Source organism: Streptomyces sp. NPDC043952, assembly GCF_056435325.1.
In genome coordinates this window covers 1-42714 of the sequence record NZ_JBWKES010000048.1, presented here as the reverse complement: position 1 = coordinate 42714, position 42714 = coordinate 1, and the positions used below count along the sequence as shown (strand labels likewise).

Sequence of the window (42714 nt, the reverse complement as noted above, 5' to 3'; positions counted from 1 at the left end):
GACTTCCCAGGGCTTCGGCCGAGCCACCCCACACCCCCAGATCACCAGTCCCGCAGTGATCCAATCACCCCGAAGATCATTTCGTTAGGAGTTCTTAGGGGAAAACCGCGAGGGGCGGACGGCCCCGTACCCCATCGTCGTACGGTGCCGCCCGCCCCTCGGGTGGCGGTCCGGGCCGGTCAGGTCACCCGGTCGCCCGGCGGTGGTTCATCCGGCCGTCTGGCAGCGGGTCACCCGGCCGCCTGGCTCTGGGCGTGCTCGCCGGAGACCGGCGCCCACTTGTCGACCAGGCCGGGGTTCTCCCGCAGCCAGGCGCGGACCGCGTCCTGCTCCTTGCCCTTGCCGGCCCCCTGGATCTTCGCCTCCAGGCCGGTGAGCTGCTTCTCGGTCATGGAGAAGTCCTTCAGCCAGCGGGCGACCTGCGGGTTGTCCCCGGCGAACCCCTTGCGGGACAGGGTGTGCACGCCGTCGCCCTTGCCCCAGGCGCCCTTCGGGTCCTTGAGCTTCTTCAGGTCGTAGCTGCTGTAGGCCCAGTGCGGGGACCACAGGGTGACGAGGACCGGCTGCTTGCGGGCGTAGGCGCGCTTGAGCTCGGCGAGCATGGCCGGGGTCGAGCCGTCGATCACCTGGTAGGTGCCGTCGAGCCCGTACTCCTTGAGGACCTTCGACTTGAGCAGGCTCATCTCGCCGGCGCTGGGCTCGATGCCGACGATCTTCCCGCCGAACTCGGACGCGTGCGCCTTGAGGTCGGCCAGGGAATCGACGTCCTTCACGTAGGAGGGCACGGTCAGCTCCAGGGAAGTGGGGCCGTACCACTTGCCGAGGTCGTCGAGCTGCTTGCCGTACTTCTTCCAGTACTCGGCGTGCGTGGTCGGCAGCCAGGAGTCGGTCTCGAAGTCGATCTGCCCGGTGGCGAGGCCGGTGTAGAGGGGGCCGGCCGCGTACTGGGTGGTGGTGACCTTGAAGCCGCGCTCCTGGAGGATCTCCTTCCACAGGTAGGTGGAGGCGATGCCCTCGTCCCAGGGGATGTAGCCGATCTTGATCTCCTTGCCCTTGCCGATGTCGGCGCCGGAGGCCTCGGAGGTGGTGCCGTTGGGGCCGAAGACGCCGATCGCGCCCGCGGCGAGCGCCAGGACGACGATCCCGGCGACCGCGACGACCGGGCGCGGCCGGTACGACCACGCGCGCCGGGGCGCCTTGGCGGCGGCCCTGCGCCCGGACGGGGAGAGCTGGGTGCCCAGGGCACCGGTGATGCGGTCCAGGTAGATGGCGAGGACGACGATGCCGACGCCGGCCTCGAAGCCGTACCCGATGTCGAGCTGGCCGATGGCCTCGTTCACGGCGCCGCCGAGGCCGCCGGTGCCGACCATGCCGGCGATGACGACCATGGACAGGCCCAGCATGATCACCTGGTTGACGCCGGCCATGATGGTCGGCAGGGCGAGCGGCAGCTGGACCCGCAACAGGATGTCGCGCGGGCTGGTGCCGAACGCCTCGGCGGCCTCGACCAGTTCGGGATCGACCTGGCGGATGCCCAGCTCGGTCATGCGGACGCCGGGGGCGAGCGCGAAGATCAGGGTGGCCACGACGCCGGCCGCGGTGCCGAGCCCGAAGAACAGCATGGCCGGGATCAGCAGGACCATCGAGGGCATCGTCTGGAGCAGGTCCAGGACGGGCCGTACGGCGGCGCCGACCGCCTTGGAGCGGGCCGCCCAGATGCCCAGCGGGAGCGAGATCACCAGGGCGATCACGGTGGCCACCAGGACCAGGGCGAGCGTGGACATCGCCTGGTCCCACAACTGGAGCGAGTCGACCAGGGCGAATCCAGCGAAGGCGAGGACACCGGCGAGCAGGCCGCGCAGCCACCAGGCGAGGACGGCGAGGATGCCGGCCATGAGCAGCGGCGTGGGGGCGCCGAGGACGGCGTCGATGCCGTTGTACATGCCCTCCATGACGGCCTTGATGGCGTCGAAAAGCCAGGAGAGGTGGCCGACCAGCCAGTTCACACCGGAGTCGACCCAGTTGCCGAGGGGCAGCCTAGGCACGGCCGATCACCTTCTTCCCGTCCTGGGCGAAGCCGTCGCAGGCGGCGGGCTCGCCCTGTTCGTCGCCGAGGAAGCCCACCAGGCGCTGCCGGGGCACCACGCCGACGAGGGTGCGGTCGGCGTCCAGGACGGCGACCGGGTGCGGCAGCCGGGCGCTGATCGCGCACAGCTCGGTGAACGGCGTGTCGGGCGTCGCCGTCTCGCAGCCGCAGTCGGCCTCGTCGCCGCGCGGATCGGTGTCCATGACGGCGGCGGCGGTGAGCACCCGCGAGCGGTCGACGTCCTGGATGAAGGACGCCACGTAGTCGTTCTCGGGGCGCAGCAGGATGTCCTCGGCGGTGCCGGTCTGCACGATGCGGCCGTCGCGCATGACGGCGATCCGGTCGCCCAGGCGCATGGCCTCGTTGAGGTCGTGGGTGATGAAGACGATGGTCTTCTTCAGCGTCTTCTGGAGCTCCAGGAGCTGGTCCTGCATGTCGCGCCGGATCAGCGGGTCCAGGGCGCTGAAGGACTCGTCCATGAGCAGCAGGTCGGCGTCGGTGGCCAGGGCGCGGGCGAGGCCGACGCGCTGCTGCATGCCGCCGGACAGCTCGTCGGGCCAGGACTTCTCCCAGCCGGCCAGGCCGCACAGGGCGAGCGCCTCGTCGGCGCGGCGTTCGCGCTCGGCGCGGGGCACGCCCTGCACTTCCAGGCCGTAGGCGGCGTTGTCGCGGACGCTGCGGTGCGGGAACAGCGCGAAGTGCTGGAAGACCATGCTGATCTTGTTCGCGCGCAGTTCGCGCAGGCCGCGGTCGCCGAGCGCGGTCAGCTCCGCGCCGTCGAAGCGCACGCTGCCGGCGGTCGGCTCCAGCAGCCCGTTGAGCATCCGCAGCAGGGTGGACTTGCCGGAGCCCGACAGGCCCATGACGACGAAGATCTCCCCCGCCTCGACCCGGAAGGAGGCGTCGATCACGGCGGCGGTGGTGCCGTCGGCGCGCAGCTCCTCCCGGTCGGCGCCCTTCCGCAGGCGCTCCACTGCGTCGTCCGGTCGTCTGCCGAACACCTTGAACAGGTGCTCCGCCTCAAGCCTGGCTTGCACGCGAACCTCTTGTCTCGGGAACAGGGAACAGGAGGCGAAGGCCCGGCGACCGTCGGAAGGCCGGTGACAAAGGCCACCGACCGGTTGAAAAGCGCACTACTTCGCTCCTGACGGCGCCCCTGCCCAGGTCAAGCCGAGGCAAACTCAGAGGTGGCCGGGCTCACCGCGATGCGCATCACGCAACGCGTTCCAGGACGAAAGGTGCGCGAGGGTGACGCGGGCGTGACTGTCAGTGGGGTACGGCATGATGCGAAGCGTGACCGGACGACTGATGCTCCTCGACACCGCCTCGCTGTACTTCCGCGCCTACTTCGGCGTGCCCGACTCCGTGCGGGCGCCGGACGGCACCCCGGTGAACGCGGTGCGCGGGCTGCTGGACTTCATCGACCGCCTGGTCAGGGACCACCGGCCCACCCACCTGGTGGCCTGCATGGACGCCGACTGGCGGCCGAAGTGGCGGGTCGAGCTGATCCCCACCTACAAGGCGCACCGGGTCGCCGAGGAGCACACCGGCGCCCCGGACGCGGAGGAGGTGCCGGACACCCTCGCCCCACAGGTGCCCGTCATCGAGTCCGTGCTGGACGCGATCGGCATCGCCCGCGTCGGAGTCGCCGGCTACGAGGCGGACGACGTGATCGGCACCTTCACCGCCCGCGCCACCGGCCCGGTCGACATCGTCACGGGCGACCGCGATCTGTACCAGTTGGTGGACGACGGGCGCGGGGTGCGGGTGCTGTACCCGCTCAAGGGCGTGGGCACCCTCCAGGTGACCGACGAGGCGGTGCTGCGCGAGAAGTACGGCGTCGACGGGCGGGGGTACGCGGACCTGGCGCTGCTGCGCGGCGACCCGAGCGACGGGCTGCCGGGCGTGGCCGGGATCGGCGAGAAGACGGCCGCCAGGCTGCTCGCCGAGTTCGGCGACCTGGCCGGGATCATGGCGGCCGTGGACGACCCGGAGGCGAAGCTCACGCCCTCGCAGCGGCGGCGGCTGACCGAGGCGCGGCCGTATCTCGCGGTGGCGCCGAAGGTGGTGCGGGTGGCCGGTGACGTGCCGCTGCCGCAGGTGGACACCGCGCTGCCGGGCGCCCCGCGCGATCCGGCGGCCCTGGAGGGACTGGCGGCCCGCTGGGGCCTGGGCGGCTCGCTCCAGCGGCTGCTGGCCACGCTGAGTGCATAGAAGCCGCGGAAACGGGGCCGTCAGGTCGGCAATATTCCAGCAAAAGGCGGCCGTTGAATCACAAAGGAAGATCGGGCCGGAAGGAGAGATGTTAACTTAGGTATACCTTACCCAGTTCGCAGGAGGCCGTGATGGCAGAGCGTCCGGAACGAAAGCCGCGCAAGGTCCACGCGGCCCGCGTGGTGCGCACCGAGCGGCTGACCCCGCACATGCAGCGCGTGGTGGTCGGCGGCGACGAACTCGCCGGGTTCGCGGCGGACACCTGCACCGATCACTATGTGAAGCTTCTGTTCGGTCCGCCGGGCGTGACCTATCCGGAGCCCTTCGACCTGGAGCGGATCCGCGCCGAGTTCCCGCGCGAGCAGTGGCCGGTGACCCGCACCTACACCGTGCGCGACTGGGACGGCGAACACCGCGAGCTGACCCTGGACTTCGTGATCCACGGCGACGAGGGCCTGGCCGGCCCCTGGGCGCTGCGGGCTCAGCCCGGCGACACCCTGCGCTTCATGGGCCCCGGCGGCGCCTACGCCCCCGACCCGGACGCCGACTGGCATCTGCTCGTCGGCGACGAGAGCGCGCTGCCCGCCATCGCCCGCGCCCTGGAGTCCCTGCCCGCCGGCGCCCCGGCGCACGCCTTCGTGGAGGTCTCCGGGCCCGAGGAGGAGCAGAAGATCGACTCCACCGCGGAGATCGTCTGGGTGCACCGCGGGGACCGCCCGGTCGGCGCCGCCCTGCTGGCGGCCGTACGCGCCCTGGAGTTCCCCGAGGGCCGCCCGCACGCCTTCGTGCACGGCGAGGCCGGGTTCGTGAAGGAGCTGCGCCGGCTGCTCCGGGTCGACCTGCGGGTCCCGCGCGAGGACCTCTCGATCTCCGGCTACTGGCGCCTCGGGCACAACGAGGACGGCTGGCAGGCGTCCAAGCGCGAGTGGAACGCCCGGATCGAGGCGGAGCAGGAGGGCGGCGCGCAGGCCGCCTGAGCCCCGCGCCACCGAGCCCGTCCGTCCGGGCGGGCCTCAGCGCGCGTTGATCCTGCCGAACGGCACATGCACGCTCGGCGTGGTCCGCGCCGTGCTCTCCAGGTGCGTCACCTGGTCGTCGAAGAAGATGTGCGGATCCAGCACCTTCATCACGGCGCCCTTGTCCACGCCGCCCAGGAAGAACGCGCCGTTGACCCGCACGCCCCACTGCTTGAGGCTGTTCACGGCCCGCTCGTGCGCCGGGGCGTTGCGCGCGGTCACGATGGAGACATGGACCCGCAGCTCGTACTCCGGGTCCGCCCTGCGCCGTTCCTCCTCCCGGTTCTGGATCCGGTTCACCCCGGCGAGGAAGTCGCGCAGCGGCCCCGCGTCGTGCGGGGTCGCCGCGTTGCGCGCCTCGTGCGCCCGGAACTCCTCCAACCCCTGCGACTGGTAGACCTGTTCGGCCGCGTCACCGGCGAGCACCCCGTCGAAGTCGAACGCGATCCGCAGCTCCCGGTCCGCGGCGTCGTCCGGATACGCCGCCCCCAGCACATGCCCCGCGGGCAGCCCCGCCGCGACCGCCTCGCGTACGTCGTCGCCGTTCGCCGACAGGAACAGCGACATGTTCAGCGCCGGCATGAACCTGTACGGGGAGCGGCCCTGCATGAACACGGCCCGGCTGATGGGCAGTTCACGGGCCTGTATCGAGCGCATGACCCGCAGTCCGGTGTCGGGGTCGTTGCGGGAGAGGATGATGACCTCGACCAGCGGATCGCCCGGCTCCCCGAGGTCGTTGAGCGACAGCAGCCTGCGGATGAACGCGAACGCCACTCCGGGACGCAGCGTGTCGTCCCGCTTCTCCTCCTGGTAGGCCCGGTAGGCCTCCTCGCCCTGCTCCCTGAACACCGCGTCGGATTCCCGCAGATCGAACAGGGCGCTGGAGGCGACGCCGACGACGAGCCGGTTCGCGAGGTCATAGGCAGGCATGCGCCCATCTTCACACCGGCCCGCGCCGGCACAACGGCGTGGCCGCCGGCTCGGGTTCAGTCCCCGCGCACCCGTGCGTGCAGATGCATGTCGTGCCAGCCGTCCAGGTGCAGGTACGCCTGGCGCCGGGTGCCCTCCGCGGCGAAGCCGGCCTTGGCGGCGACCCGGCAGGACGCCTCGTTGGCGGTGGAGTGCATCAACTCCAGCCGGTGGAAGCCGATCTCCTCGAACGCCCAGTGCGTCAGCGCGGCGGCCGACCGGGTCGCCACACTGCGGCCGCGGGCCTGCGCCACGGTCCAGTAGGCGAGTTCGGCCAGCCCGTCGGCCAGCTCGATCTGCCGCAGCGCCACCCGGCCCATCAGCCGCGCGGTGTCCTCCGCCACGACCGCCCACTGCGGCTCCCGCTCCCCGGCCCACGCCCGCCGCCACCGCGTGATCCATTCGGCGGCCTCCGCCTCCGACTCGCAGGACCTGCCGTGGAAGCGGTGCATCAGCGGGTCCTGGAACGCCGCGTGCACGGCGGGCGCGTCCCCCTCCTGCCAGGGGCGCAGCAGCAGACCGTCACCGGTGGGGATGACGGGCTGCTCGGTACGGGCGAGGGCGCCGGGGGTCAGCACCGGACGGGTGAGAAGGGGCATGATCCCCATACTGCCGCCCCTGCGCCCCGCTCCCCCGGCCGATCCACGACGACCACCCCTCGCACCCCTGACCGTCACCCCGCCCACTGCCCTGCCGGCCCCCGACCGCTCACCCCGCCCACCGCCCTGGGCCACCCCCGGCCGCTCACCCCCGCTCCCCGGCCCTCCTCGTACCCTTGACCAGGTGAGACGCCGTACGCCGCCCCCGCCCGCCCCGCTCCCCCAGCGCGACGGGGTCGATCCCGTACGGGTGCGGCTGCCCGCGGACGGCGAGTGGGCCACCGTGCGCGAACACCTGGTGGCGCGGCTCACCGGTGCCGGGCCCGGCGTGATCGAGGCGATGTTCGCGGCCGGGCGGATCGTCGGAGCCGACGGGCGACCGGTGCCGGCGGACGCGCCGTACCGGCCGGGGATGTTCGTGTGGTTCCACCGCGAGCTGCCCGCCGAGGTGCCGGTGCCGTTCCCGCTGCCGGTGGTGTACCGGGACGAGCACATCGTGGTGGCCGACAAGCCGCACTTCCTCGCCACCACCCCTCGCGGGGGCCATGTCGCCCAGACCGCGCTCGCCCGGCTCCGCCACACCCTGGGCATCCCGACCCTGACCGCCGCCCACCGCCTGGACCGGCTCACCGCCGGGCTGGTGCTGTTCACGGCGCGGCCCGAGGAACGCGGCGCCTACCAGCGGCTGTTCGGCGAACGCCGGGTGACCAAGGAGTACGAGGCCATCGCCCCGTACGACGCCGCGCTCGCCCTTCCCCGGACCGTGCGCAGCCGGATCCTCAAGGAACGCGGGGTGCACGCGGCCCGCGAGGTCGAGGGCGAGCCCAACGCCGAGACACGGGTGGAGCTGGCGGAGCGGCGCGGCGGGCTCGGCCGGTACCGGCTGCTGCCGCGCACCGGGCAGACCCACCAGCTGCGGGTGCACCTGAACGCGCTCGGCGTGCCCATCCTCGGCGACCCGCTCTACCCGCGGGTGACCGCCCCGGTGCCGCCCGGCGACTTCCGCCGCCCCCTTCAACTGCTCGCCAGGAAGCTGGAGTTCACCGATCCGGTCACCGGCGTCGCGCACACCTTCACCAGCGGGCGCACCCTCCAGGCCTGGTCCGCCTACTCCGAGTGGGCGGCGGACTGACGCGGCCCGCTCACTCCCCGCGCCACCAGCGCAGCAGCCGCTGCCAGAGCCCCCGCACCGGTACCGGCACCGGGACCGGCGGCGGCAGGGGCCGGGCCGGCGGTACGGCGGCGGGGAGCGCCGCGCCCTGTGCCTCCCGGCGCTCGGCGGGCAGCCGCAGGTCGGCGGGGAGCCCTGCGCCCGCGTAGGCGCGCGGCGGCATGTCCGTGTCCTGCTGCGGCTTGGGTTCGAACCGCACCGGCAGCGCCACCAGGTGCCGGGAGGCGATGGAGGAGCGCCAGCGCAGGTCCTCCTCGGCGCAGGCCAGCTGCACGTCCGGCAGCCGGGTCAGCAGGGCGTCGACGCCGACGTCGGCGATGGCGCGCCCGATGTCCTGACCGGGACACTCGTGCGGGCCGCCGCCGAAGGCGAGGTGGGAGCGGTTGCCCTGCATGCTCGCGGCCAGGTCGGGCCGTACCCGCGGGTCGATGTTGCCCGGCGCGGGCGCGAACAGCAGCCCGTCGCCCTTGGTGATGCGCTGCCCGCCCAGTTCGGTGTCCTGCTTGGCGTAGTAGCCGAAGACGGTGCTGAACGGCGGCTCGTCCCACAGGGACTGCTCGATCGCCTCCGGCACGGTCATCTGCCCGCCGTTGAGCCGGGCGCGGAAGCCGGGCTCGGTCAGCACCATGCGCAGCGCGTTGGCGAGCAGGTTGGCGGTGGCCTCGTAGGCGGCGAACAGGACGAGCCGCAGGTGTTCGCGGACCTCGTCGTCGGTGAGCCCGGCCTCGTGCTGGACGAGGTGGCTGGTGAAGTCGTCCTCGGGCCGGGCGCGGCGGCGCAGGGTGAGCCGGTTCAGCGCGTCCATGACGTAGGCGTGGCTCTGGATGGCGGTCTCGGTGCCCTTGAGGGCGTCGCGGGCGGCCTGCACCATCCGGTCGTTGTACTCCTCGGGCATGCCGAGGATCTCGCACAGCACCGCCATCGGCAGATGCTCGGCGAACTGCGCGACCAGGTCGGCGCGCCCGCGCTCGCAGAAGCCGTTGACCAGGTGCTGGGTGTGGCCGCCGATGTGCCGGCGGACGCTGCGGTGGTCGATGGTGGCCATGGCGGAGGTGACCGCGTTGCGCAGCCGCAGGTGTTCGTCGCCCTCCACGTGCGAGCAGATGGGCTGCCAGGCGATGTGCGGCATCAGCGGGTGGTCCGGCTTGACCCGGCCGTCGAGCAGCGGGGCCCAGATCCGGCTGTCGCGGGTGTACTGCGAGGGGCTGCGCACCACCTGGAGGTTCTCGGCGTGCCCGAGCACCACCCACATCGGTACGTCGTCGTGCAGCAGTACGGGGGCGACCGCGCCGTACTGTTCGCGCAGCCGTTCGTAGAGGTCGTCCAGGTTCTCCGCGCCCGCGCCGTAGAGCCGGTGCAGTCCGCCGGGGCCGAGGGCGCCCGCGGGGCAGCCGGGCGGCGGGCCGGACAGGGGGGCGTCGGGGGCCGAGAGGGCGGTCGGAGGCTGGGGTTCAGGCGTCACAGTGATCGCTCCGGAACGGAAAAAGTGTGCGGGTGAGTCAGGTGAGGGCGCCGGAGAGGGCGAGCGAGTGCAGGAACCGCATCAGCGTGAGCAGCACGTCCTTGCTGGAGGCCCGGCGGCGCACATCGCAGTCGATGATCGGGATGTCCGGGGTCAGGTCGAGCGCGGTGCGCAGTTCCTCCAGGGGGTAACGGGGCGCGTCCGGGAAGGAGTTGACAGCCACCACGAAGGGCACGCCGCGTTCCTCCAGGCGGCCCATGACGTCGAAGCTGACCTCCAGGCGCCGGGTGTCGACGAGGACGACCGCGCCGAGCGCGCCCTCGAACAGGCCGTTCCACAGGAACCAGAAGCGCTCCTGGCCGGGGGTGCCGAACAGGTAGAGCACCAGCTTGTCGGTGATGCTGATCCGGCCGAAGTCCATGGCGACGGTGGTGGCCGTCTTGGACTCGGAGCCGTAGTTGTCATCGATCCCGATGCCGGCCTGGGTCATGGTCTCCTCGGTGGTCAGCGGTTTGATCTCGCTGACGGAGCCGACCATGGTGGTCTTGCCGACACCGAAGCCGCCCACGATCACGATCTTCACCGCGGCCTGGGCCGTGTGCGGCAGCTGGTCCGCGGTGCGCGGTCCGGGGATCGTGTCAGAGCCTTTGAAGTCCATGCATCACCGCTTCGAGGAGGGAACGGTCGGGGGCCGTGCGGCGGGTGACCGGGGCGCGCGCCTGCACCAGTTCGGCCGTGATCATCTCCGTGATCAGTACCGTCATCGCGCTGAACGGCAGGGAGAGGTAGGCCGACAGCTCGGCCAGGGACAGCGGGGCGGTGCACAGTTCGAGCACCGCCGTGTGCTCCGGCGAGGCGCCGGGCGGCGGGGTCCGGCGGGCCACGATCAGGGTCACGAGGTCGAGTTCGGCGCGCCCGCCGTCGGCGGTCCCGGTGACCGCGTAGAGCCGCTCGGGGTTGCGGGGCGGCGGCTGGCCGTCCGGGGTGCCGTGTGCGTGCGGTCCGTCCGGGGTGCCGTGCGCATGCGGTCCGTCCGCGGCGCCGCGCGGGGTACGGCCGTCCGCCGCGCCGGCGTGCGGAGGGGGCCGTAACCGCGGTGAGGAGGGGGACGGGGACGGCGAGCTGGGCGGGTTCGGCAGGCGCCGCTGTCGTCGTGGAGGGGTCATACGGTCTGCCCGTCCCGCCGGGGCGGACTGGTGAGGTGGGCGCCGATCCGCACCACGAGGTCGCGCATCATGCCGCTCATCCGGCCCGGTTCGCAGGTGACGTCGGCGAGCACGGCGAGGTAGGCGTTGGCGCCCGCGTTCATCAGATAGAAGTAGCCGCCCTCGATCTCCACGACGACGACCTTCATCTCGCCGGCGCCGGGGATCTCCTGGATGATGGCGCCGGCCAGGCTCTGCACGCCCGCGCAGGCGGCGGCCACCCGGTCGGCGGCGTCGGGATCGCCGCCGTAGCGGGCGATGCGCAGGCCGTCGGAGGACAGCACCACGATCATCTCGATGCCCGGCACTCCGTCGTTGAGCTGCTTGAGCATCCAGTCGAAGTTGCCTCGCTGCTGGATCACTGGACGGTCCCCTCGTCGTCGGCCTCGGTGGGGGCGGCCGAGTCATCGATCAGGTGCAGGTACTTGGTGGGGTTGAGCGTGAAGTCGGTCAGCTCGGGGGCCGTGGCGCCCTCCGGCATGCCCTTGCGCAGCCCGTCGAAGAAGTCGTCGATCCACATGCCCGGCGGGCGTTCGATGAGCTTCTTGCGCTCGGGGTCCATCTCCGGCTCGGGCTCGGGTTCCTGGCGGGTCTGGGACCAGATGGTGGGCCGGCCCTCGCGTTCGGCCCGCTCGATGGCGGCCTCCTCGGCCCAGCGCTGGCTCAGCGGGACCTTCACCCGGCTGCGGCGCTGCGGCAGCCCGCCCGCCGTCCACTCGGTGACCTCGGGGACGTCGTCCTCCATGGAGATCCCGGCGGGGATCTTGGGGCTGGTGGGGCGGCGCGTCTTCGGCCGCCGCTTGGGGCCCTCGACTGCGCCGAGTTCGGGCATCGGGATACCGGTCGCGCCGATGCCGTGGGCGACGCCGACGCCGGGCTCGGTGGTGGTCATCACGCGCGGCACGATGAGGATCGCGCGCAGCCCGCCGTAGGCGGAGGTGCGCAGCGAGACCTCCATGTCGAACTGCTTGCACAGCCGGCCGACGACGGCGAGCCCGAGGCGCGGGTTGTCGCCGAGGTTGTGCGCGTCGTCGCCGTTCTTGGCGTCCTCGATCATCTTCTCGATGCGGATCCGGGACTCCTCGTTGAGGCTGACCCCGGCGTCCTCGATCTCGATGACGATGCCCGTCTGTACCTCCACGGCGGTGACGTGCACCTTGGTGGTGGGCGGCGAGTAGCGGGTGGCGTTGTCGAAGAGTTCGGCCGCGGCGTGGATGACCGGTTCGACCGCGGTGCCCTTGATGTTGATGTTGCAGATGGACGCCAGGTGGATGCGGTGATAGTCCAGGATCCGGGACATGGCGCCGCGCAGGGTGCTGTAGAGGGACACCGGCAGCGGCCACTGGCGGCCGGGCCGGCCACCGCCGAGGACGCCGATGGTGTCGGCGAGCCGGCCGATCAGCGAGCTGCCGTGGTCCAGGCGCAGCAGGTCGTCGAAGACCTCCGGGTTGCGGCCGTGGTCCTCCTCCATCTCCCGCAGCTCCACGGCCTGTTGGTGGACGATGGCCTGGACGCGGCGGGCGATGCTGACGAAGGAGCGCTCGGTGGCGATGCGCATGGTGATCTCGTGGTCGGCGCCGCGCAGCGCCACATGGGTCAGCTCGCGGTAGACGTCGGGCAGGACCCGCAGGTCGGGGTCGGCGTCGTAGACGTTCGCGAGGACGTCGCGGAGCATCTCGCCGCGGGCGAGCCGGGCGAAGCCCCACGGCAGGATGTCCTTGGCGAAGCGGTGGACCAGCGCCTGGTGTTCGGCGAGCCGCTGCTCCAGGTAGGCGCTGTCGCGGGCGTGCGCGGCCTGCTCCTCGCGGAGCCGGCGACCGCGCCGGGCGGCCTCTGCGCCGGTGACCAGGACGAGGAGTACGGCGAGGGCCCCGCACAGGCCGACGGCGACACGGGCCGGCTCCGGCACCAGGGCGACGGCGGCCCCGCTCGCCACGGCCATCACTATGGCGGGCGGCAACAGGACGCGGGCGTAGGGACGTTCCCGGCGACCGGGCGGCTTCGGAACACTCACCATGGATGCCTTCTGGGACGGATCGGCTGGGTGTCGGGAGGGTTTTCGGGGGGAAGATTCATGGCACAGACCGGATCTTCGGCATGTTTGGGAACAGGCGCGCGAATCAGCTCAACGTGGTGCGCCGCGGGCGAGCTTAGTCCGACCGGATCATCGCCGTGTCATATTCAGCGACCGCCTGAAATCACCCCGGCACCAGGAGTACGCTCGACCCCATTTACACGCCCCGCTTCTGTTCGAACACGTTCGGTCATGAAGTACAGGCATACGAAAACCGGCCCACCCCGAAGGGTGAGCCGGTCCATTGGCCGGGGTGCCGGTCAGGCCACCGACGAGTAGGCCACCACGCCCCGCAGCAGCTGGTCGACGGCCTTGCGCGCGGCCTTGGCCACGGTCGAGCCCTCGGCGGGCGCCGCCGCCGAGATCTGCCCCAGGACGTCGATCACCTGCTTGCACCAGCGCACGAAGTCGCCCGCGGGCATCTCCGCCTCCCGCAGCACCTCGTCCAGGCCCTTGCCGGATGCCCACATGTAGGCGGCCCAGGCGAAGCCGAGATCGGGCTCGCGCTGACCCACGCCCTCGGTCTGGCTGATCCGGAAATCCTCCTCCAGACCGTCGAGCCGGCCCCAGATCCGCACCATCTCCCCCAGCGCGGCCTTCGCCTTGCCGGAAGGCACCTTGGGCGCCATCGCGTCGTCGCTGAGCCGCGCTTCGTACACCAACGCCGAGACGCACGCGGCGAGTTCGGCGGGCGCGAGGCCCTCCCAGACGCCCTCGCGCAGGCATTCGCTGGCCAGCAGGTCCAGTTCGCCGTACAGCCGGGCGAGCCGCCGGCCGTGCTCGGTGACCTCGTCGCCCCGCAGATAGTCCAGCTCGGTCAGCAGGGCGACGATCCGGTCGAAGGTCCGCGCGATGGTGTTCGTACGGCCCTCGATCCGGCGCTCCAGCTGCGAGGTGTCGCGCAGCAGCCGGTGGTAGCGCTCGGCCCAGCGGGCGTGGTCCTCACGGTCGTCGCACCCATGGCAGGGGTGCGCACGCAGGGCGGTGCGCAGCCGGGCGATCTCCCGGTCGTCGGCCGCCTGCGAGCGCTTCTTGCGGGCCCGCTCCGGCGGGATGTGCCCGGCCTTGGAGCGCAGCGCGGACGCCAGGTCACGGCGCGACTGCGGCGAGCGCGCGTTGAACGTCTTCGGGATCCGCATCCGGTCCAGCGGCTCCACCGGCACCGGGAAGTCCATCGACGCCAGCCGCTTGACCTGCCGCTCGGCCGTCAGCACCAGCGGGCGCGGCCCGTCCTGCTGGTCGAAGCCGCGATGCCCGTTGGACCGGCCGGCCGGCAGCCCCGGATCCAGCACCAGCGCGAGCCCCGCGTACTTGCCCGTGGGCACATGGATGACATCGCCCGGCCTGAGCTTCTCCAGGGCCGCGGCCGCCTCGGCGCGCCGCTGGTGGGCGCCCTGCCGGGCCAGCTCCGTCTCCCGGTCCTTCAGCTCGCGCCGCAGCCGCGCGTACTCCTCGAAGTCGCCGAGGTGACAGGTCATGGACGCCCGGTAACCGGCCAGACCCTCCTCGTTGCGCTGCACCTGCCGGGAGATGCCGACCACCGAACGGTCCGCCTGGAACTGCGCGAACGACGTCTCCAGCAGTTCGCGCGAGCGGTGCCGCCCGAACTGCTCGACCAGGTTGACCGCCATGTTGTACGACGGCCGGAAGCTGGAGCGCAGCGGATACGTACGGGTGCCCGCGAGCCCGGCCAGGTGCTCGGGGCTCATCCCGCGCTGCCAGAGCACCACCGCGTGCCCCTCGACGTCGATGCCCCGCCGGCCCGCACGCCCCGTCAGCTGCGTGTACTCGCCCGGCGTGATGTCCGCGTGCTGCTCGCCGTTCCACTTGACGAGCTTCTCCAGCACCACCGAGCGGGCGGGCATGTTGATGCCGAGCGCGAGGGTCTCGGTCGCGAACACGGCCTTGACCAGGCCGCGCACGAACAGCTCCTCCACGACCTCCTTGAAGGTCGGCAGCATGCCCGCGTGATGGGCGGCGATGCCCCGCTCCAGGCCCTCCAGCCACTCGTAGTACCCGAGGACGTGCAGGTCCTCGGAGGCGATGTGGGCGGTGCGCTCCTCGACCAGGGCCCGGACCCGGTCCCGCGCCTCCTCGTCGTTCAGCCTGAGCCCCGCGTACAGGCACTGCTGTACGGCGGCCTCGCAGCCGGCGCGGCTGAAGATGAAGGTGATGGCCGGCAGCAGCCCCTCGGCGTCCAGCCGCTCGATGACCTCGGGCCGGCCCGGCGTCCACATCCGCGAGCGCTGCCTGCGCTCCCGCTCCCGGTCGGCCTCCCGCATCGCCCGCCCCCGGCGGCGGTCCTGGTACGACGGCCGGGTCGCCTCCATCCGAGCGAGGCGCACCAGGTCGGGGTTGACGGCCTTCTTGTGGCCCTCGCCCTCCTCGAACAGGTCGTACATCCGCCGCCCGGCCAGCACATGCTGGAACAGCGGCACGGGCCGGTGCTCGGAGACGATCACCTCGGTGTCGCCGCGGACGGTGTCCAGCCAGTCGCCGAACTCCTCCGCGTTCGACACGGTCGCCGACAGCGACACCAGGGTCACCGAGGCGGGCAGGTGGATGATCACCTCTTCCCAGACGGCGCCGCGGAAGCGGTCGGAGAGGTAGTGCACCTCGTCCATGACCACATGGCCGAGGCCCAGCAGGGTCTGGGAGCCCGCGTACAGCATGTTCCTGAGCACCTCGGTGGTCATCACGACCACCGGCGCCTCGGAGTTCACGCTGTTGTCGCCGGTGAGCAGGCCGACCTTGTCCGCGCCGTAGCGGCGGCACAGGTCGGCGTACTTCTGGTTCGACAGCGCCTTGATGGGTGTCGTGTAGAAGCACTTCTTGCCCTGGAGCAGGGCGAGGTGGACGGCGAACTCGCCGACGATCGTCTTGCCGGAGCCGGTGGGGGCGGCCACCAGCACTCCTTTTCCGGCTTCGAGTGCCTGGCAGGCCTCGATCTGGAAGGGGTCGAGGCCGAAGTCGTACATCTCGCGGAAGGACGCGAGCGCGGTGGCCTGCTCGGCTGCCCGCTTGCGGGCCGCCGCGTACCGCTCGGCCGGTGAGAGGTCCTCTGTCATCGTGCTTTCGAGCGTACCGGGCCCCACCGACAACAGGACGATCATTATCCGGAACGTGCGCTGAGCAGAGAAATGCCCCCGGCGCCGGGAGAACCCGGTGCCGGGGGCGGTTCGCCTCGCCTGTGGTGTGGGTCAGGTCACGTCGTCGTAGCCGTTGACGTGGTCCTTGCCCGGCAGCTCGGGGGCCGGGCTCGCGCTCACGGCCTCCACCTCGCCGACCGCCTCGGGCGTGAGGTCCAGCTCCGAGGCCTCGTCGTCCGACAGCCCGTCGTCCGCACGCCGGGCCCGCCGCCGGTCGTTGAGCAGCGAGAAGGCCACCGCGATGAAGAACAGCGCCCAGATCGGCGCGGCCAGCGTCAGCATCGTGCCCGGATCGGGGGTGGGTGTGGCCACGGCCGCGAAGGCGGCGACACCGACGATCATGCCGCGCCACCAGCCGAGCATGCGCCGACCGGACAGCACGCCGGTGAGGTTGAGCATGACAAGCAGCAACGGCATCTCGAAGGCGAGCCCGAAGACGACGACCATGCGCGTGACCAGGTCGAGCAGGTCGTCCAGGGGCAGCAGGTTCTCCGCGCCGCTGGGCGTCAGGTCGATCAGCAGCTTCGCCGTCATCGGCAGCACGCTGTAGGCGAGGTAACCGCCGCCCAGGAACAGCGGGAAGCCGAAGCCGACGAACATGTAGGCGTACCGCTTCTCGTGCCGGTGCAGACCCGGCGCGACGAACGCCCACAGCTGATACAGCCAGATCGGTGCCGCCAGCACGAGGCCCGCCGTCAGCGCGACCTTCAGGGCCAGGGTGAACGGTGCCAGCAGGCCGCTGACCGTGATGTGGGCACAGTGGGCGTTCTTGCTCTTGGCCAGCTCGCCGAAGGACTGCCCGCACCCCACCGAGTCGAGCACCGGCTGGGTGATGAAGTTGACGATGTCCCTGTAGAAGAAGGCGGCGACGATCGCGACGACGACGATCGCCAGGACCCCTTTCGCGAGCCGGTTGCGCAGCTCACGCAGGTGATCCGCGAGCGGCATCCGCCCCTCGGGATCCCTCTCCTTCACGCGGGCAGACTTGAGCAACCCACATCCTCATCTCGTGCAGCGGACCGGTGGCCCCGGCCCTCGCGTCAGCGCTGGGTGGTCGTGTCCGTCGGCTCGGTGACCGGCCGCGAGCTGGCCACATCACCGGGCGCGGCCTGGATCGTACGCTGAGCCGGGGTCTGCTCCTCGGCGGTCGGGGCGGGGGACTGCTTGCCCTCGTCCTTCATCGCCTTGGCCTCACTCTTGAGGATGCGCGCGGACTTGCCGAGCGAACGGGCCATGTCCGGAAGCTTCTTGGAGCCGAACACGAGGACGATCACCAGAACCAGGAGCACCAGGTGCCACGGCTCAAGTGCGTTGCGGAACATAAGTCTTCACCTTCTCACTGAGGCGGGGCGGCGGGGCCTTGTCCGAACCGGTCGGACAGGTGTCTGACCTTCGTGCTGGCAGCGATCGTATCGCCCCGGGGGTGAACACAGAACAATCCCCGTGCGTACTCCTGCTCCCTGCGCGGACCGCGCCTCGCGCTCCGGGCCGCGACCAGCAGCGTACCCGGCCACAAGTGGAACGTGACAGGGCGAATGTCGCATCACACATGACGATCGGGCTCTCACAGAAGTTCCCGGCCCGACTCACAGGGAGTCGACAGCCCGTGCCGCGCTCGCCGCCGCCCGCTCCAGGTCCTGGGACGCCCTGCTGATCCGGTGCGCGGAGTCCGAGACCTGCCTGCCGAGGCGCTGCGCCTCCAGGAAGACCCGTACCGCCAGCACACCGAGAACGGCCAGACCCAGAAATCCCATGGCCACCGCGAACATCGCCTCGAACATGACGGTGAGCCTAGACGGTCCGAGCCGCCGCCGGCTCCGCAGCAGTCCTCGGCATAGCAGCCGCCACCCCGGCGAGCGCGGCAACCATGGCCGCCTTCGCCGGCGCCACCAACGGCCTGGTCAACAACAAGTGGTACGTGAACGTGGCCGCGAACGGCAAGGGCCACACCGTCCTGTGGAACAAGCCCATGACGTTCTCCTCCGCCAAGGGCGGACACTGCTGATCGCAGCACCCTCGGTGGGCGGGTCACGGCGACGTGACCCGCCCACCGGCTTTTGGACGCCCCCTCACGTGTACACGGGCGTCTGCCGAACGGCGGTGTCGAATATCACGTCCCACTGCCGGGCTGCATGCGGTGCAACCGCAACGTCCTGACCCCGCCCCCCGTGAGCAGTTCCACGATGCGCTCGCCGGCCGGTTTGCGGACCGAGGCGCCGCAGTCGGGGCAGGTGAAGGAGTAGAACGTGGTGCGGTGGCTCGCGCCGATGGCCAGGCGCAGCGCGCTCGCGGCCAGCTCGAAGCGGCCCCGGCAGTCCGGGCAGCCGGCCCGGAACACCACGGGGGCCACCCCCCGCATCCCCGCGAACGCGGTCGCCACCGTCATCCCGCTCGCACCGGACACCGTCGTCCCGCTCGCACCGGACACCGCGGACTCGTTCACAGCCGTCACTCCCCTTCCGCCGGTCGCTCCACCGGCCGATCCGCCGACCGGTCCATGAACCGATCCACCAGCCGATCCGCCGACCGGTCCGAGGCCCGATCCACCAGCCGGGCCGCCGGCCTGCCCGTGGGCCGGGCCGCCGCTCGCCCGTGTTCCAGCCGACCCGGCCACGCACCGCGGGCACGCCCTAAGGAGCGAGCGGGCCCCCTCGCCCGGCGGCTCATCCGCGCACCCCCGCGGCGTCCGGCGCCGGGTCCGACGGGACGTCGTACGCCGCCAGCGCCTCGGCCGCCGCCCGGCGGGCGCTGTCGGCGAGCTCGGGCGGGGAGACGATCCGGCCGTCCCGGCCCAGGCGCAGCGCCAGGCGGCGCAGCGAGGCCGGCTCGGGGGTGCGCAGGGTGATGCGCAGCCCGCCGTCGGGCAGCTCCTCGGCGCTGTCGTGCGGGTAGTACTCGGCGACCCAGCGTCCGCCGGGCCCGACCTCGACGACCACCTCGGGGTCCTCGGCGGCCGGCTGCACCAGCGCCTCGGACAGGTCGCGCAGCTCCACCTCGGGCGGCGCGGACGGCTCGTCCAGGATGCGGATCTCGGCGACCCGGTCCAGCCGGAAGGTGCGCCGGGCCTCGGAGCGCCGGCACCAGGCCTCGACGTACGTGTGGCCGACGCTGACCAGGCGGATGGGGTCGATCTCGCGCTCGGTGACCTCGTCGCGGGCCGGCGAGTAGTAGCGGATCCACAGCCGGCGGCGCTCGGAGATGGCGCGGTCCACGTCCGCGAAGACGCCGCCCTCGGACTCGAAGGTCACCGACAGCCGGGAGCTGGCGCCCGCGGCCTCGCCCGCCGCGGTCTCCACCTTGGCGGTGGCCCGCAGCAGCGCCTGCCGGTCGCCCTCGCGCAGCCCCGGCAGGGTGGCGACGGCGCGGGCGGCCACCAGCAGGGCGGTGGCCTCGTCGGCGGCCAGCCGCAGCGGCTCGGCGGCCTCCTCGCCGAGCGCGGCCGGGTTGTGCCACCAGATGCGCTCGCCGTCGGTGTCGATGTCCAGCAGATCGCCGCCGCGGAAGCTGGTGCCGCACATCGGCAGCAGATCGAGGTCGGCGACCAGCTCGTCCTCGGTGATCCCGAACGCGCGGGCCACGTCCGCGATCCGGGCGCCGGGCCGCTCGCGCAGATACGTCACCAGGGAGAGCATCCGCCGGGTCTGGTCGATCGCGTTGACGGTTCTGACCGGTTTGCCTGCCACAGTCCTGCTCCCCCTCAGCCCTTGGCCACGGCACGCAGCCGGTCCACCACGTCGGCCCGCAGCTCGGCCGGCTCCACGACCACCACATCGGGCCCGAACTCCACCAGCCAGGCGTCCAGACCGTGGCCGTACGGGATCTCCAACTCGTCCCAGCCGTCCCCGAGTTCCCGGACCTTGGCGGCCTTCGCGCGCAGCGGGTACCCGGCGCCGGAGCGCAGCCGGATCAGCGCCGAGCGGTCGGCGGTCTCACCGGCCCACCCCGCCACGGTCTCCCGCACGGTGACCACGTCCGGCACGGGCGCGGTGAAGCCCGTACCGCGCGAGCGGACCCTGCCGGTGATCCGGGACAGCCGGAAGACGCGCTCGGCTCCCCGGTCCCGGTCGAAACCGGCCAGGTACCAGTGGCCGCGCCAGCACTCCAGCGCCCACGGCTCGACATGCCGGGGCTCGGGGTGCGCGGCGGAGGCCTTGCGGTAGTCGAACAGGACCGGGCGGCGGTCGCGGCAGGCCAGCATCAGCGGTTCGAAGGCGGCCTCGTGCACCGGGATGCGCGGCTCCAGCGCGGCATGCCCCTCGTACGGGTCGACCTCCTCGGGCAGCCCGGCGGCGCGCAGCTTCTGGAGGGCGCCGCTGGCGGCACCGGCGAGCCGGGCCTGCTGCCAGACCTTGGCGGCCAGGCCCAGCGCGGCGGCCTCCTCGGCGTCCAGGGTGATGGGCGGCAGCCGGTTGCTGTCGCGGCGGGCGAGATAGCCGACCTCGCCGTCCAGGTTCTCGACGGTCTCGATGACCAGGCCCAGCTCGCGCAGATCGTCCTTGTCGCGCTCGAACATCCGGTTGAAGGAATCGTCGCTGCCGGTGGCACCCTTGTCGGGCCGTGCCGCTTCGACGTACGCCTCGATGGAGTCGCGCAGCTCGCGCTTGCTGAGCGGCCGCCGTGCGCCGAGCAGACACAGCGCGAGGTTCATCAGCCGCTCGGCCTTGGCAATGGCCATCGACGCCCTTCACCTTCTGTTGTGTGCTTCCGACCGTCGACCGTACCGCTCTCGGGCGGCGTGGCAAAAGCCGAGGGCCCATGCCCGGACAGGCATGGGCCCCAGACGGTCGGATCCGGTCGGAAACGGCCGATGGCTCGGGTACGGCTCAGACCGCGAGCAGGTCCACGACGAAGATCAGCGTCTCGCCCGGCTTGATCGCCGGGGTCGGGCTCTGGTCGCCGTAGGCGAGGTGCGCCGGAATGGTCAGCTGCCGGCGCCCGCCGACCTTCATGCCCTGCACACCGCGGTCCCAGCCCGCGATGACCCGGCCGCCACCCAGCGGGAAGCGGAACGGGGTGCCCCGGTTCCAGCTGGCGTCGAACTCCTCGCCGGTGCTGAAGGCCACGCCGACGTAGTGCACGGTCACCATCTGACCCGCCTGCGCGACCGGCCCGTCGCCCTCCCAGATGTCCTTGATCTCAAGGTCCTTCGGGGCCTCGCCCTCGGGGAAGTCGATCTCGGGCTTCTCGATGTTCACGTCAAAAGCTCCTGCGTAGGTACGACACGAAACACGCACAGTCTGTCATCTCCGCACGCCAACCGACCGACACCGGCCCCCACTACATCGCGGCCAGGATGTCCACCGTGAACACCAGCGTCGCGCCCTTGCCGATCGGGCCGCCGCTCGGCGGATTGTCGCCGTACCCCAGCCCCGGCGGCACCACGACCAGCACCCGGCTGCCCACCTTCTTGCCCACCAGCCCCTGCGCCAGACCCTTGACCGTGTCCTGCATCTGCGTCAGCGAGAACTGGCTCAGCCGCCCTGAACCATAGGTGCGCTGGAACGTCTTGCCGCCCTCCCACACCAGCCCCTGGAACTGGCACAGCACCGTCTGGTCCGCCTTCAGCTCCGGGCCGTCGCCCTCCAGCACGTACGTGGAGACCAGCTTGTCCGGCGGGCCCGAGTGCGGCACCGTCACCACCGGAACCGTGCCATTGGTGACCGTGGAGACCTTCGGCAGCGCCGGGTCGTTCTGCGGAACGGCCCGGCCGCGCGCCGAACTCTTCGAGTTGAACGAATCGATCAGATCGATCACGAACACCAGCGTGTCCGTCCCCTTGATCCCCGCCTGCGGATTGCCCGACTTGCCATACCCCCAGGTCGGCGGCACCGCGATCAGCACCCGGCTGCCCGTCTTCTTCCCGGCCAGCGCATACCGCCAGCCGTCGATCAGACTGCCCTGCGCCAACTGCATCACCAGCGGCGCATGCCGGTCGTACGAATTGTCGAACACCTTGCCGGTGTCCCAGATCTGACCCAGATAGTTCGCCTGGACGAAGTCGTTCTCCGCGACCGTACGACCCGTCCCCGGAATCACCGTCCGCACCGCCAGATTCTTCGACGGCGCCCCCGGACCCTTCGCCACGGTCGGCTTCTCACCGAACCGGCTGCCCGCCGTGATCGCCGGCAACGGACCGTCCACGATCTTGGGCGGCGGCGCACTCGACGCCGAGGGCGACGGAGACGCACCGGCCCGACTCGAACCGGACGAGCCACCACACCCGGCGAGCGTGACCAGTCCAGCGGGAACGGCGGCGAGAACAAGCGAACGTCGGCGCACGGAAGCCTCGTAATCGGTCGGTCTTGCGGATGACGTGCGCGCAACTCTACGACCGACACGGGCGCCGCACACGAAACGCACGACACGCGTGTGGCGCCACGGCACCACCGCGACGCCACACCCGCCGAAACCCGCCCGCCGACTACATTCCGGCGATCAGCTTCTCCACCCGGTCGTCCACCGAACGGAACGGGTCCTTGCACAACACGGTGCGCTGCGCCTGGTCGTTGAGCTTCAGATGCACCCAGTCCACCGTGAAGTCCCGGCGCTGCTCCTGCGCCCGCCGGATGAAGTCACCGCGCAACCGCGCCCGAGTCGTCTGCGGCGGAACCGACTTGCCCTCGAAGATCCGCACGTCATTGCAGACCCGCGCCGCCTGCCCCTTCTTCTCCAGCAGGTAGTACAACCCACGCCGACGGTGGATGTCGTGATACGCGAGGTCTATCTGCGCGACCCGCGGATGCGACATCGTCATGTTGTGCTTGGCCCGGTACCGCTCGATGAGCTTGTACTTCATCACCCAGTCGATCTCGGTCTCGATCCGGTCCAGCTCCTCCGTCTCGATCGCGTCCAGGGTGCGGCCCCACAACTCCAGGACCCGCGCGACCGTACCCGTACGAATCCCACGGCGCTCGCAGAAGTCCACGGCCTTGTCGAAGTACTCGCGCTGCACCTCCAGCGCCGACGCCTCCCGGCCACTGGCCAGACGCACCTTGCGCCGACCCGTGATGTCATGACTGACCTCACGGATCGCCCGGATCGGGTTCTCCAGCGTCAGATCCCGCATCACCGTGCCCGCCTCGATCATCCGCAGCACCAGGTCGGTCGCGCCGACCTTCAGCAGCATCGTCGTCTCCGACATGTTCGAGTCGCCCACGATCACATGCAGCCGGCGGTAGCGCTCCGCGTCCGCGTGCGGCTCGTCACGGGTGTTGATGATCGGCCTGGAACGCGTCGTCGCCGACGACACACCCTCCCAGATGTGCTCGGCACGCTGACTCACGCAGTACACGGCACCCCGCGGCGTCTGCAGCACCTTGCCCGCGCCGCACAGCAACTGCCGCGTGACCAGGAACGGGATCAGAATGTCCGCGAGACGGGAGAACTCGCCGTGCCGCGCCACCAGATAGTTCTCATGGCAGCCGTACGAGTTACCCGCCGAATCGGTGTTGTTCTTGAACAGGTAGACGTCGCCCGCGATTCCCTCCTCGTGCAGGCGTCGTTCCGCGTCCACCAGGAGTCCCTCGAGAATGCGCTCGCCGGCCTTGTCGTGGGTGACCAGTTCGATCACATTGTCACACTCGGGTGTCGCGTATTCCGGATGTGAACCCACGTCGAGATACAGCCGGGCGCCGTTCCGCAGAAAGACATTGCTGCTGCGGCCCCATGACACGACACGGCGGAAGAGGTACCGCGCCACCTCGTCAGGCGACAGGCGGCGCTGTCCCCTGAACGTGCACGTGACGCCGTACTCGTTCTCCAGCCCGAAAATGCGGCGGTCCATGAGGGAACATTACGCCTGATCCGTTGTGCTGAAACGGGGTTCGACAGCACGATTTGGATCATTTTCCGATGAAGCCGCAACCACCGCCCCCCGCACAGGAGCTGCGAGGACCCGCCCCGTCGCCAGCAACACCAGCAGCGACACCACCCCCGCCGCACCCGGCACCGCGAAACCCCACACCGTGCCACCGGCCTGCACCACCGGCCCCGCAAGCCCCGTCCCCACCGACGCACCCACCGTGAACGTCGTCACCAGCCACGAAAAAGCCTCCGTGACCGTCCCCCGCGGCGCATACCGGTCCACCAGGATGAACGCACACGCGAGACACGGCGCCAGGAACACCCCCGCCACCACCGACAGCACCACCATCGCCACCGCACCCGGCACCAGCATCAACGGCAGATAACACACCGCCAGAAGCGCCACCAGCACCCGCAGTCGCCGCTCCGGCGCCCCCGCCCACCGCCGCGCCCCGTACACCGAACCACCCACCAGCGCACCCAGCCCCAGCCCCGCCATCAGCCAGCCGTACACCACATCCCCGCCATGACCGTCCGCGTACGACACCGACGCCACCGTGATCGAGCCCAGCGCGATCCCCACGAACAGGAACGCGCCCAGCAGCACCAGCAGCCCCGGCGAACGCAACGCACCCAGCCAGTGCGCCTCCCGAGGCGCCGACCGCCACGCCCGCGACGGCGCCGACACCACCACCGACAGCGCACCCAGCACCCCCAGCGCATTCGGCACCAGCAACGCCGCCCGCGCGTCCCACACCGCCGCGCACACCGTCACCAGCAACGGCCCCACCGTGAACATGACCTCCTGGGCCACCGCGTCCATCGCGTACGCCGAGTGCACCTGCTCCTCGCCCCGCAGCACCGACGGCCACAGCGCCCGCAACCCGCCCTCCAGCGGCGGCGCGCACAAACCCGCCGCCGCCACCGCCGCATACGCCAGCGGCAGCGGACCCGTGCCCGCGCACGCGAACACCGTCATCGACAGCGCCGCCAGCACCGCCGCGGGCAACTGCACCCGCGGCTGCCCGAACAGATCCACCAGCCGGCCCAGCACCGGCTGCCCCACCGCGTTCGCCACGCCGTACACCGCCGCCAGCGCACCGGCCAGACTGTACGTCCCGCCCGAGGCGCGCACGAACAGCACCAGGGCGATCGGGGCCGTCGCATTGGGCAACCGGCCCACCAACGTGCCCGTCAGCAGCCGCAGCGCATGCCGCGCCCGGAGTATCTCCAGATAACCCGTGGCCATGTCGCGGCGCCTCCCTGGCTCGCACCGGGCGCCCCGACGCCCAAGTTTTACGTATAACTTCCGCTCCCATACGTACCATGTGCGCTGTTCAGGCGTCCAGGCGAAGGAGCAGGCCCACCCGTGGCACGCAGCAGCACCCGACCCACCAGCCGCGACGTGGCCCACGCCGCCGGCGTCTCCCAGGCCGCCGTCTCCCTCGTCCTCGGCGACAAATGGCGCGGCCGCGTCTCCGAGGCCACCGCCGAACGCGTCCGCCAGGCCGCCCGCGCCCTCGACTACCGGCCCAACCTCGCCGCCCGCAACCTCCGCCTCGGCCGCACCCGCACCGTCCTCCTCGTCGTCCCCGCCCTCACCACCGAATTCTTCGCCGGCGTCTACACCGGCGCCGCCCGCGTCGCCGCCCAGCACGGCTTCGGCGTCGTCCTCTACCCCTCCCCCGAAGGCATCGGCCCGGCCCGCGACCCCTTCGCCTCCGCCCAGGCCGCCCTCGACGGCGTCCTCGCCTCCTCCATGGCCGCCGACGCCCTCACCGCCATCCGCGGCGACCGCCTCCCCCTCGTCATGCTCGACAGCGACCCCACCGCCGGCCCCGGCGCCGCCACCGTCAACCTCGACATCGCCGACGGCATCCGCCAGGTCGCCGACCACCTCCTCGGCCTCGGCCACCGCCGCATCCTGCACCTCGCCGCCGACGTACCCTCCTGGACCTTCGAAGCCCGCGCCCACGCACTCCACACCCGCCTCGCCACCACACCCGGCACCGAACTGCGCACCGCCCGCGCACCCATCTCCATCGACGGCGCCCGCACCGCCACCGAATCCGCCCTCACCGCCCCCGGACCCCGCCCCACCGCCATCGTCTGCGACGACGACAAACTCGCCGCCGGCGCCTACAAAGCCGCCCGCCGCCTCGGCCTGCGCATCCCCGACGACCTCTCCGTCACCGGCCTCGACGACCTCGCCCTCGCCACCGCCCTCGACCCCGAACTCACCACCGTCCGCCTCGACGCCGAACTCTTCGGCGAACGCGGCATGCACGCCCTGCTCGCCGTCCTGGAAGGCCACCGGCCCACCGGCGACGACATCCCGGTCCACCTCGTCCTACGCGGCTCCACGGCGCCCCCACGCCCCCAGCACGGCTGAACGCGCAGTGCCCCGGCCGAAACGGCCGGGGCACTCACGAAGACGAGAAAGACGGCGGACTACTCCGCGTCGTCGGACTCCTCCGAGCCGTCCGACGCCGCGGCCGCACCGTCCGCCTCCAGCAGACGCGCCAGCTGACGGCCCGCGATCCGCTTGAACTTCCGCTTCTGCGGACGCGTACGGTCCAGCACCGCGACCTCCAGCCGCTCGGCCGGAATCTCCCGCTCGCCGCCGTTCGTGTCCCGCGACAGCGCCTGCACCGCCAGCTTCAGCGCCTCGGCCAGGCTCATCCCGTCCCGGTGCCGCTGGTCCAGGAAGTTGCTGATCTGCTCGGCATTGCCACCCACCGCGACCGAACCATGCTCGTCCACGATGGAACCGTCATGCGGCAGCCGGTAGATCTGATCGCCCTCCGGAGTCTCCCCCACCTCCGCCACCACCAGCTCCACCTCGTACGGCTTCTCGGCCGCCGAGGAGAAGATGGTGCCCAGCGTCTGGGCGTACACATTGGCCAGACCGCGGGCCGTCACATCGTCCCGGTCATAGGTGTAGCCGCGCAGATCCGCGTAACGGACACCGCCGATGCGCAGATTCTCGTACTCGTTGTACTTACCGGCCGCCGCGAAGCCGATCCGGTCGTAGATCTCGCTGAACTTGTGCAGCGCGCGGGACGGGTTCTCGCCGACGAACACGATGCCGTCGGCATACTGCATGACCACCAGGCTGCGGCCACGCGCGATGCCCTTGCGGGCGTACTCCGCCCGGTCGGCCATCGCCTGCTGAGGTGAGACATAGAACGGCGTCGACACCGGTTATCCGTCCCTTTCTGTCATGGTCACTGTGATCACCTTGTCAAGAACCGGGCCGCGCTCAGAGCAGAGCGGCCTTGGGACCGTCCGGCTCCTCCAGGCGCCGCTGGAGCACCGAACGGGAGATCTCGGAGGCCTCGTCCCCGGTGAGCCGGCGGAAACCGTCCTCGGTGATCACGGTGATGATCGGGTAGATCCGGCGGGCGACATCGGGACCACCGGTCGCCGAGTCGTCGTCAGCCGCGTCATAGAGGGCCTGGACCACCAGCGTCGTGGCCTGCTCCTCCGTCAGGTCGTCACGGAACAGCTTCTTCATCGCGCCACGGGCGAAGATCGAGCCCGAGCCCGTCGCCGCGAAATGGTGCTCCTCGGAACGGCCGCCCGTCACGTCGTACGAGAAGATCCGGCCCTTGGCCCGGTCCACGTCGTACCCCGCGAACAGGGGCACCACGGCGAGGCCCTGCATGGCCATGCCGAGGTTGGAGCGGATCATCGTCGACAGCCGGTTGGCCTTGCCCTCCAGGGACAGCTGGGCGCCCTCGACCTTCTCGAAGTGCTCCAGCTCCAGCTGGAAGAGCTTGACCATCTCCACGGCGAGACCGGCGGTGCCCGCGATGCCGACCGCGGAGTACTCGTCCGCCGGGAACACCTTCTCGATGTCCCGCTGCGCGATCATATTGCCCATGGTCGCCCGGCGGTCACCGGCGAGCACCACGCCACCGGGGAAGGTCGCCGCCACGATGGTGGTGCCGTGCGGCGCCTCGATCACCCCCTGCGTCGGCGGCAGCTGCCGGTTCCCCGGCAGCATCTCGGGCTGGTGCCCGGCGAGGAAATCCATGAAGGAGGAGGATCCTGGCGTCAGGAAGGCAGCTGGTAGACGCCCGGTGCCACGAGTATTGGCTTCCACGAGATTCCTTCCAGATAGGCGGCGGCCCGGCGTACGGCGTCGGGATCGTCTCCCAACTTGCCGATGGCCGAATTGCAGTTGAAGCACAGTACGCCACGGACCTTACCCGTCTTGTGACAGTGATCCACATGCGCGGCCGGAGCCTTCAGGCAGATCACACACAACCCCCACTGCGAGGCGACCATCGCGTCCCGCTCGGCTTCGGTGAGGCCGTACTTGCGCTTCAGATGGTCCGCACGCCCTTTCGCCGCCCGACAGGCCTTGCAACTCGTCGAGAGGCCGTCGGACGCGCTTGCGTTGCGATGCCATTCACTGTGCGGCTTGATTTCTCCGCAGGTATGGCAGCACTTGTGCCCTTTGGGCGCGTCCACCCGGGGGCGGACGCTCTTTCCCCTGGCCAGCTGGCGGGCTTGGTGGTACTCAGACGCGCATTCCCGGCAGTAGCACTGGAGCCCGTCCCGCATAGCTTTGTTCCGCGCGAACGCTGCCCGCGGCCTGTACTGCTTGCACCGCGAGCAACGCTTCACGTCACCTTCGCTTTCCAACCCCACCCCCCCCGAAAATCCTTCGCTTCAAAGGTGAGACCTACTCTCCACCCTTCTGAACGAAGGAACGCACGAAGTCCTCGGCATTCTCCTCGAGCACATCATCGATTTCGTCCAGGACGGAGTCCACGTCGTCCGACAGTTTCTCCTGTCGTTCCTTGAGGTCCTCCGAGGCCTGGGCGTCCTGTGCCTGTTCCTCGACCTCTTCGGTGGACCGTGTGGCCTTCTGCTGGCCGCCGCCGGTGTCCTTGGTTGCCATAACCTCACCCCGCTCAGTTAGCCTGCCGATCGGTGATGATCAGACCCTACAAGCCGGGTCCGACATCGGCCCCGCAGTTTCCGCAACGTACGGGGGCCATCTCGATGATTCCCGGACGGCGGGATTTCCACCCGCCGCCGCGGACCGCACCGAGTACCCCCCTGGCCCCGCTCACCCGCCCGACAGCACTCTGACCAGGTCTTCCGCGGTACGGCAGCGGTCCAGTAGCTCCTTGACGTGATTTCGCGTTCCGCGTAGCGGTTCCAGGGTTGGAACGCGCTGGAGGGAGTCCCGGCCGGGGAGGTCGAAGATGACCGAGTCCCAGCTGGCCGCGGCGACGTCGTCGGCGTACTGCTCCAGGCAGCGGCCGCGGAAGTACGCCCGCGTGTCCTCCGGCGGCTTCGTACGCGCCCGCTCGACCTCGGACTCGTCCAGCAGCCGCTTCATCCGCCCGCGGGCCGCCAGGCGGTTGTAGAGGCCCTTCTCGGGCCGTACGTCCGCGTACTGGAGGTCGACCAGGTGCAGCCGGGCGGCGTCCCAGTCGAGTCCGTCGCGGCGGCGGTAGCCCTCCATGAGTTCGCGCTTGGCGACCCAGTCCAGTTCGCCGGCCAGGCTCATGGGGTCGTTCTCGAGCCGGGTGAGGGTGTCCTCCCAGCGGCTGAGGACGTCCCTGGTCTGGTCGTCGGCGTCGGCTCCGTGGCGTTCCTCGACGTACTTGCGGGCCAGCTCGTAGTACTCCATCTGGAGCTGTACGGCGGTGAGGGTGCGGCCGCTGCGGAGGGTGACCAGGTGCTTGAGGCTGGGGTCGTGGGAGACCTGGTGGAGGGTGCGGACGGGCTGGTCCACGGCCAGGTCGACGGCGATGAAGCCGTCCTCGATCATGGCGAGGACCAGCGAGGTGGTGCCGAGTTTGAGGTAGGTGGAGATCTCCGAGAGGTTGGCGTCGCCGATGATCACATGGAGGCGGCGGTATTTCTCGGCGTCCGCGTGGGGCTCGTCGCGGGTGTTGATGATCGGGCGCTTGAGGGTGGTCTCCAGGCCCACCTCGACCTCGAAGTAGTCGGCGCGCTGGCTGAGCTGGAAGCCGTGTTCGTGGCCGTCCTGGCCGATGCCGACGCGGCCCGCGCCGGCGAAGACCTGGCGGGAGACGAAGAACGGCGTCAGGTGGCGCACGATGTCCGAGAACGGGGTCTCGCGCCGCATGAGGTAGTTCTCGTGGGTGCCGTAGGAGGCGCCCTTGTTGTCGGTGTTGTTCTTGTAGAGGTGGATCGGCTGGGCGCCGGGGAGCTGTGCGGCTCGTTCGGCTGCCTCGGCCATGATGCGTTCGCCGGCCTTGTCCCACAGGACGGCGTCGCGGGGGTTGGTGACCTCGGGGGCGCTGTATTCGGGGTGGGCATGGTCGACGTAGAGCCGGGCGCCGTTGGTGAGGATCACGTTGGCGAGACCGATGTCCTCGTCGGTGAGCTGGCTGGCGTCGGCGGCCTCCCGCGCGAGGTCGAAGCCCCGTGCGTCGCGTAGCGGGTTCTCCTCCTCGAAGTCCCAGCGGGCCCGGCGGGCCCGGTGCATCGCCGCCGCGTAGGCGTTGACGATCTGGGACGAGGTGAGCATGGCATTGGCGTTGGGGTGGCCGGGGACGGAGATGCCGTACTCCGTCTCGATGCCCATTACTCGCCGTACGGTCATGCGGCCCTCCTTGCCCGGCGGCGCCCTCGGTGATGGGCGCCGCTCACGTACCGCTGGCGCTCCGGTGCGTGTGCGGTGCCCGTGCCCGCACTGCGCGACTCGGCGGTAGGAAAGAGCCTAGAACGCCTTTGCGCTGGTGGGGAGATCATTTGCGTCATTGCCTGCTCCGGTCGTGGCCGGAAAAGCAGTCGGCTGCGGGTACCCGCCGTGGGCACCCGCAGCCGCCCCGCTTTTACAGGTACTGACCGGTGTTGGCCACCGTGTCGATGGAGCGTCCGGTGTCCGCGCCCTGCTTTCCGGTGATGAGGGTGCGGATGTAGACGATCCGTTCGCCCTTCTTTCCGGAGATTCGGGCCCAGTCGTCGGGGTTGGTGGTGTTGGGCAGGTCTTCGTTCTCCTTGAACTCGTCCACGCAGGCCTGGAGGAGGTGGGAGACGCGGAGGCCCTTCTGGTTCTTTTCGAGGAAGTCCTTGATGGCCATTTTCTTGGCGCGGCCGACGATGTTCTCGATCATGGCGCCGGAGTTGAAGTCCTTGAAGTAGAGGACTTCCTTGTCTCCGTTGGCGTAGGTGACTTCCAGGAAGCGGTTTTCCTCGGATTCGGCGTACATCTGCTCGACCGCGGTCTGGATCATGGCCTGGACCGTGGCGTTCTTGTCGCCGCTGTGTTCGCCGAGGTCGTCCGTGTGGAGGGGGAGTCGCTCGGTGAGGTACTTGCCGAAGATGTCCTTGGCGGCCTCGGCGTCGGGACGTTCGATCTTGATCTTCACGTCGAGGCGGCCGGGGCGCAGGATGGCGGGGTCGATCATGTCCTCGCGGTTGGAGGCGCCGATGACGACCACGTTCTGGAGGCCTTCGACGCCGTCGATCTCGGCGAGGAGCTGGGGGACGATGGTGTTCTCGACGTCGGAGCTGACGCCGGAGCCGCGGGTGCGGAAGAGGGATTCCATCTCGTCGAAGAAGACGATGACGGGGGTTCCTTCGCTGGCCTTCTCGCGGGCGCGCTGGAAGACGAGGCGGATCTGGCGTTCGGTTTCGCCGACGTACTTGTTGAGGAGCTCGGGGCCCTTGATGTTGAGGAAGAAGCTCTTGCCGGCGGCTTGGCCGGTGACTTCGGCGACCTTCTTGGCGAGGGAGTTGGCGACGGCCTTGGCGATGAGTGTCTTGCCGCAGCCGGGGGGGCCGTAGAGCAGGACGCCCTTGGGCGGGCGAAGCTCGTGCTCCTTGAAGAGGTCGGGGTAGAGGTAGGGAAGTTCGACGGCGTCGCGGATGGCTTCGATCTGGTTGCCGAGGCCGCCGATGGCTTCGTAGCCGATGTCGGGGACTTCTTCGAGGACGAGTTCCTCGACCTCGCTCTTGGGGACGACTTCGTAGACGTATCCGGAGCGGGGTTCGAGCAGGAGGGCGTCGCCGGGTCGGATGGTGACGTCGAGGAGGGGTTCGGCGAGGCGGACCACTCGTTCTTCGTCGGTGTGTCCGAGGACGAGGGCGCGTTCGCCGTCCTCGAGGATCTCCTTGAGGGTGACGATGTCGCCGACGCGCTCGAATGCCATGGCCTCGACCACGTTGAGCGCTTCGTTGAGCATGACTTCCTGGCCGCGTCGCATGTCGTCGAGGTCGACGCTGGGGCTGACGTTCACGCGGAGTTTGCGGCCGCCGGTGAAGATGTCGGCGGTGCCGTCCTCGTTGGCTTGCAGGAAGACTCCGAAGCCGGCCGGCGGCTGGGCGAGCCGGTCGACTTCTTCCTTGAGGGCCACGATCTGGTCGCGGGCCTCGCGGAGGGTGTTGGCCAGTCGTTCGTTCTGGGCGGACACGCCGGCCAGGTTGGTCTGTAGCTCGACGATCCGCTCTTCGAGAATTCTCGTGTGCCGCGGAGAGTCGGCGAGCTTGCGTCGCAGGACGGCGATCTCCTGCTCAAGGTAGGCGATCTGCCCGGCCGGGTCGTCGGACCCGCGTCCCGGGCGGATGCCGCGGTTCATGTCGTCGTCGTTGGCTGCCACGGTCCTCACCTCCTCCAAGGGGAGCTGGACGCTTCCAGACCCTACCTGGGTGGGTGTCGATTGAAACCCCTAGATCACATTGACTGTCAAGGTGTGTCGTCGGTCACCCGGTGCGCACTCCCTCGCACGGAGGGGATACCCACTCAACGTGATGGGGAAGCGGGTTGTTCCTTGGTTGGCGTGGTCGAAACCCTTCGGGAGTGGCCGGAGTTGTCGGCTCCGGGCCGGGTGGGCGGGTTCTTGGGCAGGTCGGGGGCCGCTCGGGCGGTCATTACGTAGAGCGACGGTGTGGTGGGGTGGTGTCATGGTGCGGGTGGCTGGCAGTGTGCGTCCGGGGTCTGGGGTGTGCTGTCTCTGGTCGAGCGCTCGTACCCGAGCCGCCTGGGGTGGAAACCCGTTGGTGGCCGGAGGTGGCCGGTTGCGGGGCCGGGGGTAGGGTCGGGCGTGTTCGACTGCCGCTGGTGTGGCCCGGCCGGTGTGTGCCGTGCCGGGGTGCGGCGTACCGATGTCAGGAGAGGTGACCGTGCAGCAGGAGGCCCCGGCCGGGGAGGCGCTGGAGGTCTGGATCGACCAGGACCTGTGTACCGGCGACGGGATCTGTGCCCAGTACGCCCCGGAGGTGTTCGAGCTGGACATCGACGGTCTGGCCTATGTGAAGGGCGCGGACGACGAGCTGCTCCAGGAGGCGGGGGCGGTGGCTCCGGTGCCGTTGCCGTTGCTCAAGGATGTGGTGGATTCGGCCAGGGAGTGTCCTGGTGAGTGCATCCATGTGCGGAGGGTTTTGGACAGGGTGGAGGTTTACGGTCCCGACGCGGGGTGAGCCGCGTTTTTCGGACATCGCGTCGTCAGACGCTGTGGGCCCCGGCCGGGGTGGTGCGCAGGAAGGCTTTGCCGTCCCAGTGCCATGCGGCCGGGGTTTTCGTGTCCGGGCAGCAGCGGGGTACGGCGTCGGAGGAGTAGCCGAGGAGGGTGGCGCTGACGGTGCCGGTGTGTATCGCGAGGTCGGTGACGGTGAGGTGGTCCTTGGGGTCGACGAGGGTGGCGACGACGCGGGGGGTGTGGCCGTCGGCGGCGCGGGTGAGGACGTAGACGCCGTCGGGTGGGGTGCCCATGGCGCTGTCGCAGTGGACGACGGCGGTGGTTTCGGGGCGGCCGTCGCCGTCGAGGTCGCCGGTGGCTTTTTTGACGACGATGGCCTTCTCGGGTCCGCAGGCGAGGGGGAAGGTGACGCCGGTGGTGGCGGGGGGTGCGGCGGCGGTTTCGGGGGCGGGGGCGGCCGCGCTGTGGGTGGGGGGCTGGGCGGCGGTGGCCGGTCCGGGTCGTACGAGGGAGGAGAGGGCGACGACGCCGGCGAGCGCGGTGGCTGTGGCGAGCCAGTGGATGGGGCGGGTGTGGGTGTGGGCGAGCTCCGGAACGGCGGATTGCTGCACGAGGAGTGTCTCCTGTGAGGGCTGTGCCGGGGGGTGTGGCCTGCATGGTGCCACACGTCACAGGGCGTGGGAACGGGGGGGGTGCCGATTCCCGGTGGTGGCGGGCCCGCGGGGTGGGTTGCCGGTGTTCCGGGAGTCTGGTGCCCTGTCAACGAGTGGGCGCCGTGTCCGAGTTCCCGGGTCGGTCGGGGAACTGGGGCACGGCGCCGTGGTGTTGTGCGGGGTGGGGTGGTTCAGCGGGCGGTGCCGCCGTCGGCGTTGGGGCCGGCGTAGTCCTCGCCGTAGGCGCCCTTGGCGGGGCGGCGGCGGCGCATGGGGGGCTCGACGCCGTCGGCGAGGCGGCGGGCGGTGAGCAGGAAGCCGGTGTGGCCGATCATGCGGTGGTCGGGGCGGACGGCGAGGCCCTCGATGTGCCAGTTGCGGATCATGGTCTCCCAGGCGGTCGGCTCGTTGAAGCAGCCGATCTCGCGGATGGATTCCACGGTGCGCGCGAGCTGGGTGGTGGTGGCCACGTAGCAGCACAGGATGCCGCCGGGGACGAGTGCCTTGGAGACGGCTTCCAGGCATTCCCAGGGGGCGAGCATGTCGAGGATGACGCGGTCGACGTCGGTGTCGGACAGGTTGTCCTGGAGGTCGCCGACGGTGAGCTGCCAGGCGGGGTGGGGGCCGCCGAAGTAGCGTTCGACGTTTTGCCGGGCGATGTCGGCGAAGTCGTCGCGGCGCTCGTAGGAGTGCAGCATGCCCTGGTCGCCGATGGCCCGCAGCAGGAAGCTGCTGAGGGAGCCGGAGCCGACGCCGGCTTCCACGACGCGGGCGCCGGGGAAGATGTCGGCGAAGGCGAGGATCTGTCCCGCGTCCTTCGGGTAGACGACGGCTGCCCCGCGGGGCATGGACAGGACGTAGTCGGGGAGCAGGGGGCGCAGCGCGAGGTAGGCCACGTTGCCGGTGGTGCGGACAACGCTGCCCTCGGGAGCACCGATCAGTTCGTCGTGCGGGAAGGAACCCTTGTGGGTGTGGAAGTTCTTTCCGGCTTCGAGCGTGAACGTGTAGTGGCGGCCCTTGGGGTCGGTCAGCTGTACCTGGTCCCCGACCTTGAAGGGCCCGCGCCTGCGGGCGGCACCGGTCGGTTCGGACATGTGACCAGACTACCGGGTTCCTGCCGGGGCCTTGACCGGCCGCGGGGGTGGGGGCCGCGGGCGGGTCAGGCGGGGCGGGCCATGGCCTTGACGAAGGCGCGTTCGACGTCGGCGGCGGAGAGGACGCCGTAGATCTCGCCGGTGTTCTCGACGACGAGGTATTCGGTGGCGGGGGCGGCGCGCAGGGCGTCGAGGAGTTCTTCGCCGGCGAGTTCGGCGGAGACGCGCATGTCGTCGGTGAGGTCCTGGGCGAGGCTGCTGACGGGGACCCAGGGGCGGCGGTGTTCGGGTACGCCGACGATGGCGGATTCGCGGACGAGGGAGAGGGGGTGGCCGTCGGCGTCGACGACGACGAGGGCGCGGGCGCCGGCGGCGTTGGCGCGGCGCAGGGCTTCGGAGAGGGGGGTGTCGGTCTCGACGGGTACGGCGCGGCGGGTGAGGGTGCGGGCGCGCAGTTCGGGGAGGTGTTCGCGGAGCCTGGCCATGCGCAGGCTGTTTCCGGCGCCGGTCCAGATGATCGCGGCGAGGATGGCGGCGAGCAATGCGTCGGTGACGGTGTCCATGCCGCCGGTGTCCTCGGTGCCGCCGCCGAGGGCGCCGGAGGAGTTGAGCAGGGGCAGTCCGATGAGGACGGCGACGGCGAGGGCGCGGCCGACCCAGGCGGCGGCGATGGTGCCGCTCATGGGTTTGCCGGTGATCTTCCAGACGACGGCGCGGAGCATGCGGCCGCCGTCGAGGGGGAGGCCGGGCAGGAGGTTGAAGACGGCGACGATGAGGTTGGAGACCATGAGGCCGGCGAGGAGGACGCCGGGGACGGTGCCGGGCTGCACGGGCTTCATGGCGAGGTAGAAGAGTCCGGCGAGGACGAGGGAGAGCAGGGGGCCGACGAAGGCCAGGACGAATTCCCGGCCGGGTGTCTCGGCTTCCTTCTCGATCTCGGAGACGCCGCCGAAGAACTGGAGCTGGATGCGGCGGACGGGGAGTTTGAAGCGGATCGCGGCGACGGTGTGGGCGAGTTCGTGGACGAGTACGGAGGCGTAGAAGGCGACCGCGAAGAACAGGGAGACCAGGTAGCGGGCGGCGCCGAGTTCGGGCAGTACGCGGTCGAGTTGTCCGCCGAAGACCCAGGTGATCAGGGCGGCGACGAGGAACCAGCTGGGGGCGACGTAGACGGGCACGCCGAAGGGGCGGCCCATGAGGATGCCGCCGCCGGGTTCCTTGGGCGGCCGCGGGGGTGCGCCCTTGGCGATGCCGGGGCCGGTGGGGGGTCCGGGGTGGGGTTCGGTGTGGGCGAGGGTGCGGTGGGTTTCGGGGGCGGGGTGGGGCGCGTGGTCGCCGGGGGTGTCCGTACCGCGGTCGCCGGGGGTGTCGTCGCGAGGGGTGTCGTCGCCGGGGGCGGCGCTGAGGGGTGCGTCGGCGCCCTGGGTGCCCGCGGCGGTCTCGGCCTCGTCCGACTCGGCCTCGTCCGCCCCGCCTCGGTGCGTGCCGGTGTCCGGCGCGGCCTTCCCGGCGGTGTCGGGGCCGTCCTCCGTCGGTGCCGGGGCCTCGGGGACCGGCGGCGGGGGCGTTGGGACTGCGGGGTGGTCGGTCGGCTGATCGTCGCCGGACCGCGGCTGCCCGCTCGCGCCGCTCACGTCCACGGTGTCCCCTCGTTCGAAGCGTCTTCCGCGCCTCTTGGGGCGGAAGGGTCTCTGATCGATGGTATGCGGCCGTGGTGGCACGTTTCGCCCCGGCACCCCTGGTGTTCGCCCCGTGGTCGGGCGCCCGGTACGGCCGTGGCGCGGGTCACTGTCAGTGGTGGGCCGTATGGTCTGTGGACATGGACACCAGCTTCGAGGAGGCGGGAGCCGCGGCGTGCGGTCCCGAGCCGGCGGATCCGCCCGCGGCGGACGCGACGACAGCCGTGGCGACGGACGCCGCGGCCGTGGAGGCGGGCGCTGTGGACGCGGGCGCCGTGGACGCGGGTGCCGTGGCCGTGGACGCCGTGGCCGTGGACGCGGGCGCCGTGATCGTGGAGCCGTCCGCCGCCCCGGCCGTGCCGGGCCCCTCGACCGCGCCGGATGACGTAGCCGCGCCGAGCCCGGCACCCACGAAGGCCACCGAAGCTGCCGAAGCCAGCGGAACCGGCGAAGCCACCGTGGTCACCGGTGCCGGTGGCGCCGTCGAAGCCGCCGCCGTGTCCTCCGCGGTCCCCGCCCCCCGTCCCGTCGCGCCGCCCACCTCGCTCTCCCCCTCCCGCGCCGGCGACTTCATGCAGTGTCCGTTGCTGTACCGGTTCCGGGTGATCGACCGGCTGCCGGAGAAGCCGAGCGAGGCGGCGACGCGGGGCACGCTGGTGCACGCGGTGCTGGAGCGGTTGTTCGACGTGCCCGCCGGGGAGCGGACCGCGCCGCGGGCCAGGGCGCTGGTGCCGGGCCAGTGGGAGCGGCTGCGCGAGAGCCGCCCGGAGCTGGCCGGGCTGTTCGCGGACGATCCGGACGGGCAGCGGCTGGCGCGCTGGCTGGGCGAGGCGGAGCGGCTGGTGGAGCGCTGGTTCACGCTGGAGGACCCGACGCGGCTTGAGCCGGCCGAGCGGGAGCTGTTCGTGGAGGCCGAGCTGGAGTCGGGGCCCCGGCTGCGCGGCATCATCGACCGGGTGGACGTGGCGCCGACCGGCGAGGTGCGGATCGTCGACTACAAGACGGGCAAGGCGCCGCGGCCGGAGTACGCCGAGGGCGCGCTGTTCCAGATGAAGTTCTACGCGCTGGTGGTGTGGCGGCTGAAGGGGATCGTGCCGCGCCGGCTCCAGCTGGTGTATCTCGGCAGCGGCGAGGTGCGGACGTACGATCCGGTGCTCGCCGATCTGGAGCGGATGGAGCGCAGGCTGCGCGCGCTGTGGGATGCCATCCGGGAGGCCACGGAGAGCGGGCAGTGGCGGCCGCGGCCGACGAAGCTGTGCGGCTGGTGCGATCACCAGGCGCACTGCCCGGAGTTCGGGGGCACTCCCCCGCCGTATCCGCTGCCGGTGAGGGTCCGGGAGTCGGGTGGTGTGCCGCAGGGCAGAATGGGCGCGGACTAGCGAAGGAGTGTCAACGTGGCCATCCGCGTCCTACTGGTCGACGACCAGCCCCTGCTGCGTACGGGTTTCCGGATGATCCTGGAGGCCGAGCGGGATCTCGCGGTCGTGGGCGAGGCCGGTGACGGCCTTCAGGCTCTCGATCAGGTGCGGGCCCTGCAACCGGACGTCGTGCTGATGGACATCCGTATGCCGCGGATGGACGGGGTGGAGGCGACCCGGCAGATCAGTGGTCCGGACCGGGACGGCCCGGCGAAGGTGCTGGTGCTGACGACCTTCGATCTGGACGAGTACGTGGTGGAGGCGCTGCGCGCCGGTGCCAGCGGTTTCCTGCTCAAGGACGCCCCGGCGGACGAGCTGGTGCAGGCGATCCGGGTGGTGGCGAACGGCGAGGCGATGCTGGCGCCGAGCGTCACGCGCCGGCTGCTGGACAAGTACGCGACGCATCTGCCCTCGGGTGAGGAGCCGGTTCCGGACACCCTGCACACGCTCACGGACCGTGAGGTGGAGGTGCTGAAGCTGGTGGCGCGGGGGCTGTCGAACGCGGAGATCGCGGCGGATCTGTTCGTCAGCGAGACGACCGTCAAGACGCATGTCGGGCATGTGCTGACCAAGCTGGGTCTGCGGGACCGGGTGCAGGCGGCGGTGTACGCGTACGAGAGCGGTCTGGTGCGCCCCGGCGCGCAGTAGGCCGCGGTGCGTCCCGGCGGCCGGTTGCCGACGGCGCGTTGCCCGGTTCCGTACGACGGCGAAGGGCGCCCCTCTCCCGCGAGGAGGAGAGGGGCGCCCTTCGCCGTTGCCGGCGTTGCCGCCTTGCCGGTGTCGCCGCCGGCGCTGTCGGTGTGTCAGCCGCTGACGCCCCGGCCGAGCTCCCAGAGCTGGAGCGTGGAGGAGGAGTTGACGGCGTAGGAGACGCCGGTGATGTCGTCGCGGGCGGCGATGTACTGCTTGCCCTGCCACAGCGGGAGGACCGGGACGTCGTCGGCGACGATGTCCTGGATCTTGGTGAGGCTGTCCGCGGCGGAGAGCCGGTTGGCTTCGCGGCGGGACTGCGGGATCAGGGTGCGCTGGATCTCGCTGTTGGAGTACGGCGAGCCGAGGAAGTTGTCCTTGTCGAGGAACGGCGCGAGGAAGTTGTCGGCGTCGGGGAAGTCGGGGAACCAGCCCATGCCGTAGACGTCGTACTGGCCCTTCTCCTCCGCGGGGCGGAAGGTGGCCCAGGGGTGGCCCTGGATGGTGACGTCGAACAGGCCCGTGTCGTTGAGCTGCTTCTGCAGGATCTCGAACTCCTGCTTGGTGGCCGAGCCGTAGTGGTCGGTGGTGTAGTGCAGGGTCAGCTTCACCGGGGTGGTGATGCCGGCCTTGGTGAGCAGGTCCTTGGCCTTGGCGGCGCTGGGGTTGCCGTACTTGTTGAAGAACGAGTTGGAGTGCCCGGTGACGGTGGCGGGGACCAGCGAGTAGAGCGGTTCGGCCTCGGTGCCGTAGACCTTGGAGACGAGTTCGCCGCGGTTGATGACCTGGGCCATGGCCTGGCGGACGGCCTTCGACTTCACCGTGGGGGCGTTGGTGTTGAAGGCGAGGTAGCGGATCTCGAGGCCCGGCATGTCGACGAGGTCGACGTTGTCGTCGCTGCCGGAGTCCAGCTTCTGGATCTGGGCGGGCGACATGGTGCGGGTCATGACGTCGATGTCACCCTTGTCGATGGCGGCGCCCATGGCGTCGGCGTCGGCGAAGGAGCGCAGCACGACCTTGTCGTTGTTCACCGTCTGGGCCCCCTTGTAGTGGGGGTTCTTGGTGAAGGTGATGCTGACGATCGCGTTGTTCTTGACCTCGGGCTGGAAGGTGTACGGGCCGGAGCCGTCGAGGTGGAAGCCGTCGCGCAGGGAGCCCTTGGGGTAGTCCTTGGGGTCGAGGATGCCCGCGACCGGGGTGGACAGCTTGTAGGGGAAGGTGGCGTCGGCCGTCTTGAGGTGGAAGACGACCTCGCGGTCGCCCTGCGTCTCGATGGTGTCGATGGTGTTCAGCAGCGAGGAGACACCGCTGTCGGCCTTGATGTGCAGGGCGCGTTCGATGGAGAACTTGACGTCCTGGGCGGTCACCGGGTCGCCGTTGGCGAACGTGAGGCCCTCGCGCAGCTTGCAGACGTAGCGCTCGCTGCCGCTGTCGGTGAAACCGCAGCTTTCGGCGGCGTCCGGCACCGGGTCGCCCTCGCCCTTGGGCTCGGCCATGAGGGTCTGGACGGTCTGGCGCAGGATGTTCCAGCTGCCGACGTCGTAGGCGTAGGCCGGGTCGATGGGCGCGGGGGCGTCCTTGGTGACGGTGAACCGGTCCGTGGTGCCGACGACGATGGCGTCGCCGCCCTTGCTGCCGCTGCCCGATCCGCCGCACGCGGCGAGGACCGGGGTGAGCAGGCCGGCCACCGCCGGCAGCACCAAAGTCTTGCGGTTCATGCGGGGGTTTCTCCAGAGCTGTTCGGGTCCGTGTTTCCGGCGTGCATGGGTGGCGCGCGGCGGAGCACGGGGGTTTCTTCGGCGATGTTCTCGCGATGAGATTAGTCCGCGCCCCGTGGGGCGTTCACAGCCGCGTGAGTTGACTCTTCATCACGCTGTGAAACCGGGTGTGGACGCACCGAAAACCCGACAGCGGCAGGATTAGTGCAGCGTCTCACCAATCGGGACACAAGGTCCCGTCACTCTCGGTCGAACCGGGCCGGTCTGCACACTCGTCAGCTCTTGTCGAGGGTCTGCCGGGTGGCGAACGTCACATCTTCAACTGTCCGGGGTGGTAGCCGAATTCGACCGTGCGGGCGTGCCGTGAATTCCGCCGGATGCACTTCCGTGGATATTCGGCTGCCGCGGCCAATGGCCTTTGCACGCTGGGTGAACGGCTAGGGCATTTCCGTCATCAGGTCGCGCAGAAATGCGAGGTCGACGTGTTCCAGGGAGGGGACGACGGTGCGTCGTTCGGCCGGGCCGATGGGGGCGAGGGAGGGTACGGCGACGACACGGCAGCCGGCGGCCTCGGCGGCGGCGACGCCGGTGGCGGTGTCCTCGACGACGGCGCATCTGGCGGGGTGGGCGCCGAGCCCGGCGGCGGCGAGGAGGTAGGGGTCGGGGAAGGGCTTGGTGCGGCTGACCTCGTCGCCGGCGATGGACAGGGCGAAGTGGTGCGGGCCGAGGACGGCGAGGACGCGGTCGATGATGCGCCGGTGGGAGGCGGAGACGAGGGCGGTGGGGATGCGGTGCTGGTGCAGTTCGGCGAGCAGCCGGGCGGCGCCGGGTTTGAGGGGCAGGCCGGTGCTGATGCGGGCCTCGAAGCCGTCGTTGAGCAGGACGCTGAGTTCGGCGAGGGTGATGTCGGCGCCGGTGGCCTCGATGAGGAAGCCGGCGCTGCGGGTCATCGGGCCGCCGACCACGACGTGCTTCCAGGACTCGTCCAGGGTGTGGCCGAGGGCGGAGAAGACCTCCACCTCGACGTCCCACCAGAAGCCCTCGGTGTCCACCAGGGTGCCGTCCATGTCGAGGAGGACCGCTTGCAGTGCGGAATCCTCGGCCGAACGGGTTCCGAGCGCGGGGACCGTGCTGGTCATCCGGGCGCACCTCCTTGAGGGACGTTCAGGCCGGTTCCCGTGCGGGAACCGGCCTGCGGTGGACCGACCAGTCTACGACTCCGCGCGGCGAAGCGCTTCGTTTATCACTTGTCACCGAGGGTATGCCGGATGGCACCCCCGGCGTGGCCCGGAGGACGTTTCCTGCTGCCCTCGGCGGGGGCCTCAGCGGGCGTTGAAGTACTTCGCCTCCGGGTGGTGGATCACGATGGCGTCCGTGGACTGCTCGGGGTGGAGCTGGAACTCCTCGGAGAGGTGGACGCCGATCCGCTCGGGCTCCAGCAGGGCCGCGATCTTGGCGCGGTCCTCCAGGTCCGGGCAGGCGCCGTAGCCGAGGGAGAAGCGGGCGCCGCGGTACTTGAGGGCGAACATGTCCTCGATGTCGGCGGGGTCCTCGCCGCCGAAGCCGAGTTCGGTGCGCACGCGGGCGTGCCAGTATTCGGCGAGCGCCTCGGCCAACTGGACGGACAGGCCGTGCAGTTCGAGGTAGTCGCGGTAGGCGTTGGCCTCGAACAGCTTGGCGGTCTCCGCGCCGATGCGGGAGCCGACGGTGACGACCTGGAAGCCGACGACGTCCCGCTCGCCGGACTCCTCCGGGCGGAAGAAGTCGGCCAGGCACAGGCGCCGGCCGCGGCGCTGGCGGGGGAAGGTGAACCGGGTGCGTTCGTTGCCCTGTTCGTCCAGGACGATGAGGTCGTCGTCCTTGGAGACGCAGGGGAAGTAGCCGTAGACCACGGCGGCTTCGAGGAGGTTCTCCGTCTGGAGCCGGTCCAGCAGTCCGCGCAGCCGGGGCCGGCCCTCGGTCTCGACCAGTTCCTCGTACGACGGTCCCTCGCCGGTGCGGATCTGCTTGAGGCCCCACTGGCCCTTGAAGAGGGCGCCCTCGTCGAGCCAGGAGGCGTATTCCTTGAGCTGGATGCCCTTGATGACGCGGGTGCCCCAGAAGGGGGGCTCGGGTACGGGGTTGTCGGTGGCGACGTCGGAGCGGACGTGCCCCTCCTCCGGTCGCTCGGCCACCTCCACGGCGGCCGTGGCCCGGACCCGGCGCTGCTTCAGCTCGGGCAGTTTTGCGCCGGGCACGCCGCGCTTGACGCCGATCAGGGCGTCCATCAGGCGCAGGCCCTCGAAGGCGTCGCGGGCGTAG

Annotated in this window: 40 protein-coding genes; 8 read left to right on the top strand and 32 right to left on the bottom strand. The window is 70.7% G+C overall.

All coding sequences use genetic code 11. The features are described 5' to 3' along the window. Positions 1-230: 230 nt before the first annotated feature. Both AC069R_RS31905 and AC069R_RS31900 read right to left on the bottom strand, forming a co-directional pair. Positions 231-2045: an ABC transporter permease/substrate binding protein gene (locus tag AC069R_RS31905; RefSeq protein WP_478770197.1), complete on the bottom strand. Its 1815-nt coding sequence runs from the start codon at positions 2043-2045 to the stop codon at positions 231-233. Beyond that, the gene (locus tag AC069R_RS31900) at positions 2038-3123 is read right to left on the bottom strand and encodes a quaternary amine ABC transporter ATP-binding protein (protein ID WP_478770196.1); all 1086 of its coding nucleotides are present in this window, start codon (positions 3121-3123) and stop codon (positions 2038-2040) included. The genes AC069R_RS31905 and AC069R_RS31900 overlap by 8 nt, the downstream gene beginning before the upstream one ends. A 247-nt stretch (positions 3124-3370) precedes the next feature. Here AC069R_RS31900 and AC069R_RS31895 point away from each other — a divergent pair, with 247 nt between their 5' ends. Both AC069R_RS31895 and AC069R_RS31890 read left to right on the top strand, forming a co-directional pair. After that, positions 3371-4300, top strand: a complete 930-nt coding sequence (locus AC069R_RS31895; protein ID WP_478770202.1) for a 5'-3' exonuclease — start codon at positions 3371-3373, stop codon at positions 4298-4300. A 131-nt stretch (positions 4301-4431) separates the two neighbouring features. Next, on the top strand, positions 4432-5277 hold the full coding sequence (locus AC069R_RS31890) for a siderophore-interacting protein (RefSeq protein ID WP_478770195.1): 846 nt from the start codon (positions 4432-4434) through the stop codon (positions 5275-5277). Between the two features lie 36 nt (positions 5278-5313). Here AC069R_RS31890 and AC069R_RS31885 read toward each other — a convergent pair whose 3' ends face one another. Next, the gene (locus AC069R_RS31885; protein ID WP_478770194.1) at positions 5314-6246 is read right to left on the bottom strand and encodes a 5'-nucleotidase; all 933 of its coding nucleotides are present in this window, start codon (positions 6244-6246) and stop codon (positions 5314-5316) included. A 56-nt stretch (positions 6247-6302) separates the two neighbouring features. Then, positions 6303-6884, bottom strand: coding sequence for a GNAT family N-acetyltransferase (locus AC069R_RS31880; RefSeq protein WP_478770193.1), 582 nt, complete (start codon positions 6882-6884; stop codon positions 6303-6305). 184 nt (positions 6885-7068) lie between these two features. Between AC069R_RS31880 and AC069R_RS31875 the strand changes: the two genes are divergently transcribed. Then, a complete protein-coding gene (locus AC069R_RS31875) occupies positions 7069-8016 on the top strand; it encodes a pseudouridine synthase (protein WP_478770192.1) in 948 nt (315 codons plus the stop codon). Between the two features lie 10 nt (positions 8017-8026). On the opposite strand, the gene AC069R_RS31870 is transcribed toward AC069R_RS31875, so the two are convergent. The 9 genes from AC069R_RS31870 to AC069R_RS31830 form a co-directional block, all read right to left on the bottom strand. Further along, entirely contained in the window at positions 8027-9517 is a 1491-nt protein-coding gene (locus AC069R_RS31870; protein ID WP_478770191.1) for a cytochrome P450, read from the bottom strand. A gap of 37 nt (positions 9518-9554) precedes the next feature. Then, entirely contained in the window at positions 9555-10175 is a 621-nt protein-coding gene (locus AC069R_RS31865) for a GTP-binding protein (protein ID WP_478770190.1), read from the bottom strand. Further along, positions 10156-10683, bottom strand: coding sequence for a DUF742 domain-containing protein (locus AC069R_RS31860; protein WP_478770189.1), 528 nt, complete (start codon positions 10681-10683; stop codon positions 10156-10158). The genes AC069R_RS31865 and AC069R_RS31860 overlap by 20 nt, the downstream gene beginning before the upstream one ends. Further along, positions 10680-11084, bottom strand: a complete 405-nt coding sequence (locus tag AC069R_RS31855; RefSeq protein WP_037651243.1) for a roadblock/LC7 domain-containing protein — start codon at positions 11082-11084, stop codon at positions 10680-10682. Before AC069R_RS31855 ends, AC069R_RS31860 begins: the two co-directional genes overlap by 4 nt. Then, a complete protein-coding gene (locus AC069R_RS31850; protein WP_478770188.1) occupies positions 11081-12739 on the bottom strand; it encodes an ATP-binding protein in 1659 nt (552 codons plus the stop codon). The genes AC069R_RS31855 and AC069R_RS31850 overlap by 4 nt, the downstream gene beginning before the upstream one ends. Positions 12740-13056: 317 nt before the next feature. After that, a complete protein-coding gene (locus AC069R_RS31845; protein WP_478770187.1) occupies positions 13057-15909 on the bottom strand; it encodes a DEAD/DEAH box helicase in 2853 nt (950 codons plus the stop codon). Between the two features lie 87 nt (positions 15910-15996). After that, positions 15997-16938, bottom strand: coding sequence for a twin-arginine translocase subunit TatC (tatC, locus tag AC069R_RS31840; protein WP_478770186.1), 942 nt, complete (start codon positions 16936-16938; stop codon positions 15997-15999). A gap of 47 nt (positions 16939-16985) precedes the next feature. Further along, positions 16986-17267: a Sec-independent protein translocase subunit TatA gene (tatA, locus tag AC069R_RS31835; RefSeq protein WP_478770185.1), complete on the bottom strand. Its 282-nt coding sequence runs from the start codon at positions 17265-17267 to the stop codon at positions 16986-16988. A gap of 264 nt (positions 17268-17531) precedes the next feature. After that, positions 17532-17726, bottom strand: coding sequence for a hypothetical protein (locus AC069R_RS31830; protein ID WP_478770184.1), 195 nt, complete (start codon positions 17724-17726; stop codon positions 17532-17534). 86 nt (positions 17727-17812) lie between these two features. Between AC069R_RS31830 and AC069R_RS31825 the strand changes: the two genes are divergently transcribed. Next, positions 17813-17950 carry a hypothetical protein gene (locus AC069R_RS31825; RefSeq protein ID WP_478770183.1) on the top strand — a complete coding sequence of 46 codons (138 nt, stop codon included), beginning with the start codon at positions 17813-17815 and terminating at the stop codon, positions 17948-17950. 105 nt (positions 17951-18055) lie between these two features. Here the strand turns inward: AC069R_RS31825 and AC069R_RS31820 are convergent, their stop codons facing one another. From AC069R_RS31820 to AC069R_RS31790, 7 genes are all read right to left on the bottom strand, one after another. Further along, positions 18056-18331 carry a hypothetical protein gene (locus AC069R_RS31820; RefSeq protein ID WP_478770201.1) on the bottom strand — a complete coding sequence of 92 codons (276 nt, stop codon included), beginning with the start codon at positions 18329-18331 and terminating at the stop codon, positions 18056-18058. Between the two features lie 277 nt (positions 18332-18608). After that, complete coding sequence (locus AC069R_RS31815) at positions 18609-19628, bottom strand: helix-turn-helix transcriptional regulator (RefSeq protein ID WP_397986786.1); 1020 nt, start codon at positions 19626-19628, stop codon at positions 18609-18611. A gap of 14 nt (positions 19629-19642) precedes the next feature. After that, positions 19643-20620: a helix-turn-helix transcriptional regulator gene (locus AC069R_RS31810; RefSeq protein WP_478770182.1), complete on the bottom strand. Its 978-nt coding sequence runs from the start codon at positions 20618-20620 to the stop codon at positions 19643-19645. Between the two features lie 148 nt (positions 20621-20768). Further along, positions 20769-21140, bottom strand: coding sequence for an FKBP-type peptidyl-prolyl cis-trans isomerase (locus AC069R_RS31805; protein WP_478770181.1), 372 nt, complete (start codon positions 21138-21140; stop codon positions 20769-20771). Between the two features lie 82 nt (positions 21141-21222). Next, entirely contained in the window at positions 21223-22224 is a 1002-nt protein-coding gene (locus AC069R_RS31800) for an FKBP-type peptidyl-prolyl cis-trans isomerase (protein ID WP_478770200.1), read from the bottom strand. 142 nt (positions 22225-22366) lie between these two features. After that, the gene (gene pafA, locus AC069R_RS31795) at positions 22367-23728 is read right to left on the bottom strand and encodes a Pup--protein ligase (RefSeq protein WP_397986783.1); all 1362 of its coding nucleotides are present in this window, start codon (positions 23726-23728) and stop codon (positions 22367-22369) included. A gap of 9 nt (positions 23729-23737) precedes the next feature. After that, the gene (locus tag AC069R_RS31790) at positions 23738-24997 is read right to left on the bottom strand and encodes an MFS transporter (RefSeq protein ID WP_478770180.1); all 1260 of its coding nucleotides are present in this window, start codon (positions 24995-24997) and stop codon (positions 23738-23740) included. A 120-nt stretch (positions 24998-25117) separates the two neighbouring features. On the opposite strand from AC069R_RS31790, the gene AC069R_RS31785 reads away from it, so the two are divergent. Then, the gene (locus AC069R_RS31785) at positions 25118-26140 is read left to right on the top strand and encodes a LacI family DNA-binding transcriptional regulator (protein ID WP_478770179.1); all 1023 of its coding nucleotides are present in this window, start codon (positions 25118-25120) and stop codon (positions 26138-26140) included. Positions 26141-26199: 59 nt separating this feature from the next. Here the strand turns inward: AC069R_RS31785 and prcA are convergent, their stop codons facing one another. The 6 genes from prcA to arc all read right to left on the bottom strand — a co-directional run bounded on the left by prcA (position 26200) and on the right by arc (position 32342). Then, positions 26200-26949 (bottom strand): proteasome subunit alpha, encoded by a 750-nt coding sequence (gene prcA, locus AC069R_RS31780; protein ID WP_397986780.1) that lies wholly within the window; start codon positions 26947-26949, stop codon positions 26200-26202. 61 nt (positions 26950-27010) lie between these two features. Continuing rightward, entirely contained in the window at positions 27011-27856 is an 846-nt protein-coding gene (gene prcB / locus AC069R_RS31775; protein ID WP_397986779.1) for a proteasome subunit beta, read from the bottom strand. Further along, on the bottom strand, positions 27808-28227 hold the full coding sequence (locus tag AC069R_RS31770) for an endonuclease VII domain-containing protein (RefSeq protein ID WP_478770178.1): 420 nt from the start codon (positions 28225-28227) through the stop codon (positions 27808-27810). The genes prcB and AC069R_RS31770 overlap by 49 nt, the downstream gene beginning before the upstream one ends. Positions 28228-28441: 214 nt before the next feature. Then, the gene (locus AC069R_RS31765) at positions 28442-28660 is read right to left on the bottom strand and encodes a ubiquitin-like protein Pup (RefSeq protein ID WP_011027899.1); all 219 of its coding nucleotides are present in this window, start codon (positions 28658-28660) and stop codon (positions 28442-28444) included. 171 nt (positions 28661-28831) lie between these two features. After that, complete coding sequence (dop, locus tag AC069R_RS31760; RefSeq protein ID WP_397986777.1) at positions 28832-30343, bottom strand: depupylase/deamidase Dop; 1512 nt, start codon at positions 30341-30343, stop codon at positions 28832-28834. Positions 30344-30575: 232 nt separating this feature from the next. After that, positions 30576-32342: a proteasome ATPase gene (arc, locus tag AC069R_RS31755; protein ID WP_397986776.1), complete on the bottom strand. Its 1767-nt coding sequence runs from the start codon at positions 32340-32342 to the stop codon at positions 30576-30578. Between the two features lie 517 nt (positions 32343-32859). On the opposite strand from arc, the gene AC069R_RS31750 reads away from it, so the two are divergent. After that, positions 32860-33162 carry a ferredoxin gene (locus AC069R_RS31750; protein ID WP_478770199.1) on the top strand — a complete coding sequence of 101 codons (303 nt, stop codon included), beginning with the start codon at positions 32860-32862 and terminating at the stop codon, positions 33160-33162. A 25-nt stretch (positions 33163-33187) separates the two neighbouring features. Here AC069R_RS31750 and AC069R_RS31745 read toward each other — a convergent pair whose 3' ends face one another. From AC069R_RS31745 to AC069R_RS31735, 3 genes are all read right to left on the bottom strand, one after another. After that, entirely contained in the window at positions 33188-33772 is a 585-nt protein-coding gene (locus tag AC069R_RS31745; RefSeq protein WP_478770177.1) for a hypothetical protein, read from the bottom strand. 233 nt (positions 33773-34005) lie between these two features. Next, positions 34006-34908 carry a tRNA (adenine-N1)-methyltransferase gene (locus AC069R_RS31740; protein ID WP_111585200.1) on the bottom strand — a complete coding sequence of 301 codons (903 nt, stop codon included), beginning with the start codon at positions 34906-34908 and terminating at the stop codon, positions 34006-34008. A gap of 65 nt (positions 34909-34973) precedes the next feature. Beyond that, on the bottom strand, positions 34974-36548 hold the full coding sequence (locus tag AC069R_RS31735) for a site-2 protease family protein (protein ID WP_478770176.1): 1575 nt from the start codon (positions 36546-36548) through the stop codon (positions 34974-34976). 536 nt (positions 36549-37084) lie between these two features. On the opposite strand from AC069R_RS31735, the gene AC069R_RS31730 reads away from it, so the two are divergent. Together AC069R_RS31730 and AC069R_RS31725 are read left to right on the top strand one after the other, a co-directional pair. Next, positions 37085-37966 carry a RecB family exonuclease gene (locus tag AC069R_RS31730; protein ID WP_478770198.1) on the top strand — a complete coding sequence of 294 codons (882 nt, stop codon included), beginning with the start codon at positions 37085-37087 and terminating at the stop codon, positions 37964-37966. Between the two features lie 15 nt (positions 37967-37981). Further along, the gene (locus tag AC069R_RS31725) at positions 37982-38653 is read left to right on the top strand and encodes a response regulator (protein ID WP_397986772.1); all 672 of its coding nucleotides are present in this window, start codon (positions 37982-37984) and stop codon (positions 38651-38653) included. Between the two features lie 155 nt (positions 38654-38808). Here the strand turns inward: AC069R_RS31725 and AC069R_RS31720 are convergent, their stop codons facing one another. From AC069R_RS31720 to AC069R_RS31710, 3 genes are all read right to left on the bottom strand, one after another. Beyond that, entirely contained in the window at positions 38809-40413 is a 1605-nt protein-coding gene (locus AC069R_RS31720) for an ABC transporter substrate-binding protein (RefSeq protein WP_478770175.1), read from the bottom strand. Positions 40414-40850: 437 nt separating this feature from the next. Next, positions 40851-41552: an HAD family hydrolase gene (locus AC069R_RS31715; RefSeq protein ID WP_478770174.1), complete on the bottom strand. Its 702-nt coding sequence runs from the start codon at positions 41550-41552 to the stop codon at positions 40851-40853. A 183-nt stretch (positions 41553-41735) separates the two neighbouring features. Further along, a partial coding sequence (locus tag AC069R_RS31710) for a vitamin B12 dependent-methionine synthase activation domain-containing protein (RefSeq protein WP_478770173.1) occupies positions 41736-42714 on the bottom strand: 979 nt, incomplete at its 5' end.

Coding starts and splice junctions, on each gene's coding strand:
- AC069R_RS31895 (WP_478770202.1), top strand. CDS start 3,371: ATGCGAAGCGTGACCGGACGACTGATGCTCCTCGACACCGCCTCGCTG.
- AC069R_RS31890 (WP_478770195.1), top strand. CDS start 4,432: ATGGCAGAGCGTCCGGAACGAAAGCCGCGCAAGGTCCACGCGGCCCGC.
- AC069R_RS31885 (WP_478770194.1), bottom strand. CDS start 6,246: ATGCCTGCCTATGACCTCGCGAACCGGCTCGTCGTCGGCGTCGCCTCC.
- AC069R_RS31880 (WP_478770193.1), bottom strand. CDS start 6,884: ATGCCCCTTCTCACCCGTCCGGTGCTGACCCCCGGCGCCCTCGCCCGT.
- AC069R_RS31865 (WP_478770190.1), bottom strand. CDS start 10,175: ATGGACTTCAAAGGCTCTGACACGATCCCCGGACCGCGCACCGCGGAC.
- AC069R_RS31860 (WP_478770189.1), bottom strand. CDS start 10,683: ATGACCCCTCCACGACGACAGCGGCGCCTGCCGAACCCGCCCAGCTCG.
- AC069R_RS31850 (WP_478770188.1), bottom strand. CDS start 12,739: ATGGTGAGTGTTCCGAAGCCGCCCGGTCGCCGGGAACGTCCCTACGCC.
- AC069R_RS31845 (WP_478770187.1), bottom strand. CDS start 15,909: ATGATCGTCCTGTTGTCGGTGGGGCCCGGTACGCTCGAAAGCACGATG.
- tatA (WP_478770185.1), bottom strand. CDS start 17,267: ATGTTCCGCAACGCACTTGAGCCGTGGCACCTGGTGCTCCTGGTTCTG.
- AC069R_RS31830 (WP_478770184.1), bottom strand. CDS start 17,726: ATGTTCGAGGCGATGTTCGCGGTGGCCATGGGATTTCTGGGTCTGGCC.
- AC069R_RS31825 (WP_478770183.1), top strand. CDS start 17,813: ATGGCCGCCTTCGCCGGCGCCACCAACGGCCTGGTCAACAACAAGTGG.
- AC069R_RS31820 (WP_478770201.1), bottom strand. CDS start 18,331: ATGACGGTGGCGACCGCGTTCGCGGGGATGCGGGGGGTGGCCCCCGTG.
- AC069R_RS31810 (WP_478770182.1), bottom strand. CDS start 20,620: ATGGCCATTGCCAAGGCCGAGCGGCTGATGAACCTCGCGCTGTGTCTG.
- pafA (WP_397986783.1), bottom strand. CDS start 23,728: ATGGACCGCCGCATTTTCGGGCTGGAGAACGAGTACGGCGTCACGTGC.
- AC069R_RS31790 (WP_478770180.1), bottom strand. CDS start 24,997: ATGGCCACGGGTTATCTGGAGATACTCCGGGCGCGGCATGCGCTGCGG.
- AC069R_RS31765 (WP_011027899.1), bottom strand. CDS start 28,660: ATGGCAACCAAGGACACCGGCGGCGGCCAGCAGAAGGCCACACGGTCC.
- dop (WP_397986777.1), bottom strand. CDS start 30,343: ATGACCGTACGGCGAGTAATGGGCATCGAGACGGAGTACGGCATCTCC.
- AC069R_RS31740 (WP_111585200.1), bottom strand. CDS start 34,908: ATGTCCGAACCGACCGGTGCCGCCCGCAGGCGCGGGCCCTTCAAGGTC.
- AC069R_RS31720 (WP_478770175.1), bottom strand. CDS start 40,413: ATGAACCGCAAGACTTTGGTGCTGCCGGCGGTGGCCGGCCTGCTCACC.
- AC069R_RS31715 (WP_478770174.1), bottom strand. CDS start 41,552: ATGACCAGCACGGTCCCCGCGCTCGGAACCCGTTCGGCCGAGGATTCC.